This window comes from Arthrobacter sp. MYb224 (assembly GCF_002975455.1).
Lineage (GTDB): Bacteria > Actinomycetota > Actinomycetes > Actinomycetales > Micrococcaceae > Glutamicibacter.
The window spans coordinates 456,978-513,837 of sequence record NZ_PCPU01000002.1; the positions used below are offsets into that span (position 1 = coordinate 456,978).

The 56,860-nt window shown below is 59.3% G+C and carries 51 protein-coding genes (2 of these 51 only partly in view); 27 read left to right on the forward strand and 24 right to left on the reverse strand.

Features of this window, described 5'->3' with window-relative positions:
- The 4 genes from CQ017_RS05255 to CQ017_RS05270 form a co-directional block, all read right to left on the reverse strand.
- Window positions 1-168 carry the start of a PLP-dependent aminotransferase family protein gene (locus CQ017_RS05255; protein WP_105552837.1) on the reverse strand. 1,080 nt of this gene lie to the left of the window's left edge, so 168 of the gene's 1,248 nt are visible here — the first part of the coding sequence; the start codon lies at window positions 166-168; the stop codon falls past the left edge of the window.
- A gap of 147 nt (window positions 169-315) precedes the next feature.
- Window positions 316-717, reverse strand: coding sequence for a helix-turn-helix domain-containing protein (locus CQ017_RS05260; RefSeq protein WP_105552838.1), 402 nt, complete (start codon window positions 715-717; stop codon window positions 316-318).
- Window positions 718-761: 44 nt separating this feature from the next.
- The gene (locus CQ017_RS05265; protein ID WP_258133500.1) at window positions 762-1,652 is read right to left on the reverse strand and encodes a formylglycine-generating enzyme family protein; all 891 of its coding nucleotides are present in this window, start codon (window positions 1,650-1,652) and stop codon (window positions 762-764) included.
- 56 nt (window positions 1,653-1,708) lie between these two features.
- The gene (locus tag CQ017_RS05270; protein WP_105552840.1) at window positions 1,709-2,338 is read right to left on the reverse strand and encodes a TetR/AcrR family transcriptional regulator; all 630 of its coding nucleotides are present in this window, start codon (window positions 2,336-2,338) and stop codon (window positions 1,709-1,711) included.
- A 181-nt stretch (window positions 2,339-2,519) separates the two neighbouring features.
- Between CQ017_RS05270 and CQ017_RS05275 the strand changes: the two genes are divergently transcribed.
- The 7 genes from CQ017_RS05275 (at window position 2,520) to CQ017_RS05305 (ending at window position 10,803) form a co-directional block, all read left to right on the forward strand.
- The gene (locus CQ017_RS05275; protein WP_181148384.1) at window positions 2,520-4,223 is read left to right on the forward strand and encodes an amidohydrolase; all 1,704 of its coding nucleotides are present in this window, start codon (window positions 2,520-2,522) and stop codon (window positions 4,221-4,223) included.
- Window positions 4,224-4,245: 22 nt separating this feature from the next.
- Window positions 4,246-5,241, forward strand: coding sequence for an ABC transporter substrate-binding protein (locus CQ017_RS05280; protein WP_105552842.1), 996 nt, complete (start codon window positions 4,246-4,248; stop codon window positions 5,239-5,241).
- A complete protein-coding gene (locus CQ017_RS05285) occupies window positions 5,213-6,076 on the forward strand; it encodes an ABC transporter permease (RefSeq protein WP_105552843.1) in 864 nt (287 codons plus the stop codon). Before CQ017_RS05280 ends, CQ017_RS05285 begins: the two co-directional genes overlap by 29 nt.
- A 23-nt stretch (window positions 6,077-6,099) precedes the next feature.
- The gene (locus tag CQ017_RS05290; protein ID WP_258133501.1) at window positions 6,100-6,849 is read left to right on the forward strand and encodes an ABC transporter permease; all 750 of its coding nucleotides are present in this window, start codon (window positions 6,100-6,102) and stop codon (window positions 6,847-6,849) included.
- An 8-nt stretch (window positions 6,850-6,857) separates the two neighbouring features.
- Window positions 6,858-7,667, forward strand: a complete 810-nt coding sequence (locus tag CQ017_RS05295; RefSeq protein WP_181148416.1) for an ABC transporter ATP-binding protein — start codon at window positions 6,858-6,860, stop codon at window positions 7,665-7,667.
- On the forward strand, window positions 7,664-9,265 hold the full coding sequence (locus CQ017_RS05300) for a sulfatase (protein ID WP_105552845.1): 1,602 nt from the start codon (window positions 7,664-7,666) through the stop codon (window positions 9,263-9,265). Before CQ017_RS05295 ends, CQ017_RS05300 begins: the two co-directional genes overlap by 4 nt.
- A 362-nt stretch (window positions 9,266-9,627) precedes the next feature.
- Window positions 9,628-10,803 carry an NADP-dependent malic enzyme gene (locus CQ017_RS05305; protein WP_105552846.1) on the forward strand — a complete coding sequence of 392 codons (1,176 nt, stop codon included), beginning with the start codon at window positions 9,628-9,630 and terminating at the stop codon, window positions 10,801-10,803.
- Between the two features lie 528 nt (window positions 10,804-11,331).
- Here the strand turns inward: CQ017_RS05305 and CQ017_RS05310 are convergent.
- Window positions 11,332-11,664 (reverse strand): hypothetical protein, encoded by a 333-nt coding sequence (locus tag CQ017_RS05310; protein ID WP_105552847.1) that lies wholly within the window; start codon window positions 11,662-11,664, stop codon window positions 11,332-11,334.
- Between the two features lie 471 nt (window positions 11,665-12,135).
- Between CQ017_RS05310 and CQ017_RS05315 the strand changes: the two genes are divergently transcribed.
- Together CQ017_RS05315 and CQ017_RS05325 are read left to right on the forward strand one after the other, a co-directional pair.
- Window positions 12,136-12,873: a DUF4262 domain-containing protein gene (locus CQ017_RS05315; protein WP_219843915.1), complete on the forward strand. Its 738-nt coding sequence runs from the start codon at window positions 12,136-12,138 to the stop codon at window positions 12,871-12,873.
- Between the two features lie 1,045 nt (window positions 12,874-13,918).
- Entirely contained in the window at window positions 13,919-14,764 is an 846-nt protein-coding gene (locus tag CQ017_RS05325; protein ID WP_105552849.1) for a CoA ester lyase, read from the forward strand.
- 109 nt (window positions 14,765-14,873) lie between these two features.
- Here CQ017_RS05325 and ald read toward each other — a convergent pair whose 3' ends face one another.
- The 3 genes from ald to CQ017_RS05340 form a co-directional block, all read right to left on the reverse strand.
- A complete protein-coding gene (gene ald, locus CQ017_RS05330; protein ID WP_105552850.1) occupies window positions 14,874-16,001 on the reverse strand; it encodes an alanine dehydrogenase in 1,128 nt (375 codons plus the stop codon).
- Window positions 16,002-16,528: 527 nt separating this feature from the next.
- Window positions 16,529-18,043 carry a sodium:alanine symporter family protein gene (locus tag CQ017_RS05335; protein WP_105552851.1) on the reverse strand — a complete coding sequence of 505 codons (1,515 nt, stop codon included), beginning with the start codon at window positions 18,041-18,043 and terminating at the stop codon, window positions 16,529-16,531.
- A 181-nt stretch (window positions 18,044-18,224) separates the two neighbouring features.
- Window positions 18,225-19,076 carry a fumarylacetoacetate hydrolase family protein gene (locus tag CQ017_RS05340; RefSeq protein ID WP_105552852.1) on the reverse strand — a complete coding sequence of 284 codons (852 nt, stop codon included), beginning with the start codon at window positions 19,074-19,076 and terminating at the stop codon, window positions 18,225-18,227.
- A gap of 216 nt (window positions 19,077-19,292) precedes the next feature.
- On the opposite strand from CQ017_RS05340, the gene CQ017_RS05345 reads away from it, so the two are divergent.
- Genes CQ017_RS05345 through CQ017_RS05360 form a run of 4 tightly spaced genes read left to right on the forward strand, consistent with a single transcriptional unit; the run spans window position 19,293 to window position 22,885 of the window.
- Window positions 19,293-19,934 (forward strand): ABC transporter permease, encoded by a 642-nt coding sequence (locus CQ017_RS05345; protein WP_105552853.1) that lies wholly within the window; start codon window positions 19,293-19,295, stop codon window positions 19,932-19,934.
- 49 nt (window positions 19,935-19,983) lie between these two features.
- A complete protein-coding gene (locus tag CQ017_RS05350; RefSeq protein WP_105552854.1) occupies window positions 19,984-21,186 on the forward strand; it encodes an ABC transporter ATP-binding protein in 1,203 nt (400 codons plus the stop codon).
- Window positions 21,183-21,911, forward strand: coding sequence for an ABC transporter permease (locus tag CQ017_RS05355; protein WP_105552855.1), 729 nt, complete (start codon window positions 21,183-21,185; stop codon window positions 21,909-21,911). The genes CQ017_RS05350 and CQ017_RS05355 overlap by 4 nt, the downstream gene beginning before the upstream one ends.
- Window positions 21,908-22,885: a glycine betaine ABC transporter substrate-binding protein gene (locus CQ017_RS05360; protein ID WP_105552856.1), complete on the forward strand. Its 978-nt coding sequence runs from the start codon at window positions 21,908-21,910 to the stop codon at window positions 22,883-22,885. The genes CQ017_RS05355 and CQ017_RS05360 overlap by 4 nt, the downstream gene beginning before the upstream one ends.
- A gap of 184 nt (window positions 22,886-23,069) precedes the next feature.
- Here CQ017_RS05360 and CQ017_RS18040 read toward each other — a convergent pair whose 3' ends face one another.
- Window positions 23,070-23,228: a hypothetical protein gene (locus CQ017_RS18040; protein WP_181148386.1), complete on the reverse strand. Its 159-nt coding sequence runs from the start codon at window positions 23,226-23,228 to the stop codon at window positions 23,070-23,072.
- 225 nt (window positions 23,229-23,453) lie between these two features.
- On the opposite strand from CQ017_RS18040, the gene CQ017_RS05365 reads away from it, so the two are divergent.
- Window positions 23,454-24,011, forward strand: coding sequence for a YceI family protein (locus tag CQ017_RS05365; protein WP_105552857.1), 558 nt, complete (start codon window positions 23,454-23,456; stop codon window positions 24,009-24,011).
- Between the two features lie 120 nt (window positions 24,012-24,131).
- Here the strand turns inward: CQ017_RS05365 and CQ017_RS05370 are convergent, their stop codons facing one another.
- Together CQ017_RS05370 and CQ017_RS05375 are read right to left on the reverse strand one after the other, a co-directional pair.
- Window positions 24,132-24,539: a DUF4190 domain-containing protein gene (locus CQ017_RS05370; protein WP_105552858.1), complete on the reverse strand. Its 408-nt coding sequence runs from the start codon at window positions 24,537-24,539 to the stop codon at window positions 24,132-24,134.
- A gap of 51 nt (window positions 24,540-24,590) precedes the next feature.
- A complete protein-coding gene (locus CQ017_RS05375) occupies window positions 24,591-24,935 on the reverse strand; it encodes a hypothetical protein (RefSeq protein ID WP_105552859.1) in 345 nt (114 codons plus the stop codon).
- 32 nt (window positions 24,936-24,967) lie between these two features.
- Between CQ017_RS05375 and CQ017_RS05380 the strand changes: the two genes are divergently transcribed.
- Entirely contained in the window at window positions 24,968-25,681 is a 714-nt protein-coding gene (locus CQ017_RS05380; RefSeq protein WP_105679027.1) for a LysE family translocator, read from the forward strand.
- Here CQ017_RS05380 and CQ017_RS05385 read toward each other — a convergent pair.
- Entirely contained in the window at window positions 25,678-26,841 is a 1,164-nt protein-coding gene (locus tag CQ017_RS05385) for an MFS transporter (RefSeq protein WP_258133505.1), read from the reverse strand. The two genes, CQ017_RS05380 and CQ017_RS05385, sit on opposite strands and share 4 nt — an antisense overlap.
- A gap of 419 nt (window positions 26,842-27,260) precedes the next feature.
- On the opposite strand from CQ017_RS05385, the gene tcuA reads away from it, so the two are divergent.
- A complete protein-coding gene (gene tcuA / locus CQ017_RS05390; protein WP_105552861.1) occupies window positions 27,261-28,751 on the forward strand; it encodes an FAD-dependent tricarballylate dehydrogenase TcuA in 1,491 nt (496 codons plus the stop codon).
- 81 nt (window positions 28,752-28,832) lie between these two features.
- On the forward strand, window positions 28,833-29,468 hold the full coding sequence (locus CQ017_RS05395) for a GntR family transcriptional regulator (RefSeq protein WP_105552862.1): 636 nt from the start codon (window positions 28,833-28,835) through the stop codon (window positions 29,466-29,468).
- Window positions 29,469-29,818: 350 nt separating this feature from the next.
- On the opposite strand, the gene CQ017_RS05400 is transcribed toward CQ017_RS05395, so the two are convergent.
- From CQ017_RS05400 to CQ017_RS05410, 3 genes are read right to left on the reverse strand one after another with little or no spacing between them, the layout of a single operon-like run.
- Complete coding sequence (locus CQ017_RS05400; protein ID WP_105552863.1) at window positions 29,819-30,451, reverse strand: LUD domain-containing protein; 633 nt, start codon at window positions 30,449-30,451, stop codon at window positions 29,819-29,821.
- Window positions 30,448-31,899: a LutB/LldF family L-lactate oxidation iron-sulfur protein gene (locus CQ017_RS05405; protein ID WP_105552990.1), complete on the reverse strand. Its 1,452-nt coding sequence runs from the start codon at window positions 31,897-31,899 to the stop codon at window positions 30,448-30,450. Before CQ017_RS05405 ends, CQ017_RS05400 begins: the two co-directional genes overlap by 4 nt.
- Window positions 31,900-31,916: 17 nt before the next feature.
- Window positions 31,917-32,681, reverse strand: a complete 765-nt coding sequence (locus CQ017_RS05410) for a (Fe-S)-binding protein (protein WP_105552864.1) — start codon at window positions 32,679-32,681, stop codon at window positions 31,917-31,919.
- Window positions 32,682-32,792: 111 nt separating this feature from the next.
- Between CQ017_RS05410 and CQ017_RS05415 the strand changes: the two genes are divergently transcribed.
- From CQ017_RS05415 to CQ017_RS05425, 3 genes are all read left to right on the forward strand, one after another.
- Entirely contained in the window at window positions 32,793-34,505 is a 1,713-nt protein-coding gene (locus CQ017_RS05415; protein WP_105552865.1) for an L-lactate permease, read from the forward strand.
- Between the two features lie 28 nt (window positions 34,506-34,533).
- Window positions 34,534-35,241: a FadR/GntR family transcriptional regulator gene (locus tag CQ017_RS05420; protein ID WP_105552866.1), complete on the forward strand. Its 708-nt coding sequence runs from the start codon at window positions 34,534-34,536 to the stop codon at window positions 35,239-35,241.
- Window positions 35,242-35,489: 248 nt separating this feature from the next.
- On the forward strand, window positions 35,490-38,690 hold the full coding sequence (locus CQ017_RS05425) for a DEAD/DEAH box helicase (RefSeq protein WP_181148394.1): 3,201 nt from the start codon (window positions 35,490-35,492) through the stop codon (window positions 38,688-38,690).
- Window positions 38,691-38,696: 6 nt separating this feature from the next.
- Here CQ017_RS05425 and CQ017_RS05430 read toward each other — a convergent pair whose 3' ends face one another.
- Entirely contained in the window at window positions 38,697-39,140 is a 444-nt protein-coding gene (locus CQ017_RS05430) for a MarR family winged helix-turn-helix transcriptional regulator (RefSeq protein ID WP_181148396.1), read from the reverse strand.
- Between the two features lie 169 nt (window positions 39,141-39,309).
- Here CQ017_RS05430 and CQ017_RS05435 point away from each other — a divergent pair, with 169 nt between their 5' ends.
- Window positions 39,310-40,110 carry a dioxygenase gene (locus CQ017_RS05435; RefSeq protein WP_105552869.1) on the forward strand — a complete coding sequence of 267 codons (801 nt, stop codon included), beginning with the start codon at window positions 39,310-39,312 and terminating at the stop codon, window positions 40,108-40,110.
- 422 nt (window positions 40,111-40,532) lie between these two features.
- Complete coding sequence (locus CQ017_RS05440) at window positions 40,533-42,341, forward strand: L-lactate permease (protein WP_105552870.1); 1,809 nt, start codon at window positions 40,533-40,535, stop codon at window positions 42,339-42,341.
- Between the two features lie 694 nt (window positions 42,342-43,035).
- Here the strand turns inward: CQ017_RS05440 and CQ017_RS05445 are convergent.
- Together CQ017_RS05445 and CQ017_RS05450 are read right to left on the reverse strand one after the other, a co-directional pair.
- The gene (locus CQ017_RS05445) at window positions 43,036-44,031 is read right to left on the reverse strand and encodes an NAD(P)-dependent oxidoreductase (protein WP_146112432.1); all 996 of its coding nucleotides are present in this window, start codon (window positions 44,029-44,031) and stop codon (window positions 43,036-43,038) included.
- Between the two features lie 32 nt (window positions 44,032-44,063).
- A complete protein-coding gene (locus tag CQ017_RS05450; RefSeq protein ID WP_105552872.1) occupies window positions 44,064-45,389 on the reverse strand; it encodes an enolase C-terminal domain-like protein in 1,326 nt (441 codons plus the stop codon).
- A 102-nt stretch (window positions 45,390-45,491) separates the two neighbouring features.
- On the opposite strand from CQ017_RS05450, the gene CQ017_RS05455 reads away from it, so the two are divergent.
- Window positions 45,492-46,436 carry a LysR family transcriptional regulator gene (locus CQ017_RS05455; protein ID WP_105552873.1) on the forward strand — a complete coding sequence of 315 codons (945 nt, stop codon included), beginning with the start codon at window positions 45,492-45,494 and terminating at the stop codon, window positions 46,434-46,436.
- 83 nt (window positions 46,437-46,519) lie between these two features.
- Here the strand turns inward: CQ017_RS05455 and CQ017_RS05460 are convergent, their stop codons facing one another.
- The 5 genes from CQ017_RS05460 to CQ017_RS05480 all read right to left on the reverse strand — a co-directional run bounded on the left by CQ017_RS05460 (window position 46,520) and on the right by CQ017_RS05480 (window position 52,540).
- The gene (locus tag CQ017_RS05460; protein WP_105552874.1) at window positions 46,520-47,461 is read right to left on the reverse strand and encodes an AEC family transporter; all 942 of its coding nucleotides are present in this window, start codon (window positions 47,459-47,461) and stop codon (window positions 46,520-46,522) included.
- Between the two features lie 127 nt (window positions 47,462-47,588).
- Window positions 47,589-48,917 (reverse strand): enolase C-terminal domain-like protein, encoded by a 1,329-nt coding sequence (locus tag CQ017_RS05465; RefSeq protein WP_105552875.1) that lies wholly within the window; start codon window positions 48,915-48,917, stop codon window positions 47,589-47,591.
- A 3-nt stretch (window positions 48,918-48,920) separates the two neighbouring features.
- Window positions 48,921-50,522 carry an aldehyde dehydrogenase (NADP(+)) gene (locus tag CQ017_RS05470; RefSeq protein WP_105552876.1) on the reverse strand — a complete coding sequence of 534 codons (1,602 nt, stop codon included), beginning with the start codon at window positions 50,520-50,522 and terminating at the stop codon, window positions 48,921-48,923.
- A 51-nt stretch (window positions 50,523-50,573) separates the two neighbouring features.
- Window positions 50,574-51,512 carry a 5-dehydro-4-deoxyglucarate dehydratase gene (kdgD, locus tag CQ017_RS05475; RefSeq protein ID WP_105552877.1) on the reverse strand — a complete coding sequence of 313 codons (939 nt, stop codon included), beginning with the start codon at window positions 51,510-51,512 and terminating at the stop codon, window positions 50,574-50,576.
- A 140-nt stretch (window positions 51,513-51,652) separates the two neighbouring features.
- Window positions 51,653-52,540, reverse strand: coding sequence for a LysR family transcriptional regulator (locus CQ017_RS05480; protein WP_105552878.1), 888 nt, complete (start codon window positions 52,538-52,540; stop codon window positions 51,653-51,655).
- A gap of 152 nt (window positions 52,541-52,692) precedes the next feature.
- On the opposite strand from CQ017_RS05480, the gene CQ017_RS05485 reads away from it, so the two are divergent.
- From CQ017_RS05485 to CQ017_RS05500, 4 genes are read left to right on the forward strand one after another with little or no spacing between them, the layout of a single operon-like run.
- Window positions 52,693-53,691, forward strand: a complete 999-nt coding sequence (locus CQ017_RS05485) for a tripartite tricarboxylate transporter substrate binding protein (protein ID WP_258133508.1) — start codon at window positions 52,693-52,695, stop codon at window positions 53,689-53,691.
- A 50-nt stretch (window positions 53,692-53,741) separates the two neighbouring features.
- A complete protein-coding gene (locus CQ017_RS05490; protein ID WP_105552880.1) occupies window positions 53,742-54,314 on the forward strand; it encodes a tripartite tricarboxylate transporter TctB family protein in 573 nt (190 codons plus the stop codon).
- Between the two features lie 23 nt (window positions 54,315-54,337).
- Entirely contained in the window at window positions 54,338-55,867 is a 1,530-nt protein-coding gene (locus CQ017_RS05495) for a tripartite tricarboxylate transporter permease (RefSeq protein WP_105552991.1), read from the forward strand.
- Window positions 55,864-56,262 (forward strand): universal stress protein, encoded by a 399-nt coding sequence (locus tag CQ017_RS05500; RefSeq protein WP_105552881.1) that lies wholly within the window; start codon window positions 55,864-55,866, stop codon window positions 56,260-56,262. The genes CQ017_RS05495 and CQ017_RS05500 overlap by 4 nt, the downstream gene beginning before the upstream one ends.
- Before the next feature lie 106 nt (window positions 56,263-56,368).
- Here the strand turns inward: CQ017_RS05500 and CQ017_RS05505 are convergent, their stop codons facing one another.
- Window positions 56,369-56,860 carry the 3' portion of a GntR family transcriptional regulator gene (locus CQ017_RS05505; protein WP_308727242.1) on the reverse strand. 219 nt of this gene lie beyond the right edge of the window, so the window shows 492 of its 711 coding nt (coding positions 220-711); the start codon falls outside the window, past its right edge; its stop codon occupies window positions 56,369-56,371.

The following is a 56,860-nucleotide window of genomic DNA, read 5'->3' on the forward strand; positions in this document are numbered from 1 at the left end:
TGGCAGGACCTGGAGGTAAGGGTTGCCGCCGGCCAGCGAAACCAGCGAAGGATCCAACGACAGCTCGAAGACGTCGCGTACCGCGGACTGCTTGATCTCGGCAGCTCTATCGGAGAAAAGCGTTTCGTGCGTCGTGCGCAGTGCGTCGACTGACTGGTTCGTTGACATGGTCCTCCTCGACCGGCATCTGCCCGTGGGTAACGGGAAGAACAATTGTGCATGCGGTGGCATGCGAGCAAAGTTTTCTATTAGGCTACTTTGGTATTCCAGCAGGAAATTTACCAGATGACAAGAACCGGTGCTTTGTATATGGTGCTATTCCTTGTTTTCGGACCCCGCTGCCGGGCGCTGATCCAGCCAGGCTTGAACGTCGCTAGGTCGGATGCGTCGGTGCGTTCCGCGATACTCCACCGGAATAATGCCCGAATCGGCTAGCTTGCGCAGGTAGGAATTCGAGATCCCAGCCATCTGCGCGGCCTGCGAGGTGTTGAGCAATAATTCGGTTGTCCCGATGCTGACGGACTCGCCTGCCGCGAATCGATTGAGCACCTCAAGTAACGCGTCATGGGCGTCCTTGGGTAGCTGCAGTGCCGTGCCATTGACGAAGACCGTAGTGTCGCTGGACTCCGCTAGGGCGCGATGCAGCCGCTGCGTAGTTTTCTCATCCAGCGCTTCAAAGGTGCGAACCCGACCAAGGGCGGAAGTAGGTGATGCCATGTATTCATCTTGCCCGAAGTGAGGTGTGGTGGCGAGCGACTGGCCTAGGCGGGCAGGCCAACTGTTCGGAAACCTGTGTTGCTGCTGGCGGAATCGGCCGTGTTGTAGCTTCGGGCGGAAACTCGATATCGATTGCAGTAAGATTCGTGGCAAAGGTGGGATCCTCCGCGCATGACCCGACCCCGTCCGATAGTTGGCCCCTGGGGGTTTAGCTCCGGGCTATTGCGATAGTACTTGGGCAGGAACCAATCCTGGCACCACTCCCAGACGTTGCCAGCAATATCGAGGAGTCCCAGCGGATTCGGTGGAAAACTGCCCACTGGTGAAGTTCCGAGATAACCGTCTTGCAAAGTGTTTTCTCGCGGGAAATTGCCTTGCCAAATATTGCATTGGTGGACCGAATCCGGGGTGAGTTGATTTCCCCATGGGTAGCGTTGCCCTGGCTTTAGTCCGCGAGCGGCATATTCCCACTGCGCTTCGGTGGGCAGGGTTCTGCCGCTCCAATGACAGTAGGCTAAGGCATCGTTCCAAGAAACCTGCACGACGGGGTGATCTGGCAAATCCTGCCAGTGGGAGCCTGAACCAGTGGGGTGACGCCAGCTGGCGTTGCGCACGCCCAGCCACCAGTCGGTACCTTCCACCTTCCCCATGACCTCCTTCGCGGGTGCATTCAGGTAGGCATGGAAAACAGCCGAGTAGCCAAGTTGCTCTGACTCTGTGACGTATCCAGTGGCTAGTGCGAATCGCGAGAACTCGGTGTTGGTAACCGGGGATGCATCCATGTTGAACGTTGGCAGCGATACCCGGTGAACCGGACGCTCGCCATCGGCGGGATACCCCTCATCAAAGTGGTCGCCCATCATGAAGGTGCCGCCTGGCACGTCGACCAGCCGCATCGGCCGGTCGCTCATGATTGTGCAGGCCGGTATCTGCATAGCATCTGCCGGTGGGCTAGGTGTCGGTTCATTGCGTCGAGGCGCGCAGCAAGCCATCAGCTATCCGAAGAGTTTGTTTGCGAGTGCAATAAGAACTTGATGGTGGCGCATAGCTGGTCGATGAGCAGTGCGGAGCGATCTAGGTCGGGATCCGAAAGATGCTGAAGGTTGATGCCGTCGATGCTGGCGATTAGCATGCGGGAGACTGTCTCAACGTCAGCTTTCAAAACGGTGTTCGAGCTGGTGGCGGCCTTGCGGAAAACAGCGCTGGTGGACTGAACCCATGCCTCATACATTGACCGGTTGATCTTGTTGGATGCAGCAATGTCTTCGGGGTCGGCAAGGCGAGTGGTGCGTAGCAGCAGCTCGAAGGTCGTGACCTGTTCATGAGGTGCGTTGAGCATGCGCCGCCAGACGCGATGTATGTGCAGGTCTACGGCTTCGTCAAGGCCCACGGAATCGGGTATTGGGTCCAGATCACGAGCGTAGTCGCGGCTGAGGTGGTTATAGACCTCGTCTAGCAGGTCATCTTTGCTGCGAAAGCAATAATGTAGCGCGGCTAAGGGCGCGCCGGCCTCGGTGGCGATGCGCCGGGTGGTGGCTGCTGCGATCCCTTCCGAGGCAATTACGCGTGCCGCTGCTTCGATGAATTGCCTGCTGCGGTCTTCAACTGATATGCGCGCCATAGTTCCTGTCCCAAATCACTACTGTCTTTTGGACTCTAGCCGATCGGCTGGGGCCCTTCATGGAGGCTGCCTAAATTAATTTTCCCACAAAGCTGGTCAAATGACTAAGTCATACGACATACTACTTGGAGTTGTTACTCGCATCACACGGCATGCGGGAAATTGGAAGAAAGGGGGACCCATGGCTGACGAACTGGCTCAGTTGGTTATCCACTCGGGTGTAGTTCCTGGCATCGGACTCGCAGCCGACATCGATGCTGCGCATTGCGATGGACGGCCCAGTGCCGTAGCCGTCCGGGATGGCAGGATCATTGCCATTGGAGATGAAGATTTGCTTCGCCTGGCCGGGCCGGAAACCACGGTCATCGATGCTCGTGGAGGAGCCATCCTGCCTGGACTGAACGACGGGCATCTGCACTTCTCCGCCAGCGCGATGATCCGCCACGCACACCTCTCGGTGGCGACCGCAGCGAACTGGACCGAGGTTGCAAAGCTCCTGGACACGGCCAAACCCGACGCCAGCGGCTGGGTACGTGCCGCAAGCTGGGACGAAGTCCGGCTAGGTAGCGTTGACTCCGAACTACTGCTGGCAGCTAACAGCCGGTGGCCAGTAGTCGCCTTCGATACGACGGGCCATCAACTCCTGGTAAACGCCGTGGGCTTGAAGATCTTGGGTCTGGAACACATAGATGAACCTGTGCCTGGTGGGGTGATTGGACGACTCGCGGATGGTTCACCCAGCGGGCTCTTCGGCGATGCGGCCATGCAGCTGGTAAACGACGGGCTGCCTAGTTTCACCGAAGATCAGCTGCGTACGGCCTTCATAAAACACCAACAAGAGCTGCACTCTCTCGGGATCACTTCGCTCACGGAACCAGGTCTTGGACCCGGCGGCCGCACCTTGATGGCCGCAAGCTGTGGCACGCAGTCGTTGGAGATTCTTGCAGATTTGGCTCACGAGGGGCTGCTTAGTTTGCGATTGAACTGCCTGCTACTTTTTTCGGGCACTGGTGGTGAATCACTGGAAGCAGTGCGAACCGGACTGGCAGGAGATCTTCCAACCATTGCGAAAGGGATAGATCCACTTCGCTTACGCATCGCGGGGGTAAAAGTATTCGCCGATGGTATCCCGCGTTCGGGAACTTCGTGGTTCCACGACGAATACCAACTCCCATGCGGACATGGGCATGGAGCCCTCGTGCTCCGGGGGAACAGTGACGCGGAAAAAGTCGCAGAATTTCGACAAATCATTTCCGAGATCGAGGCGGCTGGTTTGCAAGCCGGGGTGCATGTGACCGGGGACGCCGCCACCGAAGCTCTGATCGAAGCGGTGGAACAGCTCGATGTCGAAGCCGGGCCGCGGGGAAATCGCCACTACATCATCCACGGCGCCTTCCGGGATCATGAGCTATTGGACCGGGTGCAACGAGCCGGCATGGGATACAGCACCAACCCAAAAATCCGTGCCGAAGCGGGCACGCTCATACGTCGGCTACTAGGGCCAGATCGATTCACCATGCAGCAGCCACTGGCCACGGCAGCACTGCGGGGAGTAGCGGCCTCGTTGGCCTCCGATGCGCCGGTCACCAATCCGGACTGGCGCAACAGCATCATCTCGGCGGTTACCCGCGATACCAGTGCGGGACCGGGCGCGGACGATAGTGAACGAATCAGTCTGGCACAGGCATTGGCCATGATGACCCAGACACCAGCCTGGCAGGACCACGCGGAGCAAGACAAAGGAAGCATCAAAGTGGGTCAGGTCGCCGATTTTTGTATCCTGCGCGACCCGCTTTCGACGGACATCCAGCAACTTGCGCAGAACCCTACAACCCACACCATAGTCAACGGCGACGTGGTGTACCGACTTAACTCGCTCAATTGAGAAAGACATCGAAGGTACCAAAATGCAAAAACGAGCTCTAGCAGCAGCTACGACCCTCACCCTGGCCCTGTCTCTGACGGCGTGCTCCGCAGGGAGCGGCACCGCCGACGGAGAAGATGGGGGGATGGAGAAGTTCACCGTCGGTGTCATCGGGATAGGCTCGGACGCCGCTATCCAGACGGCCATCGACAAGGGATACTTTGCCGAGGAGGGCTTGGACGTGGAGACAACGGTTGTCGCGAATCCGCCTGCTGGAATAGCCGCGGCTCAATCCGGTCAGCTCGACGTTGCCTACACCCCGTCGATCCCGCTCATAAACGCACTTTCGCAGAATATAGAACTAAACGTCATTGCGGCAGCGGACGGCTACGCAACAGAGGCCTTGGAAGGCAAGGACCCGGGAAAATCCGATGATACGGGGTTGTTCATACGGCCGGATAGCGGCATTGCCCGCGCGCGCGATTTAGCGGGCAAAAGGATTGCAGTGCCCGCCCGCAAGGCACAGCTTGAGGTCACCGTGGCCAACATGGTGTTGAAGGACGGGGGAGACCCCGCGAGCATCAATTGGATGGTGCTGGATCCTGCCAGCTCACTGCAGTCGTTGCAGCAAGAACGCGTCGATGCGGCCGGTTTAGTGGCACCTTTCACCACTAACGCACAAGCTGAGGGAATGAAGCTGCTCGGAAGCCCTGGAATCGAGTTTTTTGAGGCCGGGGCCGTAGGGCTATGGGTGGCTGGGGCCAAGCAGATAGCCGAAGAACCCGAAAGCGTTGCCGGCTTCCAACGCGCTATCTATAGGGCAAACGCCTACGCCAACGAACACCTGGATGAGATGGACGAACTGGCTTCAGAAATTACCAGCCTCGATTTGGAAACTATCAAAAACGGCGCCGATCCGTACTGGCCGAGCAGCGTTGAACTCAAGGACTTGCAGCGTGTCGACTCCAACCTGGTCAACCTTGGGTACCTGAGCCAGGAGGTGGGGCTTGATGAAACGCTCATCCACGGTGCCCAGTAGACGAGACGGGCAGACGCTCTCGCAAAAGCCCGGCAACCAGAATGAGGCTCGTGGAATCAACTACGAGTCGCCAGCAGCCAAGTTCGGCTTCGGGATCCTCGGTGCTGTTTTGCTACTCGGGCTGTGGCAGTTTGCCGCGATCCGCGGAACTTTCGGGAATGGGCTTCCAACGGTGTCCGCAACACTGATCGAGCTCTTCGCCCTGTTCGGTAATCCCGAATTCTGGACCGACACTTTCACCACTATCTGGCTCGCGGTCTTGGGCATGGTCATCGCGGTGGTTGCCGGCGTGATGCTCGGCCTTCTGATCGGCACCATCGATTGGGTGCGATATGCAACTCTGGCTGTAACCGAATTCTTCAAGCCCATACCGCCGATCGTCGTGCTGCCGCTGTGCGTGATGATCTGGGGCCCAACAAATACCATGGCACTCGCCCTAGTGCTGCTCGGAACCGTCCTGTCAACCACTATTCAGGTAATTGCGGGAGTAAACGACACCGACCCGGTGGCGCTGAGTACTGCCCGTTCCTACGGGATGGGCCGTGTCGAACGCCTGCTGCGCGTCACCCTTCCATCAGCTTCGCCTTACATCGGTACGTCCGTACGCATCGGAGCCCCCGCGGCCCTGATCATAGTGGTGGTTGCAGGTTTGCTCGGCGGAGCGCCGGGCTTGGGAAGCGCGATTTATCGTTCCCAGTCTGCCGGGGATTTCCCGCAAACCTACGCGCTGGTTCTGGTGCTTGGTGTGTTGGGGCTCGTTGCCCAGAATCTTTCGAGCATGATCGAACGACGTGTGCTTCATTGGCACCCGGCCTTCCGGGAGGACGTAAAGTGAAACGCCACCTATTCAACCTAGCCTTGGCCATCACGGCCCCCTTTGTGCTGATCCTCGCGTGGTTCAAGGCATCCAGCCAGTCGACCAATGCGTTTTTCCCGCCGTTGAGTGATATTTTGGTTCGTTTTGCCGACTTATGGATTTTTGAACACTTTGTTAGTGACATCATCCCGAGCATGCGTAACTTGATCATCGGCTTCGCCCTGGCTGCGGTGCTCGGTGTGGTCATCGGATTCATCCTTGCTACGGTGCCAGTTCTGCGCGTCTTGTTCGAGCCATCGTTGCACCTGCTACGTGGTATTCCGCCGGTGGCTCTGGTTCCGATCCTGATTACTCTGGTCGGTTTCACCGACCAGATGCGCATTTCATCAATCGTGATCGCTGCGGTCTTCCCGACTTTGATCGCGACCATGGATGGGATCAAGGCTGTAGATGCTTCGTTGAAAGACGTGTGCACCGTCTACCGGCTCGATCGCAAAGACCGGTTGCTGTCGGTGTATCTGCCCTCGGCCAGTCCACAGATTGCCGCAGGCATGCAAGTTAGCTTATTAGTGGCATTCATTGTGATGATCGCTTCCGAAATGATGGGCACCGCACAGGGCATCGGCGCGATGACCCTGCTTGCGCAACAGACCTTCATGGCTGCTGACATGTGGGCCGGGATACTCTTACTCGGCCTTATCGGCTTTCTGAGCAACGTCCTTTTCGACCTCGTCAAAAACCGGGCACTGTCCTGGTACATCGGATCCAAGAAAATGGAGAAGGTATCGTGAACTCCACCATCCCCACCACTACACAGCCCAAAGCAGGGTCCACACCTGTCGCGCGACTAGAAGTTCAAGGCCTTGCCAAAACATACGGACACGGACCGAAATCCGTTGAGGTCATCAAAGACCTGACGTTTTCGATACATGCTGGCGAAGTGGTGTGCATTGTTGGGCCTTCGGGCGTCGGCAAAACCACCCTGCTCAAGTGCTTGGCAGGACTTCAGCCTTCAAGCGGCGGGACCATGAAGATCGATGGACACCAAGTCTCCGGCCCACCGGCCGAGATGGCGTTGGTGTTCCAGGACTACTCGCGGTCGCTGATGCCGTGGCTGACAGTTGAGAAAAACCTGCTCCTGCCGCTGCGCCATTTGCATCTCCCAGCGGCCGAGGTTCGCACTCGGATCGAGGAAGCGCTGAATGAAGTAGGACTGTCCCACGCAGCGAAACGTTATCCATGGCAGCTCTCGGGCGGGATGCAGCAACGTGTGGCGATCGCTCGGGCATTGGCCTACCGCCCGGAGATCCTGATCATGGATGAGCCATTCGCGTCGGTGGATGCGCAGACCCGATTCGATTTGGAGGACTTATGCCTGAAGATCCGCGATGAGCTAGGAATGACGATCTTGCTCGTCACGCACGATATCGACGAAGCTGTCTATTTGTCGGATCGAATTGTTGCCATCGGCAACAAGCCGGCCCAAGTCCTCGAAGTCTTGCCCGTCGATCTTCCCCAGCCGCGCAATCAGATCACCAGCCGTGCATTACCGGAATTCTCCGGTCTGCGCACGAAGGTCCTGTCATTGATTCGGCAGTCCGAATCATGAGCGGACCAGAGGTGACGCGCCCAAACATTCTAGTTTTCATTGCTGACCAACTACGTGCAGACCATTTGGGAGCATATGGAAATGATGAAGTGCGTACCCCAAACCTCGATCGGTTAGCAGAACGGTCCACCGTGTACGAGAACGCACATGTGGCGAATCCGACCTGCATGCCCAACCGGGCCAGCCTGCTGACAGGACGCTGGCCGAGCGCGCACGGCACGCAGTACAACGGTATTCCCGTTGATCCCGAGGCTTCGACGTTTGTTCGCCAACTGGCCAGTTGTGGATACCGAACCTCAGCGGTAGGAAAATTACACCACCAGAACATGGGATGGGACTTTGAGCCAGAACAGCTTGAACAGATCAGGGCCAGTGCTCCGGGGCTGATGGACCCTCGATTGCCCGATGCATTTAACCGACTCCGAGAACCAGGCTGGGATCAGTGTGAAAACCGGGAACGTCATGCTGCTTCGTTCATTCCGATGCCCGAAGACTATTACGGTTATCAGAATGTAGACCTTGTCATTGGGCATGGCGATGCTCCGGGCGGACATTGGGCTCACTGGGCCCGCGAACAAGGCATAGATCCCGAGTTGCTGGGCGGCTCAAAAGCCGGTACCAATGTGCTTGATAGCTGGGAACAAGTTTATACGTCATCGATTCCTGCCTCTGCACACCCGACTAGGTATATCGGGGTGAAGGCCAGCGAGCAGGTGCGCAAAGCAGCTGGCGAAGACGATCCTTTTTTCATGTTCGTTTCTTTTCCCGACCCGCATCATCCCTTTGCCCCGCCGCGTGAATACTCGCGTCGGTACGACCCCGACAGTTTGTCGCTTCCGGTTGGATTCGGCCAAGACCATTCGCGTTCTCCAGAGCACATTCGGAAGATGATCGCTCAACGCGGGCAACCCAACGGAGATCCAACCATGACGTTTTCGGTGACGGAGACGCAATATCGGATGGCAGCCGCCGCTCAGTATGGCCTGATCGAGTTTATGGACGAGCAAATTGGCGAAGTACTTCAGACTCTGGAAGAAACTGGGCAGGCAGATAACACCATTGTGGTATTTACTTCCGACCACGGTGACCTCTTCGGCGATCATGGATTGATGCTCAAGCACTTCGTCCATTACCGAGCCGTCACGAGGGTCCCGCTGTTGATTCACATGCCCGGGCAGAAGGTCGCAGAGCACAGGGCCGATTTGATTTCCAGCGCCGATCTGGCCCCGACATTTATGGATCTGGCACAGGTTCCAGCATTCCGAGGAATCCAGGGGCGGAGCCTGTCAGAAAACGGTGAGCTACGTGTCGGCGACGGTGCACGCGCTTTGCTGATCGAAGAGGACCAGCCGTTTTCACTGGAGGGACTGCCTGCGCCGGTTCGCATGCGCTCGGTCATCACCCCCGAAGGGAGGCTGACTAAGTATTTCGGTACCGATACCTACGAACTCTATGATCATCGGAACGATTATGACGAGATGGAAAACCTAGCGGGTTTGCAACAGGCTCAGGGCCTCAAGCATCGACTTGAAATGGCGTTGAATGAAGAATTGGTGAATCTAGCATCTGCCCAAGTCAGGCCAGTGGCGTCGGCTTAGCTTGGAACTTATGAGCAGGCGGGAGCGTTGTCGTTTCAATCGGTGCTCCCGCCTGCTGATAAGACCGAATGCGACGAACGGGGGTTGTGCCACGTTCAGCGGTTCCCGTATGGTGGAAATTGTAGGTCTAAAGAAAGTACTGACCAACCATCATCCGGCACACCGCGACGGAGCGTTTCGCCTTACCTGGCAACGACGCCGCGGGAATTGTGTAGATGGAAGCCTGATGTCCACCTTAAATGCGTTGGTTCGGGTTCCTTTGCGGTCGGATGAATGGTCATGCGCGTTCCTACGCTATGCCACAAGTTTCGTGGGTACTGCGTTTTCGTCATTCAGAACTTTCTTGAAAGTAGAGTATTTCAATGTCTATTGAAGCCAGCAAAGACCTAAAGACCATCACCGACGAAGAGATCTTCAACGCCCATCTTGGCGGCAAGCTCACCGTTCAGTCGAAGATGCCACTGAATTCCAAGCGCGATCTTTCCATTGCATATACCCCGGGCGTAGCCAAGGTTTCCCAGGCGATCGCCGATGACCCAGCCATGCACGCCACCCATACCTGGGCCTCACGCATGGTCGCCGTCGTTTCGGACGGCACCGCTGTCCTTGGCCTCGGCGACATCGGTGCCGCCGCATCGCTTCCGGTGATGGAAGGCAAGAGCGCATTGTTCAAGGAATTCGGCGGCTTGGATTCGATCCCGCTGGTGTTGAACACCACCGACGTAGATGAAATCGTCGAAACCGTGATCCGCCTCCGCCCAAGCTTCGGCGCGGTCAACCTCGAAGACATTTCGGCGCCGCGCTGCTTCGAAATTGAAAAGCGTCTGATCGAAGCCCTGGATTGCCCGGTCATGCACGATGACCAGCACGGCACCGCTGTGGTGGTGCTGGCGGCCCTGATCGGTGCTGCTCGCCAGACCAAGCGAGAAATCAGCTCGCTGAAGGTTGTAGTTTCGGGTGCCGGGTCGGCCGGTGTCGCGGTCACCAACCTGCTGCTGCAGGCAGGCGTTGATGATGTGATCGTGCTCGATTCGCGCGGCACCATCCACCGCGACCGCGATGACCTGAACTCGGTCAAGGCGGAACTGGCGGCACGCACCAACCGTGAAGACGTCATGGGCGGCCTCGCCGAGGCATTGGACGGAGCAGACGTCGTTGTCGGGCTGTCCTCCTCGCAGTTTGATGAGTCAGCGGTGGCCAAGATGAACGAGAACGCGATCATCTTCGCCCTGTCGAACCCCACCCCGGAGATCATGCCGGAGGTTGCCAAGCGCTACGCGGCCGTGGTGGCCACCGGACGCAGCGACTTCCCGAACCAGATCAACAATGTGCTGGCCTTCCCCGGGATCTTCCGTGGTGCCTTGGATTCGGGCGCCAAGAAGATCACCGAGGCGATGAAGGTGGCCGCGGCACACGCGATCGCCGATCTGGTCGGCGAGGACCTCGCCGCGGATTACATCGTTCCTTCGGCGATCGACGACCGTGTGATGCCGGCCGTTGCCGCCGCGGTGGCCGCGGAAGCTAAGAACGCGAAGTAGGCTTATTGCGCAACGCAACGCAGCGCACCTGCTCAGACCGATACGGCGAGAGCAGGTGCGCTGCGTCGTTTAAGGCTAGTTATCGCTGGACGGGCGGCGGTGACTCTCGCCAGGGGCAGCACTTGTGCATGGACACTTTCTGGCTCACTCATAGTCAGGTTGCTCCATGGGGTAGGAGGCCTTGTTTGAAACGCCGGCTCTGTTCGGATTCGCTGCTGGCACCGTGAAACTGCGTAAATCCGAACCAAGCGGTGACGGGAGGTACGAAAGCCAGCCAGAGGCGGCATGCGGGGAATGCTGCGGGTCAACGCGGTGAGCCAACCGTGCTCGGGAGATGCGCCAACCACGAGCATCCGCGCGAGCGCGCCTTCGCGGCACAAGCAGTGTGACGGTTGCTCCAGATTACCCAGTGCACCGCCCCGCCAGCTGAATAGATGAAGTCACTCGGGAATGCCGTGTACGACCGGGAAAACCAGTTCCCACGCACGGAATGCGCGGGAACTGGCAGATCGCAGGAAGATCCGTACGCTAGCTGATCGGGCCGCCGTCCGAGTACATCACCGAATAATGCGAAATATCCTTGCCCGAGGAATGCCAGTTGGTCACGCTGGAAACTCCCGGATCATAGTATGTGTATTCGGGTCCATTGCCTTGTTTGGCCGAACCTGCCTTGACGCAGACGGCAGTAATGACCATGCCCTCGGGGGCCATGATGGTTGCCGTTCCGCCGCCGGAACCGTCGATATGCCCGGTGTCCCAACTTGGGCATACCGCGCCAGCAGGCGGGGCCGCGCTGGCCGGTGCGACAGCACCTAGTGCGGAAAGTGCGGCCACTGCGGCCACTGCGAGTAATCGCTTCATTGTTCACTCCTGAATCGGTAGCGAGTAGGTGGCCGCGAACCGAAGGCCCGTGGCTTCTGCGCGCCGGTTGGTGAAGTTCGGGGCGCTGTCCTTGAAGCGTGGCGCAGGAATTCCCCACGCGTTTCCCAACTACCACCCAGCACGTGACAGGCGAGCAATGACACAAGGCGCCCGCGAATACGCAATGAATTGTTAGAACTTAAGCTAGGCGGAAAAATACTCGCTTGGCGCGCATGCGGGACACTTGATTTCCTGCTTTTCTCGGATAGGTACTACTTGATCATGCTGCTATTCGAGGTGCGCTGGCTGCCCGGCACGGATGCAGGCCAACGAGAGGTCGGCCAGCGGTCGATCGAAAGTTGTCCAGAGATGCTGCCGGAGTTATCCACAAATTTCGAGTTGCTTGTCGCCAAGCTCAGCTGCGGGTCAACACTTGGAGTGTCAATAGGACGAAGCCCAAGGAGACCAGCCATGTGCTTGCAATGTGATGGATTTTCAAACGAAGAAGTCGAACTGCAGATCACAAACACGATTCGCATGTACGGCAACGCGGTGCAATTCATCGAAAACCCCGACCCGACCAAGACCTTCGGCTACACCGTCGGACTGACCGCACACGGGCACCCGGAATTCCTGGTGCGAGGCCTGGATATGGTGACAACCTGCGAGCTGCTGAATCCATTGGCCCAGCGGGTCATTAAAACCGGTGAAATCTTCGGGCACCAGCATACTGCCCACTACCTCGGGCAGCAGCTGCTCTATTTCATGCGCCTCCCTGATGCCGGCGCACACCTGTTGGAGGCCGTTGTGCGCTACGGTACCGCGATGACGGCATTGGAAATTCACATCATCGATTCCTGGCCGCCACCACCTGAGCTGTTGGCCGAAGCCGCCAGGAGGGATGGCACCGGCTGCGGCTCTGACACGTCTTGGTGGGGCAGACCCTCAGCAAACAAAACGGCCTGGCAACTCTGGATTCGTCGGTGTTCCGGTTCTCATGGACGTGTATTCCGCGTGCACTGCACGCAATTGAGTAGGCGCATTGAACTACGGATCTTCAGGGGCGACGGCGACCCGCACTACGAGAAACCGTGGCCGCGTGACCAGAAGGGCCATGAGGTTATCGATCTGCGTGCCCCCGGCCTAGAGGACGAACGCCAAGGTAGAACTGTGCCATGCGGGGTGCACCCATATTGTCTTGCACCTTGAGTACGGGGAACTACCGCAACACTTAGACATGTAGCCCGACTTCGCTTGGGCATTCAGTAGCGAAGAGGCGGAACAGTTCCCCCAACGCGTACCAAACATGCGGAGTTGAGAACCGCGAAATCCACCACACCAGCGGCTGATCCTGCAAGGATCAAACGATCCGACAACGGTGGCCTGACGGAGTATGTTCTCTGGGTCCTTATCTTCCGCTGCGGTGACCCCATGCCGCCGATTCCGACGAGGGCGAAGGCTGCAATCTGGACTCCGCGACCAAACCCATGATTCCTTGGGGGAACAAGCCACCATGCCCCGGTTACGGAGGCAGAGCCTGTAACAATCATGACAAGCCCCACAACGAGAAACGTCCATACAGCGATGTTCTTGGCCGGTGGGAACTAGGATTCGGTTTCACCCTAAGCCTTCGCCCCGCGCAACCTTGGTCCCGCAGTCGGCAAGATGCGGCCTGAAACCGGGGACCACGGCTTTTGCTCTGTCCAACAGAATCCAGTGCATTGTGCGATCGCGGACACATTCGCGATCCTAGCCACCACCGAATGGAACAAGTGGGAACATCTGCTGAAAACCCAATCCATGCTCCGAGCAGGTGACCCCGCGGATTCAGAGAATATCTTGTAGTCCAGCTTGTTCGGCAGCGTCTGATCCAAGGCGCGAATGGCGAAGAACTGCTTGAATCCAAGGATCTTCAAGGCATCATTGACCGAGGGGCCGTCGCACACTGTGCCGCCCGTTCCACGAATCATCAGCTGTCGAATATCGCGACTGAAAAAGCCTCGTTCTGTATCTTGCAGTTCTTGTAGGCGATGAGTTTCCTCGGCCGAGGCGACACGCAGTGCTCCGTTCATGAGCTGCCCTCGCATGGCAGAAGGGGTGCATTTTGGAGACCGGACAAAACCCGTGCAATTAGCGACCCTTGGTCTGACCACACGCGGTCATGTTTCACTCCAAATTTGGGATGCGGTGCAAGTAGTGCTTGTGGATGAGTGTCGGTGGAAGGCCGGCCAGAAAAGTGAGTAGGCTTGTAATTATGGCTTTCCGAAATCGTCGCGCTGCGGCTCTCCCAGCAAAATTATCCCGTTCGTGGCTTCTGGTCAACGCCGCCAAAGAAGAAGACTTCGGACCCGGCCTAGCTTGTGAAGCGGACTCGGTAATTTTTGATATGGAAGCTGCCGTTCCGGACGACAAAAAGGCCTTCGCCCGTGACAACGTGGTGCGCGCTCTATCCAACGGCATGACCGCCTGGGTGCGCGTTAACGGCACCGACACCGACTTCTGGGCCGATGATCTCGCGGCTCTCGCGGAAACCCCGGGCCTGCGCGGGGTCATGCTGGCCATGACCGAAAAACCAGAGCAGGTCACTTACACCGCGATGCGCTTGCGCGCAGGCACCCCGGTGCTCGCGCTGATCGAAACCGCCGTAGGCATCGAAAACGCCACGAACATTGCCTCGGCTCCGGGCACCTTCCGCCTGGCCTTCGGCGTGAACGACTTCCGCAAGGACACCGGTGTCTCCGATGACCCGTTGGCCCTGGCCTATGCCCGAGGCAAGCTCGTCATGGCTTCCCGCGTGGGTAAGCTGCCCGGCGCTATCGACGGCCCGCCGCCTGCCGGTGCGAGCGCCGCGAAGGTTACCGAAGATACCCTGGTAACCGCATCGATGGGCATGACCGGGAAGCTCTCCCTTTCCCGCGACCACGTCGACGGCATCAACGCCGCACTCGCACCAAGCGAGGACGAACTGTCCTGGGCCATGGAGCTGCTCGAAGCTCACGCGGCCGGTGCGTCGGTAGGCGACGGTTCCTACCTGCCGCGTCTAGCCCGTGCACAGAAGATCGCAGATCTGGCCGACTCCTACGGATTGTGGAACGCCTAGTCCGCAACTGCACTCCATTACCTCTCGTGCGCAATGGAACGGCCGGTAATCTGCATTCACCGGCCGTGCCACGACGAGCGGGCCTAGATACCCCTTCGGTCGCCGCGAATTAGACGAGCGACGCCGTACCCAGCAGCTCTTCGATGGGCAAGTGGGGCAGGGAAAATTCGTCCGCCACCGATTTGAAGGTCACTTGGCCGTCGTGCACGTTCAGGCCGTTGGCCAGACCGGCGTCTTCGCGCAGCGCCTGCTTCCAGCCCTTGTCCGCGATACGCAGCGCATAGGGCAGGGTGGCGTTGGTCAGTGCCGCGGTGGAAGTCTGCGGGACGGCCCCGGGCATGTTGGCCACGCAGTAGTACACGGCGTCGTGGACCTTGAAAGTCGGTTCGGCGTGCGTGGTCGGGCGCGAACCTTCGAAGCAGCCGCCCTGGTCGATTGCGATATCCACGAGCACGGAGCCCGGGCGCATGTGCTCGACCATATCGCGGGTGACCAGCTTTGGCGCAGCCGCGCCCGGGATCAGCACCGAACCGATGACCAGATCGGCGGCGGCCACCTCGGAGGCAATCGACAGGCGCTGCGAGGCCAGGGTCTTGATGCGGCCCATGAAAGCCAGATCGATTTCGCGCAGCCGGGAGAGGTTGATATCGATGATGGTCACGTCGGCCCCCATCCCCATGGCGATGGTGGCCGCATGCGTGCCGGCCACGCCGCCGCCGATCACCACAACCTTGGCCGGGCGCGTACCGGGCACGCCGCCCATCAGCACGCCGGCGCCGCCGTTGGGCTGCTGCAGCTGGACGGCACCAATCTGGGCCGCAAGGCGCCCGGCGACCTCGGACATCGGAGCCAGCAACGGCAAGGTGCGCCCCGACGCGACGGTCTCATAGGCGATGGCGGTGGAACCGGCGGCCAGCAGCGCGTCGGTGCACTCTCGCGAGGCGGCCAGATGCAGGTAGGTGAACAGCAGCTGTCCGGAGCGCATGCGATGGTACTCCGCGGCGATCGGCTCCTTGACCTTCAAGATCATCTCCGCCTCGGCCCAGGTGGCATCCGCGCCGGCGGCGATGCGCGCGCCGGCCGCGAGATAGGCCTCGTCGGCATTCCCCGAGCCGACGCCTGCACCGGTTTCGACGATCACATCGTGGCCGCGGGTCACAAACTCGGACACGCCGGCTGGTGTCATGGCGACGCGAAATTCGTTATTCTTGATTTCCTTTGGGACACCAATGATCATGGCAGTCAGTCCTCTCGTGAGACATGTCGGGCAAGGACATCGAATCGATATCGGGACGATGCTCGCCGTAGTAGTTACTCACCAGATTAGAGTTTACAACGGGTTTTGCGGGGCTCTGCCGAATAATCTACGGTTATATCTAGAAAATCTGTTTTATATCGCAGAAGTTTTCCACTGAGTGGGCTGCGTCACCGTCAGATCTACGGGCTCCATAATCTGTGGCAATAGCTCGCCGACTTAGGAGAGCAGTTGTCGAGACTGGCCCGGCGCTGGAGGTTCCCTGAGCTGGCTGTCAGGCAATTTTCGGCTCTGGGCCATCACGTCGTGCGCCGTCGCTGGAGCAAAGCGGCGTCAATCCCTCGGGCATCAGCCTTTTGACGGCTCCGACCCGGAAGACGGCTGCTCCCGCGATGGTGGGACCAGCCAACTGCGTATGCGCTGAGCAGCAAAAAGGACTGCCGCCGTAGCGGCCCGACAGGGCCGATACAGCGGCAGTCCTCGCAATGCGCGGTGCGGTTGCTTAGCGCTTAGCGTCGAGGCTCTGGATCATCCTGAACTTCGTGTGCTCCGCGATGGTGCGAAGAGCCAACCACGTTGCCGGCCTTCCACTCGGCCCAGCCTGGACGGCCGGACATGAAGTCCTCGATCTGGTCCTTGTTGGCTTCCAACTTCGGGTCATTCTTCAGGTACCAGCGAGTTTCGCGAGCCACCATGCCGGAGAGGATCAGCAAGCCGATGAGGTTTGGCAGGGCCATCAGGCCGTTCATCATGTCCGAGAAATTCCAGACCGGGGTCAGCTCGGTGGTGCAGCCAACGTACACGACCAGCGAGAAGATCACGCGGAAAGGCATGACGCCCTTGCGGCCAATGAGGCGCTCGATGTTGCGCTCACCGTAGTAGCACCAGCCCAAGATGGTGGAGAAGGCGAACATGACCAGGCCCAGGGTCACGATCCAGTGGCCCCATTCGCCCGGCAGGCCGTTGGTGAATGCCTCGCCGGTCATCAGCGAGGCGGCGATCTGTTCGCCGGTTGCCTCATCGATCAGCTTCCAGGTGCCGGTGGTGATGATGACCAGTCCGGTGCAGGTGACCACGATGATCGTATCGATAAAGGTCTGGGTCATGGAGACTAGGCCCTGGCGAACCGGGTGCGTGGTCTGCGCCGCGGCTGCGGCGATAGCTGCCGAGCCCATGCCGGATTCGTTGGAGAAGATACCGCGAGCCACACCGAACTGGATGGCGATGATGATGGCCGAGCCGACGAATCCGCCGACCGCCGAGGAGCCGGTGAAGGCGTCGGTGAAGATCTGGCCGAAGGCAGCTGGGATGCCGCTGACGTTGGAGATCAAGATGAAGATCGCTGCGGCCACGTAGAACACGATCATTACCGGAACGAATGCCGCGGTGACTCTGCCAATGGACTTGATGCCACCGACCAGAACTGCGATCGACAAGATGGTGAGAACCACGCCGGTGACCCATGGGATCACGTTGAAGGAGTTCTCCAGGTTGGCTGCAATCGAGTTGCCCTGGGTCATGTTGCCGATGCCGAAGCTGGCAAGGGTCGCCGCAATAGCGAAGAACAGCGCAAGGAACTTGCCGAATGGCCCCTTGATGCCGCGCTCAAGGTAGTTCTGCGGACCGCCGGACTTTTCACCAGCCGTGTCGGTGCCGCGGAAACGGACACCCAAGTAGGCTTCGGTGTACTTCGAAGCCATGCCGAGCAGGCCGGTGACCCACATCCAGAACAACGCGCCGGGGCCACCGATGCCGATGGCCGTGGCAACGCCGACGATGTTACCCGTCCCGACGGTGGCCGCCAGTGCGGTGGTGAGCGCCTGGAACTGCGAGACGTCGCCATCGGCGCCCGGGTCCTTGCGCTTGAAGATTCCTAGCCTGAGTGCCGGGATGAGTTTGATGAACTGCAATCCGCCGAGGCGGATGGTGAGGTAGAGGCCGGTGCCCAAGAGCAACGGGATGAGGACAAACGGTCCCCAAATGACCGAGGAGATATCTCCGAAGAGTGTTCCCAATGAGTCCATGAGTTCTAGATCCTTCGATGCGAGTGAGAAGCGATGATGACTGTCATCGTAGGTGACATCCTCAGTCATCCTACGTGATGGTGAGAGTCAAGTCACAAACGCTGTTTCGTGTCGCATTCGAGGTTAAAACGTTTCCCCGAGCCGGTGGGTGCGGCTCGGGGAAACTGGAATCCTGAAAGTACTAGGCGGAGGTGAACTTGACCGCCGAGGTGCCGAGCCCCTCGATGCTCGTTTCCAAGATGTCACCGGCCTTGAGCCACGGGCGTCGCCCATGCTCGTCGCGGCGTCCCAAGGCAACGCCCGCTGGGGTGCCGGTGAGGATTAGGTCCCCGGGTTGCAGCTCGTTGATCACCGACAGGTAGGAGACCAGCTCGGCCGCGGAGAACACCAGATCATCGGTTGAGTCTTCCTGGACTACCGCGCCATTGACCTTCGTGGTGATTTTGGCTCCCGGGGTGAACTCTTCGGAGGTGACCAACCATGGACCCACCGGAGTCGACTTATCCCAGGCCTTGCCCTGCAGCCATTCGGTGGTTCGTCCCTGGAAGCCGCGCATGGAGACATCGTTGGAGACCGCGTAGCCGGCGATATGATTCTCCGCGTCTTCGATCGAGATCCGGCGTCCGGGTTTGCCGATGACGATGGCCAGCTCACCCTCATAGTCCATCCGGTAATCTTCGGCAGGAATTTCGACGGTGTCATTTGCTCCGCAGAGCGTGGAGGCGAACTTCGCGAAGACCGTGGGGAATTCAGGTTCTTCCGCTCCCACCTCGGCGATGTGGTTGCGGTAGTTCAGCCCAATGCAGTACACCTTGGCGGGGGTTGGGATCAGTGCGGCATAGTCTGCCTCGCCTTCGGCGATCGAATCGCCTACCATCGCCCGGGCGACGACTTCTTGCTGCGTTGCATTATCGAGGCGCAAGAATTTTTGAACGTTGGCGAGATTTTCCAGATAGTAAAGACGGCCCTCTTCGATGACGGCCGCTGTCGTCAGGCCCGGTTCGGTGGTCAGTCGCACGGTAGCTAGTTTCATGTTCCTATCTCACTACATCCGCACCGTCTTGGCTAGCCTGCTGAGGGGGCTAAATAGGCCAAAACGACACTCATATTCGGCCAAGTCAAGCAGAGGTTTATCAAAACGGTACTAAGGGAGTGGTGCATCGCCACGTAAACTTGGGAGAAAAGCTGAGGCGAGGAACCTCCTCCGAGTCAGTGGTTGAAACGAAACTAAAGTGAAGCAGGTCTTAATGTGGGTGACTTTTTCGGCGAGCGATATCGCCAAATTCTATTCGCCTCTTGGCAGCATTTGTGGTTGGTAGCCCAGTGCCTTGTCCTGGCGACGATCATTGCCGTGCTGATCGCCGTATTGGTGTATCGCAGTAAATCTTTATCCGGAGTGGCCAACGGAATCAGCGCCATCGGGCTGACCATCCCATCTTTCGCACTGATCGGTCTGCTGATTGTGCCTTTCGGCTTCGGCGTCTTGCCGGCGGTGATCGTGGTGACATTCTTCGCCGCCCTTCCGATCCTGCGCAATGCCATTGTGGGGCTGAACAACATCGAACCCACCGTCGTCGAATCGGCGAAGGGCATCGGGATGAGCCGCATGAAAACGCTGATCTCCGTTGAACTGCCTATGGCCTGGCCGGTGATCCTCAGCGGGGTTCGCATCTCGGCGCAGATGGTGATGGGCGTGGCGGCAGTGGTGTCCTACGCGCTGGGCCCAGGACTCGGCGGCTACATCTTCTCCGGCCTTTCCCGTCTAGGTGGCGCAAACTCCCTTGAATCCGTCATCACCGGCGTGGTCGGGGTCGTCATTCTGGCGCTCATTCTTGATTTGATCTTGCTCGGCATTGGCCGACTGACTACCCCGCGAGGTATCCGTGTCTGAAAATAAAGTCGAAACCAGTAACGAAAATAGCGTCACCGGGGCATCGATCATGCTTCAGGAGGTCACCAAGACCTACCCGGGCCAGAAGAAATCTGCGGTCGGTGGGCTCACCCTTGAGATCCCCGCCGGTTCGATCGTGATGTTTGTCGGCCCTTCGGGCTGCGGCAAAACTACCACGCTGAAAATGATCAACCGGTTGATCGAACCGACCTCCGGCGAGATCGTGATCAACGGCGAAGACGTCACCGACATGGATGGCGACGAGCTGCGTCGCCGCATCGGATATGTCATTCAGGCCGGAGGGCTGTTTCCGCATATGACCGTGGCGACAAATATCGCGATGGTGCCGAAGATGCTTGGCTGGTCCAAGGAGAAGATTGCCGCGCGCGTCGACGAGCTGCTGGAGTTGGTCTCACTGGACCCGGAGCTGTACCGCAACCGCTTCCCGAAGGAGCTCTCCGGGGGCCAGCAGCAACGCGTGGGCGTGGCCCGTGCACTGGCAGCAGACCCTCCGGTGTTGCTGATGGACGAGCCCTTCGGTGCGGTCGACCCGATTACCCGTCAGCGTCTGCAAGATGAGCTGCTCAATATTCAGTCGGAAGTCCAGAAGACCATCGTTTGCGTGACCCACGACTTCGACGAAGCCGTGAAGCTGGGGGACTGGATCGCGATCTTCAATGAAGGCGCACAGCTGGAACAGTACGATTCCCCCGAGCGCATCCTGGCCAACCCCGCCAGCGAATTCGTGGAGAACTTCATTGGATCCGGTGCCGGCTTGAAGCAGTTGACGCTGACCCGCGTGCACGAGGTGGAACTGTCCGAAGCCATCACCACCACCGCCGGGAAGAACGCTTCCGAGGTGCTTTCGCAGCTGCAAGGCGCCGGACGGAAATATGCGGTGGTCCTGGACTCGCGCGGCCGCCCGTTGCGTCGGCTCACCCGGCGCCAACTCTCCCGTGCGGAGATTATCGATGGCACCTATGATCCGGATTTGCCGGTTGTCGGCGAGCAGGCGACCTTGAACGATGCGCTGGACACCATGCTGGTGGCAAGCACCGAATCTGCGTTGGTGACCGGGCGTCGCGATGTGCTTCGGGGCATCATCACGGTGCAGACGGTGATGGAAGCGATCTCTGCGAGCAACGCCAACCTGGACGATGACCACGATGCACCGGTAGGCCTGAACTCCGGCGCCATCAATGTGGCAGACATCCAGACGGACCGCGGTCAAACCGGCGGTGAATCTTCATGAATGCCGAAAAACGAGGGCTGATCTACCAGCTCCTTGGCATCGCCGCGGCCTTCGGCATCCTGGTGATCTGGTTGGTCACCGCGAACCTCACGGAAACCGAACGGCAGACGCTGGATCCGGCAACCATTTGGGGCTATACGCTGGATCACCTGAAAATCACGGTGATCTCAGCGGTGATCGTGCTGATCATTGCGATTCCGCTGGGCATCATCTTGACCCGTCCAGCGTTTCGCAAGGCGGCGCCCGGGGTGCGTGCCGTCGCCAACTTCGGCCAGGCTGCCCCGGCCATCGGCGTGGTCGTGCTGTTGGCCTTCTGGCTTGGATTCGGTCCGAATACGGCCATCGTGTCCTTGGTGATCTATGCGATCCTCCCGGTCCTTTCAAACACCATTGTGGGCTTGCAACAGGTCGATGAACGACTGGTGGAAGCCGGGCGCGGCATTGGCATGAGCCAGATGGCGGTCTTGTTCAAGGTCGAGCTTCCACTCGCGGTCCCGGTGATGCTCTCCGGCATCCGCACCGCCTTGGTGCTGCTGGTAGGAACCGCCACCTTGGCCACCTTCATTAACGGTGGAGGATTGGGAATTCTGATTACCACCGGGGTGAACCTGAATCTGAACGTGGTGCTGATTGCAGGTTCGCTGCTGGTGGCCTTGCTGGCATTGACCATCGACTGGCTTGGACGAGTCGTGGAACAGGTCGCCCGGCCGAAAGGACTCTCATGAATCGGAAATTGAAACTTGGAGCCCTATCCTTCGCGGCCCTTTTAGGCCTGACAGGCTGCGGGCTGAGCCCCTCCACCGGCACGGTGCCCGATGCCAACCCGGGAATCATTGAAGAAATTCCAGATCTGGCCGATGACGCCAAGGTCACCGTCACCTCGAAGGCATTCACCGAGCAATTGATCTTGGGAAAAATCTCGGTGATTGCCTTGGATGTTGCCGGTTATGACGTCACGGATCTGACAAATGTGCCCGGATCCCAACCGGCACGCGAGCTGTTGCTCTCCGGGGACGCCAGCGCCTTGTGGGAATACACGGGTACCGCATGGCTGACCTATCTGGGCTATGAAGAACCGGTAGCCGGTGCCGAAGAGCAGTGGGAAGCGGTGCGCGAGGAAGATGTGGCCAACGGCATCGTCTGGGGAGAACCGGCGCCGCTGAACAACACCTACGCCATGGCCATGAACCGGAAGGTGGCTGATCGCTTGGGCATCACCAAGCTTTCGGAAATGTCCAAACTTGATTCGAACGAGCTGACCTTCTGTGTCGACCCGGAGTTCAACTCGCGCCGTGATGGGTTGACCCCGATGCTCGAGCACTACGGGATCGACCGCGGCAGCCAAGTCAAGGAAGAGAACATCGGTTTGTACGACGTGGGCGCCATCTACCAGGCAACCGCCGAGGGCGCTTGCAACTTCGGTGAGGTGTTCACAACCGACGGTCGCATCAGGGCGCTGGATCTTACGGTGCTGGAAGACGACAAGCAGTACTTCCCGAGCTATAACGCGGCGCCAGCGTTCAACGCCGAATTCTTGCAGGAAAATCCCGGGGTCAAAGACGTGATGGCGCAGATTGCGCCAATGCTGACCGATGAGGTGCTGCTGGAACTGAACTACCAGGTGGATGTTGAGGGGCGCGAGCCCGCCGATGTCGCCTATGAATGGATGCTGAACGAAGGTCTTATTAGCGCACCTTAGTGAAGCAACCGGCGTGATGGCCGTTCCAAGGATAGGTTCCTTGGAACGGCCATTTGCGGTTAATGACCCAGGCAAAACTTGCGCAGTGTTCACCCGCAGTTGGTTCGCCCGGTGGCCTTGCGCCGAGATACTGGATTAGTTAGCGTCCGGGGGCGCAAGATAGTTGTGTCGGTCCGGATGGTTTCTAGGAACCGTCGCGGGTACCGAACTTGCCGTCGACTTCGTCGGCAGACTTGGTGGCTTCGGCGGTAGTGGGGGACTCTTCCTGCCAGATCTCTTCCAGATCCGCGGCTAGTTCGGCTTCCTGCGCTTTTTTATTAGGTGCGTTCGGATCACTGGTCATGCGCCCAGTCTAGCCAGAATTACTGGGATCGGAGAGGGCTGAGTAGAAAAATTTTTGGAAATTAAATTACTAGTCAGAGCTGAAATGGCCCACCTTCTTTGAAATCGAGGAAAAGTTTGTTGCGCGACATGGTTGACGCTTCAACTTAAATAGTGCAATACTGGTACCAGCAAAACAAATTGAAACGTCAACTACAGTGTTGGCGATGACGACAAGGAACTGAAAATGACTGTATCTGCAACTTCACCACTGACCGTCGGCGCCTGGACCCTGGACGCTTCGCACTCGGAAATCGGATTCTCGGTTCGTCACGCAGGTGTTTCCAAAGTTCGCGGCAGCTTCCAGGATTTCGAGGCAACCTTGAACGTTGGCCAGAGCCTGGAAGAGTCCTCGATCGAAGCTACCGTTCAGATCGCTTCGGTCAACACCAAGGATGCAAACCGTGACGGTCACCTGACAAGCGCGGACTTCTTCAATGCCGAGGAATTCCCGGTTATGACCTTCAAGTCCACCGGCACCAAGGGCGACGCTGAAGACTTCGTTCTCGTTGGCGACCTGACCATCCGCGGCGTCACCAAGCAGGTTGAGTTCGCAGCTGAGCTCGGCGGCCAGGTGGTAGACGCCTTCGGCGCAACCCGTGCAGGCTTCTTCGCCTCCACCACCATCTCCCGCAAGGAATTCGGTATTACCTGGAACGCGGCTCTCGAAGCAGGCGGCGTTTTGGTCAGCGACAAGGTCAAGATCGAAATCGACGCTTCTTTCGTCCTGCCAACCGCAGAATAAGCTCCCGAAGCCATCTATGGGGGATGGCAAAGGGCCGATACAGGCAGAGACCTGGCGATGCGCGAAAGCGCATCGCCAGGTCTCTGTCGTTAACCGTGCTAGGCGGACGGTGCGCAGCGATTACGAGAATTCGGAGTACATGGCATCGGTTCCGGCAAAGGTGACCGCCATGACGATCATCAAAATTATGTAGAGCAACCCGATAATTCCGAATATGGTCCCGATCCAGCCGGTCACCTTGCCGACCGTGGCGTCGGTGTTGAATTCCCGTTCGGCCCTTTTGGCCTTCGAAATGGCGATTGGCCCCAAGATGATGCCTACGACGAATAGCGAAATGATACCCAAGATCATCGATGTCTGCGCCAACTGGGAACCTTGGACATGCTGCTGCGGATAAGCGTATCCGGGGTAGCCCGGTGCTGCACCAAATTGCTGGTTCTGGCCAGGGGTCTGGTACGGGTACTGCGGCTGCTGGCCGGGATTTCCTGAGGTGTAGGGATTATTCGGTTCGTTATTCGGGGTGCTCATGAGTGGTCCTTATTTATTTGAGAGAAAATGATTATCGTGTTTCTGCAGTCTTCACTGCTCTGGCATGCCTGAGCCGTAAATCGAGAACGGAAGTATGAAGAGGACCAGGAGGAAGTATCCTACGACCGCTAGCAGCTGCAGTGCTCCCAGGATCAAGCCGATCATCCCGGTGACTTTACCGACGGTAGCTTGAACCCCGTAGGCACGTTCGGCTTCGTTTCCTTTGATGATGGCGATCGGACCGAGGATCACGCCCACGACGAAAAGCGAGAGAATCCCGAGAATCATTGAAGTTTGCGACAAGGCAACGCCAGGATGCGGCGGCGGGTAGTGTCCGTTGAACTGGGTAGCAGGATCTTGGTAACTGGGCTGCGGCCCATACTGCGGCTGTGACATTTTGCCTCTGCCTCCTATGTAGTGCACTTCTAATGCTAAGCCCGCGTCATGCATTAACACACTCTGGTGGCGAATTTCTATACTTAGAGATCATGACTTGGGCTTCGTTCTTGGCATACCTCGGCGTATGCGTAATGGTCACTCTCTCACCAGGGCCAGATACCTTCTTGGTCCTTCGCTTTTCGCTGGTACGCCAGCTCCACGGTGTCGTCGCGGCTCTCGGCATGGTGACAGCCATTTTCGCCTGGGCCACGCTGGCCGGTGCAGGTGCCGCATCGTTGATGCAGCGCTACCCCGTCATCGAATCGATCATTGCAATGCTTGGCGGTCTGTACCTGATGTACTTGGGGCTATCCGGGTTCCTGAAATCTCGCGCCGTCGCCAAAGCCGATAGCGCCATTGCGCGCACCGAAACGCGAGCCGGCGCTCGGATGCGGGGTCAAACCTTGCGCCGATCTTTTGTTGCTGGTGTGCTTTCGGCAGCGCTGAATCCGAAATTAGGATTGTTGTTTCTGGCGATGATGCCAAGCTTTATCCCCAAGGAATCGAGTACCCTGCTGTGGGGAATGGGCTTGGGTGCAATCTTTGCGGCGGTTGGATTTCTATATCTATTGATATTGAGCGCAGTGGCATCCAAGGCCATGCAGTGGTTCAAGAAGCCAGAGATCACTCTTCGCTTGGAATGGACGGCCTGTGCAGCGCTTTTCCTTATGGGCATTGGAGTGCTGCTGAGCGCTTTCCTTTAGGCGAGCTGCCTTGCTAGCCAGCGGGCATGCAGCCAGGTCGCTGAGACAACCAAGACGATACTGAGCCAAAAGCCGATACCGAATATGCGCGAGAAGTTTCCCTGCTCAGCAAGGTCGGCCGTGAGGTAGGTAGCCGCCGAGGCCCCGAAAAACAGCGAGAACACAAACAGTGAAACAGTTGTGGCCCGCGCTTGCGGTGCTACTTCGGTGGCCCAACCTTGCATGGACGAATGCATGACCGCGTTGGCTACCCCGAGCAGGAACGCGGTACAGGTGAAAGCCGCAGGCGACGGAGCAAAAGCCGAAGGCGCAAAGCTCGCCCAAAGGACTGCGCCACCGATGCCGATGAGCCACGTACGGGAAAACCGCGACACGAGCAAGCGCATGAGCCGCGCACCGAAAATCACTCCACCCGCGAATCCGCAACCAAGCAGGCCCGAGATCCAAATGCCGACGCCAGCATCTTGCAAGGCGGGAACTACATAGGCAAGCATCCCTATCAACAGCCCGCCTTCGAGGAATACCACCGCGTACAGGAGCACATTCTCTGCGCCGAAGGCCGCCTTGAAGTTCCGAGCGGTGGCTTCCCGAAGCGGTTCGGCCACCCGGCGTAGGGTTGCCAGCGCCGCTATCGCGCCTAGGGCGGGAAGAAGAAACACCAGGCGCCAATCCACGAACGTGGCAAGGGCCCCAGCCACAAGCGTGGCCAAGGTAGTTCCCAACGAAGAATAAATTTGCAGATCTGACAGACCACGGGCCTTAGCCAAGCCAACTCGAGTATCACCGAGCAGGGTCAGCAGGGTCGGATACAGCGCACCAAACATGAAACCCGTAAATGACCGGGCGATCAATAGGGGGAAGAACTCGGTGAATACGCTGCTCGCAATCGCGCCAAGCACCACTCCGAACAGCGCGCACCGCAACACGGTTAGTCGACCAAGCCTATCGCTGGCCAAGCCCCACAGCGGTTGTCCCAAGGCGTAAAGCAGGGAATACCCCGCCACGAGTTCGACGGCTTGAGACAGCGTAAGCGCAGTCGCCAAAGATAGTGCCAGAAACATTGGCGGGGTGGCATAACGATCGAAAAATGACAGGAACCCAACGAAGCGCAGGGCAGAGTCGGGCACCTGCTTGGCTGCTGCGGCCGGTGGTTTGCTCAAAGCTATTTCCTATCTTCAACCCAATACCTATAACCACCCTATGTAACCAGAGATGCGCCGTACTGTTCGCGGGTATGACCTAGTGCGGCCGGACAGCTAAGCGAAGTCCCGGAACTAGGCGTCGAGCAATTCTCTGCCCGATGCTGAGCCCGGGCAGAGATCCATGGAGCCGCACCGGTGAGTACTCGCCGGAGGTGGGGTGTCGAACTGAAATCGCGATCCGGTACCGCTGGCCGTCCGGAGTATCGCTGTCGCCGGAAGTAGCACTCGAACTATTTGTGAACTTTAGTGGTTATTAATGTTCTTTTGTGTATACACTAATTAGGAATCAACGTTCAGACGTAGAATCCGGCTCCGCTTCGTGTGGTCTTCACACGGCCGGGGGCGCCGAATTCAAGAATTCCGAAAGGTCACTACATATGACGACTCCAGTCCAGGGAAAATCCACCAACGCCGCAGATGTGATCGTCGTCGGTGGAGGCAATGCAGCCTTCACCGCCGCACACGCCGCGGTCACGCGCGGCCGCAAGGTCCTGCTGTTGGAAAAAGCTCCGAAGGATCAGTTCGGCGGAAACAGCTACTACACCGCCGGTGCCACCCGCATCGCGCACAACGGTCTGGAAGACCTGCAGGATTTCATCGAATTCGACGAGCGCCACCAGCTCTCCGAGGTGCCGCCCTACACCGCGGAAGACTACGCAGGGGACATGGCGAAGGTCACCGAGGGGCGCAACGACAAGGAATTGACCGAGGTTCTGGTCACCGAAGCGGCACCGGGCTTGCGTTGGCTGAAGTCCCTGGGGTTGAAGTACCGCCTCATGTACGAGCGCCAGGCTTACTCCCGCGAAGATGGCACCTTCCTCTTCTGGGGCGGGCTGCATGTCGGGAACGTGGACGGCGGAGAAGGCCTGATGAAGGACCACCTTGCGGTGGCCGAGAAGCTGGGCACCGAGGTCCGCTTCGAGCAGGATGTCTTCGCGCTGATCGTTGAAGACGGCACGGTCAAGGGTGTCAAGGTTCGCCAGAGCGACGGCAGCGTGCAGGAACTGCGCGCCGAGTCGGTCGTGCTGGGAGCCGGTGGCTTCGAATCCAACCCTGAGCTGCGCAAGGAGCACTTGGGGGAGGGCTGGGAGAACGCCAAGGTCCGCGGCACCCCCTACAACTACGGTGCGATGATCCAGGCCGGACTGGAGATCGGCATTGCCAAGGGCGGAGACTGGAGCACCTGCCACTCGGTGCAGTGGGACGCATTCACCGCGCAGAACGAATCGAACCGTGAACTGACCAACCGCCTGACCCGCCAGTCCTACCCGTTGGGAATCATCGTCAACAACCGTGGCGAGCGCTTCCTCGACGAAGGGGCGGACTTCCGCAATCTGACCTACGCCAAGTACGGCCGCGAAATCTTGAAGCAGCCGGATTCGGTCGCCTACCAGATCTTCGACGCAAATTTGCGTCCGATGCTGCGCAGCGAAGAATACGAGATGCCAGGTATCTCCGAAGTCGTTGCCGATACCATCGAGGAGCTGGCCGCAAAGATCAATGTGGACCCCGCTTCGCTGACCAAGACCATCACCGAATTCAACGGCGCCATCGACACCAGCATCCCCTTCGACCCCAATGTGCTGGACGGCCGCGCCTCGAAGGTCAGCCCGGTCAAGAGCAACTGGGCCACCCCGTTGGCCACCGGCCCGTTCTACGCTTACCCGGTAACCTGCGGCATCACCTTCACCTTCGGCGGGCTGAAGGGGGACACCGAAGGCCGCGCGCTGAACGAGGAAGGCCAGCCGGTACCGGGCCTGTTCGTCTGCGGCGAGATGCTCGGTGGACTGTTCTCGGCCAACTACCCAGGTGGTTCGGGTCTTGCCGCCGGTGTCGTGTTTGGCCGCCGAGCCGGTAATCTGGCTTAAGGCATAGTGCAGTTCTCTCGCACGCGGCACCGCGTGCGAGAGAACTGCAGATCAATACTGTTGAACGCAGAATGGCGGGGCATGGCGAAGATCGATTCGGAAACGATTCACGCGCAGTTGAAGGAAGACCTGCTGCGCGGTGCCTTCGCGCCCGGAGATCCGTTGCGTGAGGTCGCGCTGGCCGAACGCTTCGGTGTCTCGCGCACCCCGGTGCGCGAAGCGCTCACCAGGTTGCTGCATGAGGGACTGCTCGAACGCCGCGCCCGCGGATTGTTCGTGCGCGAAATCGACCCGGAGCAGATCATGCAGGTTTACGACCTGCGCATCATGCTCGAAGGCCAAGCCGCTGCGGAGGCCGCGCGGAGTCGGACCGACCCGGACCTGGTCAGGCTCGAAGCGCTCGTTGAACGAGATCGGGAACTGGTCGATCCCGATGATTCAACGCGTTTGCTGACAAATATCGAGTTCCACCGCTCGCTTTGGCGTGCCGCGCACAATCCGGTGCTCGAAGACCTGTTGGAGCGCTTGGCAACGCATCAACTGCACGCCCCAACCTCGACGCTGTCGGTGGGATCCCGCTGGGCCGAATCCCTCGATGAGCACCAGCGCATCGTGGAGCTGATTAGTGAGCGCCGTGCCGACCAAGCGCAGGAGCAAGTCCGGACGCATATGTCGACGGCGAAGTCGATGCGCTTGAAAATGTTCTCCCACCTCTAAATCATTCACCCAAAATCTCGCCACTGGCGGGAGTCTTGGCGCTAATGCCCCGCCATGACAGCACTGGCGAGGAAACCGTTGACTCTCCCATGGCGCAACGCGACCGTTCGAGCAGCAAGATGCTGCGCGTTCTGATAACGGCTGGTCGAGCAATAGCACCGACTTGCAGGAAGTGCATTCCGCGGACCTGGTTGCCGGGCAGGAGAATGCTTCGCTATCCCCTGCCGAGCAACCCAAAGAAGTTGCAGCGACGGCAAAAGCTGGCAGGGCCGATTAATAGAATCGTGGCCGGATCCCCTTGGAATTTCAGGAACGGGATCCGGCCGCGATGGCTTTAATGAGTGTTTTTGCTACAGCCCGCGCACCAGCAGCACGTCCAGGGTGCGTGGTCCGTGCACGCCTTCCACCCGCTCCAGCTCGATATCGCTGGTAGCCGACGGGCCAGAGATCCAGGTCAACGGGCGGGTGATGGTCAGCCGGGGCATTGCTTCGGGAAGCAGCTGCACGATGCTGGACACCGGAACGATGCACAGGTGATGGTCCGGGACCAGTGAAATCGCGCGGCGCCCCTGGTTTGGTTCACCGTCGAGGATGATGGTTCCGGACTCGGCGATGGTGACTTGCGAGGAGGTCACCACGGCGCTGGTCTCATCCAGTTCGGCAACCGTAAGCCGTGACCCTGGGGCATCGGCAATCTGGGCGACACCCTGCGGCAGGTCAGCCAGCCACCGCTGATCCAGCCCATGCGGGAAGACCACCGAATTAGCGTCCTTCAGTTTCGCGGCGACAAGCTCGGGAATCTGTGCGTTGTCGATGACCTCTACTCCCGCCTTGTAATCGACCAGCCGGTCCACCAGCATTTCGATGAGCTCTTCCTCGGACATCTGCGAGGAGGTGCGGTACTCGCGGGGAGTTTCCTCGGCCACCGGCGCATCTGACAGCGCCGAACGGATGCGGCCTAGGATTTCTTCTTTGGCGCTCACTTGGACTCCTTTTCGTCGCTCCACCAGTCGCGGAAGGACTTGTTTGGCGGGGCGGGGATATCGCGGCTCTGCGTCCAGCCGGCCGCGATGCCCGGAAGCTTTTTGATCTTCTTATCCTTGCCGGCCATCAGGCGGCCCAGCGGCAGAGCCTTTTCAAGCAGGCCCAGGTTCTTGCCCTTGCCCAGTGCCCAGGAACCGCCCTTCATCATCAGGTCCATTTGGGTTGGGATCTTATGCGTCTCGCGTTTGGCATCCACGTCTTCGCCGCGCAGGTGCACGAGGATCTCGGGGATATTGATCTTCACCGGGCACGCGTCGTAGCATGCGCCGCACAGCGAGGAGGCATAGGGCAGCGAACCGTTGTCCTCTGCCTCGATGCCGGTCATCAGCGGGGACAGGATCGCGCCAATCGGGCCGGGGTAGGTCGAACCGTAGGCGTGGCCGCCGGTGCGCTCGTACACCGGGCACACATTCATGCAGGCCGAGCAGCGGATGCAGTTCAAGGCGGTGCGGCCAAAGCGGTCCGACAGGGCGCGGGTGCGACCGTTATCCAGCAGCACGATGTGCACATCTTGCGGTCCGTCGTCGGCGCTGGCACCTGTCCACAGCGAGGTGTACGGGTTCATGCGCTCGCCAGTGGAGGAGCGCGGAAGCAACTGCATGAAGACTTCGAGGTCCTCCCACTTTGGCAGGACCTTCTCGATGCCCATGACGGTAATCAGGGTTTCCGGAAGGGTCAGGCACATGCGGCCGTTGCCCTCGGATTCCACGACGCCCAGGGTGCCCGTATCTGCCAGGGCGAAGTTCGCACCGGAGATCGCGACCTTGGCGGCCAGGAACTTCTTGCGCAGATGCGAACGGGCTGCCTCGGCCAGCTTGGCCGGCTCATCGGTGAGCTCCGGGTCCACCGAAGGCATTTCCTTCAAGAAGATATCTCGCACCTCGGTGCGGTTCTTGTGGATTGCCGGAACCAGAATATGGCTTGGCTTGTCGTTGCCCAGCTGAACAATGAGTTCGGCGAGGTCGGTTTCGAAGGCCTCGATGCCTTGAGTTTCAAGGTACTCGTTCAAACCGATTTCCTGGGTGGCCATGGACTTGACCTTGACCACCTCGGTGGAGCCGGTCTCCTTGACCAGCTCGGTGACGATCTTATTGGCCTCGGTGGCATCCCGTGCCCAGTGCACGGTGCCACCACGGGCGGTGAAGTTCTTCTCGAACTGGAGCAGCAGCTCTTCGACATTTGCCATCGCGTTGTTCTTGATGGCCGAGCCGGCATCGCGCAGCTCTTCCCAGTCGGGAAGTTCACCGACAACCTTCACCCGCTTGTCGCGAATGGTGTGTGTGGCATGGCGCAGGTTCTTGCGCATCTGGGTGTTGCCCAGCTCGCGGTGCGCGGCCTGGGGGAATGGCTCCTCTTCGAAAAGGTTGCCATGTCCCGCGGCTGGCATGCCGAGGAATACCTGAGTCACAGTGTCACCGTCTCTTCCATGGTGCTGGCCAGAATATCGGCCAGGTGCAGGGTCTTTGGTTTAGCCCCGGTGCGTGAGAGGCCGCCTCCGATGTGCATCAGGCAGGAGGCATCGCCCCCGGCGCAGGCCGAAGCACCGGTGGAGCAGATGTTCTTCATCTTGTCTTCGAGCATGGCCGTGGAAACGTCGGCGTTCTTCAACGAGAAGGTGCCGCCGAATCCGCAGCACTGATCCGCCTCGGGAAGCTCCTCGACGGTAATGCCTCCCACGGTTTTCAGCAGGTCCAGCTGGCGGTCGCCAAGCCCCAGCGAGCGCTTGCCGTGGCAAGAAGGGTGATAGGTGATGGTATCCGGGAAATAGCTGCCCAGCTGGTCGGCGGCATTGCTCACGCCGAGCACGTCAACCAGGAGCTGTGAAAGTTCGTAGGTGCGCTTGCCGACGGCAATCGCACGTTCCTTTAACTCGGGCTTGCCGAGCCGCTCTGCCAGATACGGGTGCTGGTGCTTAACAGAGGCAACGCAGGAGCCCGAGGGAGCTACCGCGACGTCGTAGTCGTCGGTGTCAAAGGCATTAATGTGGTTTTCGACCACGGGCAGGGCTTCAGGCATGTATCCGGAGTTGATGTGCATTTGCCCACAGCAGGCCTGGGCCTTGGGGAAAATGACTTCATGGCCCAAGCGTTCCAGGATTTTGACGGTCGACTTGGCGGTTTCGGGGTACATGGCATCCACGATGCATGTGGCAAAGAGAGCAATCCGCATAGTAAATAACTCTTTCAAAGTGTGGTCTGACCATACTATGTGTTCATCTTTGGATAAGTCAAGATTTGTTGTGATCGTACTCACCTTGTAATCTAGGTGGTCGGACCACGTATGGTCAGACCAACTTCGAGTAAGGACGCCCACACCGTGTTTACACCCTCCACAGATCCAGTTGCGGGAAGTGTAGCGATCTCTGCACTTGTTGCCTTGATCCCTCTTCTCACCTTCTTTGTTTTGCTGGCAGTAATCAAGACCAAAGCGCATATAGCCGGCCTTGGCTCGCTGGCAGTGGCCATCATCATCGCGATCTTCGGTTGGCATATGCCAGTTGGCATGGCATTGAACTCCGGGGTGATGGGCATGGTCTTCGGCGCCTTCCCGATCGTCTGGATCGTGGTGATGGCCATCTTCCTCTACCAGGTGACGGTGAAGTCCGGACGCTTCGAGGATCTGCGCCGCGTCTTTGACGTGATCGGTGGTGGCGACGTGCGTATCCAGGCCGTGCTGATCGCCTTCTGCTTCGGTGGCCTGCTCGAAGCGCTGGCAGGTTTCGGCGCACCGGTGGCAATTACCGCAACCATGCTGCTGGCTCTGGGTCTGGCTCCTTTGCGTGCGGCTTGCGCCGTCCTGATCGCCAACACCGCCCCGGTTGCCTTCGGCGCAGTGGCCATCCCGATCACCACCGCCGGTGCCCTGACCGGAATCCCGGCCACCGAGATCGGTGCGGTTGTGGGCCACCAGTCACCCCTGCTGGCGCTCTTTGTTCCGTCGATTCTGGTGCTGGTTATCGACGGCTGGCGCGGTATGCGCCAGACCCTTCCGGCGACCCTGACCATCGGCATTTCCTTCGGTGTGGCCCAGTGGCTCTGCTCGACCTACTTCTCCTACGAGCTGACCGATATCGTGGCCTCGCTCGTTGGCCTGGCCGCCGCAGTGATTCTGCTTCGCTTCTGGACTCCAAAGGGTGCCGACGAAGCGCGTGCGCGAGTGCTGACCGCGGAGGCTGCTGCCGAGCCGGTGGAGCACAACAAGAAGCTGCACGCCAACAACACCTGGATGGCCTTGTTCCCGTACCTGCTGGTGATCGTGATCTTCGGTATTGCCAAACTGTGGAAGCTGGGCGTTGACATTCCCGCGTGGCTGGCCAGCACCGATATCAAGTTCGGCTGGCCAGGACTGCATGGCAGCGTGGTCGATGCAGCGGGCGAGGCCGTATCCTCCACTATCTACAATTTCTCCTGGCTGTCCTCCCCGGGCACCCTGCTCTTGATCACCGGTGTGATCGTTGCATTCGTCTACTCGCGCAACACCGGCAACGGCAAGTACGCCATGACCTTCGGCGAAGGCATGGCAGAAGTTGGCAAGACTATCTACAACATGCGTTATGCGGCGCTGACGATCCTCTCGGTGCTGGGCCTGGCCTATGTGATGAACCTGTCCGGTCAGACCATCACCGTGGGCACCTGGCTCGCCGGTGCCGGTGGCGCCTTCGCTTTCCTTTCCCCAATCCTGGGCTGGATCGGTACCGCCGTGACCGGTTCGGATACCTCCGCCAACGCACTGTTCGCCAAGCTGCAGCAGACCGCCGGCGTCAACGCTGGCATCGACCCAACCCTGCTGGTTGCGGCGAACACCTCCGGTGGCGTGGTCGGCAAGCTCATCTCCCCGCAGAACCTGGCAATTGCCGCCACCGCGGTGAAGATGGAAGGCCAGGAATCGGTGATTCTCAAGAAGGTTGCCGGCTGGTCCGTAGGCATGCTGCTGGTACTGTGTACCCTGGTTTACCTCCAGTCCACGCCGATTTTGTCGTGGATGCTTCCGTAATCTAGTTCAAGGCTAAAATGGTCTTCTGATGTCTATTACTCCAGCCCCGCGTGCGTATCAAGTCGTCCTTGAGTCAATCGAGGCAGACCTCCGTTCCGGAAAACTCGCCATTGGGGACCAGCTCCCCGGCGAGCGTGCGCTCGCGGAGCAGCATCAGATTTCCAGAGCATCGGTTCGCGATGCCATCCGCGTTCTGGATGTGCTGGGCTTGGTCAGAACCTCTACGGGTTCCGGCCCGAACTCTGGCGCGGTTATCATCTCGAACCCGTCCGCGGGTATTTCCCACGCTCTGCGCATGCACTTGGCAGCGAAGGGCATCAACGTTCGCGAAATAGTTGAATCCCGAATCTTGATGGAAACCTGGGCTGCCCAGATGAATCCGCGAAATCAGGCGCATGCCCAACAGGTCATTGACCGCACCGCGGTGCTGATCATGCGCATGGATGACCCGCAGCTTTCCCGCGACGCGTTCCACCGGATCGATGCCGAATTCCACGTGTTGCTGGCCTCCATGGCGGGTAATTCGGTGGTGGAAACCATGATGGAATCCTTGCGAAACTCGATTAGCCAGTACGTCTCCGAATCAATTCCCGATGATGAGTCTTGGCAGCCGATCGTGCGGGTGCTCCGCCGACAGCACAAGGCCATTCACCACGCTTTCGCCACCAACCAGCGCGAACGTGCAGCGCAGCTGCTGGAAGAGCACATCACCTGGTTCTATTCGCAGACACGCTAAGGCACAAGGAATACCCCGGTAGCTATCCCGCAAGTGGGAAAGCTACCGGGGTATTCCTTGTCTCCAGCGCAGGCATGCACATTTTGATAAGTTCTCTGGCTTGTCGAGGCAAGAATGAATGGCACGACATAAAGCCCTGCGGAACTCGTCTATGCATCAGCTGGTCTGGGCACGAAGAATTTTGTCGGGCAAGCAAATAGACTTGAGGTACCGCTTCCCTCGGACCTGAGCCGCAACGAATGGTGGACATGGAATATACGCTGTCTTTTCCCGAGCTGAACCGTTACTTCGCTGCCCGAACGATGATGGAAGGCAGCCTCATCCATTCGTCGGGCGAGGTGAACCCGTACCGCTGGGTGCAGACCGGCGGGATGAGTCGTGTCCACGCCGACGTGGCCGACGCCGATGCGTTCATCCAGCTGGAACTGAATAATGGAAAAGTCCACTATGCTTTTAGCTGCTCGGCCAAAGAACCAGCGGGACCATGCAAGCACATCGCCGCGCTGGGTCTGTACCTAACGCGTAACCCGGATGAGGAACTGACGGTCAACGATGACTCCAGCCTCGACGCCCACGATGGGTCGAGTCCGCGGCCGATTCCGCACTGGCAGCGATCCTTGCAAGCACTCTTGCCCGTGGCGGAACCCGAGGCCGATATCGTCGAACTGGGCATGCTGGTCTCGGTGGTTCATGAACGATATCGGCATGCTGAGTCCTATGACATCAAAGTGCGTCCGGCCCAACCGGGAAGCCGCTCGCCCTGGGTGCAAAGCGGCGTCTCATGGTCGAATCTGCAAAATGACAAGCGTTTCGATGAGACGCAACGCAAGGCGATGATGGAGTTGCACGGGCTGACGCTGCGACAGGGCGAAGCCTACTATTACAATCATTGGGGCAACGATTGGGTAACCCTCAACGCCCTGCCGGGTGAAGAGCTGGTGCACTGCCTGAAGAACATCCGCGATTCGGGTGTCGCGATCGTGGCCGCAAAGACGAAGGAACCCATCAACTTCCCGCAAGCGCCTGCCACGGGTTTTGTTGATTTTACGGAAGGTCCCGCCGGGCTCACCCTGGATCCCAAGATTTCGGCTCCAGAGGGATTTCCGAAATCCATGATCGCGCTGGGCAGGCCACCGGCCGCGGCCGTGTTCTCTGACGGGGCACCGGATAAGGGCGGCTCCTTGCATCTTGCCTGCTTCGAACCGGCGATTACCAACGAGCTCATAGATCTTATCCGCAATGGTCCGTTGGAAATTCCGGCAGATCAGATAGCCGAATTCAACCAATCGTTCTTGTCCCGGGTGCGTCTCGTTGCGCCGCTGAGCAGTACCGATGGAAGCTTTGACGTACCGGAACCGGCGCGGCCAATGCTGCGGCTTGAACTGCGGCATTCGCGCAACGAATTGACCGGAGAGTTCTCCTGGCAGTATGCCGATGCGGGGGTGCGCCAGCGGAAGACCGAACGGCTGATCGCCCGCAGCATCCTCGACAAGGTCGGGTCCGCGCACCCCTTGGTGCAGATGAACACGGGAAGCTTCGCGCCACTGAGCCTGGACACTAGCGCGAGCATCGACTTTGTGCTTGATACCTTGCCATTGCTGCGTGAACACCCCGATGTGCACGTCGATGAGCAGACCGCAGTGCCTGACTATCGAGTCGCCGAGGGGCAAGCTGTGGTACGCATCGGGGCCGGCGAATCGAGCACTGATTGGTTCGACCTAGACGTCGATATCAAGCTCGCCGACCAGGACATTCCCTTTGTCGAGCTGTTCAGCGCGCTCAGCGCCGGGGATGACTACCTGGTGCTGGAAGACGCTAAGGTGGTTCCCATCGACGGCGAAGAGTTCCATATCTTGCGCCAGCTCATTGCGGAAGCCGGTGAACTGGCGCAAAGCACATCCTCGGGAGTGCGAATGCACCGGTTGAGCATTGACTGGTGGCAAGAGCTGGTAGCGCTGGGCATTATCGAAGCTCAGGAAAATGAGTGGCTCACCGCGATGGCGAAGCTGACCGGGATGGATGGTCCGGAACCGGTTCAGGTCACCGAAACCTTTACCGCTACCTTGCGCGACTATCAGCAGCAAGGGCTCAATTGGTTGGACTTTTTGCGCCGCCATCAGTTGGGTGGTGTGCTCGCGGACGATATGGGACTGGGCAAGACGGTTCAGTTGCTCGCCGCACTGGACAAAGCCCGTCACGAGGATCCGGACGCCAAATATCTGGTGGTCGCCCCTACCTCGGTGGTAGGCAACTGGGCGAGCGAGGCGGCCAAATTCACGCCGCAGCTTCGCACCACGGCGCTGGGTGAGACAAGCACCAAGCGCCGTTCGAGCGTGGCAGAGGCAATCGGCGATGCACAGCTGGTGATCACCAGCTACGCAATTTTCCGTCTGGATTTCGAGCACTTTGAAGCGATGGGCTTCTCGGTGTTGATTCTGGACGAAGCGCAAATGGTCAAGAACCACGCTTCCAAGGGATATAAGCAGGTTCGCCAGATTCAAGTGCCGTGCAAGTTCGTGGTCACCGGCACTCCGGTGGAAAACAACCTCTTGGAACTCTGGGCGCTGACTTCGTTAGCCGCCCCCGGCCTGCTCGGTGGGCTCAAGGCCTTCAAGGACAGCTATTCCAAGCCCATCGCTTCGGGGGATGGCTCGCGAATGCAACGGCTGAAGAGCAGGTTGCGTCCCTTTGTCCTGCGCAGGACCAAGGAGCAGGTGGCCAAGGACCTTCCGGCGAAGACCGAACAGGTCATTTACGTGGACCTGGAACCGGCGCACCGCAAAGCCTACGACCGGCGTTTCCAGCGTGTTCGCCAAGAGGTGCTGGGTCTGGTGCAAGACGTGGATTCCAACCGGTTCAAGATATTGCAGTCGCTGACCTTGCTTCGCCAGCTTGCCTTGGATCCCTCGCTTGTCGATGAAGGGACCGGACCAAGCGCGAAACTTGAACTGCTGCATTCGCTGCTGGAAGATGCGGTGGCCGAAGGCCATAAGATCTTGGTTTTTAGCCAGTTCACCTCGTTCTTGTCCAAGGCTCGCGGTGTTGCCCTACACCTTGGCTTTGAAACCGGCTATCTGGACGGAAGCACCAGCGGGGCAAAGCGCCGAGAGCTAATCGATGATTTTGGGCTCGGCAAATTCCCGGTCTTCTTCATTTCGCTCAAGTCCGGAGGGTTCGGCATTAACCTCACCGCAGCGGACTACTGCATTTTGCTGGATCCGTGGTGGAATCCCGCGGCCGAAGCCCAGGCTATCGACAGGGCGCACCGCATCGGTCAGGATAAGCCGGTGTATGTGTACCGGTTGGTTGCGAAGGACACCATCGAAGACAAGGTCCTGGCTTTGCAGGCAAGGAAGACCCAGCTCTTCAACGATGTGCTGGGGGATTCGGACCAAATGGCGGCGGCTGCATCCCTGAATACCGAGGATTTCCTGGCGCTTCTCGAATAACCGGGATTATTGGGGATCTTCGATTTCCTCATTCATACGGTGCAGCAGGTCGGCGAAACGACGCACATCCGTCTCGTCCCATTCGGACAAGCGGCGGTGTAGCCGCTCGCGCAGGGTATTCCCGCTGACCTTCCAGGCCTCGCGCGCTTTTCCGGTGACCGAAACCAGCTGGGCTCGGCCATCGTTTGGATCCGAAGTACGCGTAATGAGCCCCATGGTCTCAAGCTGCTTGACCATCCGAGAAATGGTGGCCTTGTCCAGTTCGAGGTGTTCGGCGAGGACACCTTGCTGCTGTGCATCGTGGTGAATCAAGAAGGACAGAATCCGGTAGCCCGGTGCCTGCAACTCCGGATGGATCGCTTTGGCGCGTTCGCGGATTGTCTGGCGGGCGCGAAGCAGGGTGGTGGTGAACTCTTTTTCCACCTCGGAAAGCAGCTTTTCATCGTGCATGGTTACCATTCTAGGTATCTCCGGCCCGGTCATCGACTTTTAGCTCGCAAATAAGACCATGGCGCGGTTGCATGCACCGGGCGCAGGATGCATTTAGCGGTGGGGTGGTGCCATGGATAACAACGTAAATTACTTGAAGCTTCAATAAACTTGAGTGTATCCTTGTCTCATGACGCAGCCAGCAGAACTCCCTCCAGTCCTCTTCCTTAGCCATGGTGCACCGCCATTGGCCGATGACGCCCGATGGACCAGTGAACTAGCTGACTGGTCAGGTGCCATCGATAAACCCAAGGACATTCTGATGATCTCCGCGCACTGGGAAAATGCGCCGGTGACGCTGAGTGCCACGCAGCAGAAAAACGAACTTGTCTATGACTTCTGGGGCTTTCCGCAGAAGTACTATGACGTACGCTATGACGTGCCTATGGCTCCAGAGCTAGCAGCTGAGGTTGAGCGGCTGACCGCAACGCATGGTCACCACGTGGAGCGCGATGAGACTCGCGGGCTCGATCATGGCGCCTATGTGCCGTTGAAGGAAATGTTTCCGGACGCCGACGTTCCGGTGGTGCAAATGTCGATGCCGACCCTGGATCCGGCTGGCCTGTTCGAACTCGGCAAATCGCTGGCCCCGTTGCGCGAACGCGGAACGCTGATCGTCGGGTCGGGTTTCACCACCCACAATCTGCGTTGGTTCAATCCTGCCGCGGGGGCCGATTCCGCTCCGCCGGCGGCTTCGAGCGAATTTGACCACTGGGCCGAAGAGGCGATGGCGCGCGGCGATGTGGACTCCATTCTTGATTTCATGCACAAGGCTCCGGCGGCCCGCGAGGCCCATCCGCGCTCCGAGCACTGGGCGCCACTGTACGTATCCCTTGGTGCCGCCGCCTACGCCTCTGGCGGTATCGACGCGAAGACTGCCATCGAAGGCTTCTGGTACGGACTGTCCAAGCGCTCCTGGACTCTGACCTAAAGTTCCGCAAGATCCCAAGAAACACAATAACGATCTCGCGGCCCGCCTGGGGCCGCGAGATCGTTATTGGTTCCAGAGCAGAGCGGTGCCACCAGGGGATTGTGCGCCACTTTCGCGAGGGTAGGCCCATTCGGCTGGAAGCATCGAGGCCAATTGCCGTTGAACATTAAGGGGCGGAGCTCGGGGCCCGCAGATTATCTGCTGACGTCAGGACTCCATTAATCCTGCTTCGCGAAGTTCTCTCGGGAGCTATGGCAAGATCCATTGCGTGACTACCCTCACAATTTATGTGAGAATAGGTTATGCTCTTATGGTCAGACCATAGTGGTCTGACCATAAGGTGATTGGTTTCTCGCACAAAGTGAAGCTGCCTGGACGCAGATTGGAAGTCTGCGGAAGTATGGTCAGAGAGGATCAGAAATATGGACAACTTAGCTGTGCTCGCGTTGCTCGCGCTGGCGCCGATATTAGTGGTTGGAGTGTTGCTCGCAGGCTTCCGCTGGCCCGCGAAATTCGCGATGCCGGTCGGATATGTCGTTGCGGTGCTGGTGGCACTATTCGTCTGGAAAATGGACTTCAGCGGTGTGCTTGCAGCCTCGATTGAAGGGCTCATCGTCGCGGCAACCATGCTGTACATCGTGTTCGGCGCTTTGCTGTTGCTCGCGACGCTTACCGTTGGTGGCGCAATGTCCACCATCAGGGCCGGGTTCAACAACATTTCTCCCGACCGCCGCGTCCAAGCGGTGATCATCGGCTGGCTGTTTGGCAGCTTCATCGAAGGGGCCTCGGGCTTCGGTACTCCTGCCGCCGTTGTCGCGCCGTTGCTGCTGGCCTTGGGCTTCCCGGCTATGGCCGCGGTGATGGTGGGCTTGATCATCCAGAGCACGCCGGTGAGTTTCGGCGCGGTGGGCACCCCGATCCTGATTGGCGTCCAGCAGGGGCTCGGTGGCGATCCTGCAGTGGCAGAACGTATCAGCGTGCTGGGCGTGACCATGCCGGAATTCGTGGGTTCAATCGGACTGCAAGTCGCAATAATCCACGCCATCGTAGGCTTGCTCATTCCGTTAATTATGGTCTGCATGCTCACCGGATTCTTCGGTCCGGAGCGCCGCTTCCGTGATGGTCTGGCCGTATGGCCCTTCGCCATCTACGCATCCCTGGCCATGACGGTTCCTTCTGTACTTACCGCCCGCTTCCTCGGTCCTGAATTCCCCTCGCTATTCGGTGGGCTGATCGGCCTGGCACTGGTCATGTTTACCTCCAGCCGTGGATTCCTGATGCCCAAGGAAGTCTTCGACTTCGGGCCCAAAGAGACTTGGTCCGAGCGTTGGATGGGCTCCCTCGAATCGGCCAAGGCCGTTGACCTTACCGGGCGCATGGGTGTGCTCCGTGCCTGGGCGCCCTATATTCTGATGGGCACTCTTTTGGTCGCGACACGAGTGATCCCGGACCTTAAAGCATTCCTGACGGGACTGGCGATTCCAGTAGCGGACATTCTCGGCACCGGAATCAGCACCAGTATCCAACCGTTCTACCTTCCCGGCTTCGTGCTTATCCTCGCTTCCGTCTTTGCGTTCGTCTTGCATAAGATGAACGGCGCCCAAATTGCACGAGCTTTCAAGGTGTCGGCCGGTCAGCTCTTTGGCACCGCCGTTGCATTGCTCTTCGCCGTTCCGCTGGTGCGCATCCTGATCCAATCGGGACCGGAACTGAACAATTCGGGACTCTCCAGCATTCCGGTGACGTTGGCCGAGGGCGCCGCGGCGATTTCCGGGGGCTTCTGGCCGCTCATCGCGCCGTGGATCGGCGCGTTGGGAGCGTTCGTGGCAGGCTCCAATACGATTTCGAACCTGACCTTCTCGCAGTTCCAATTTTCCACCGGGGCGCAGATCGGCGTTCCTCCGGAATCCATTGTGGCGGCACAGGCCGTCGGTGGAGCTGGTGGAAATCCGATTTCCATCCATAACATCGTGGCCGCCTCGGCGACTGTTGGATTGCTAGGACGCGAAGGTGATTTGCTGCGCAAGACGATCCTCGTCACGATCTACTACTGCTTGGCCGGCGGCACACTTTCCTTCCTGTTCATTCACGGGCTGGGGCTGAATGCCGGCACAATCATGCTGGCGGTGCTGCTGATAGCCATCGCGCTGATCGTGCGGTGGATGCTCAAGCAAAGGCCATATGTCGCAGGCAAGCATTCCGGGATCCACTCCCCGAAGCTCTCGGACTAGAAAAAGAGGAGCCCAGGCAAGCCGGCATTCATGCGGGCTTGCCTGGGCTCGCTCGTGTGCTCTGGGTGTTGCGAATCGACCGCGTACGGCGAGGCAGGAGGCTGCTCGCAACGTCCCGGACTCCAAAACGATTCGCGCAAGGAAGATGCTTTTGAAATTACGTAGCGGCAGATTATAGATCTGAAAACCCCGCCTACGCCGCGAGCAGTCTCGGGTTCCAGCGGTGGTCGCCACTATTGGGGGATTAGCCTCAGCATTGGCCCGAAGAGCGACTGCCGCGACCTCATCAGGCACGCGAGCCAGGAATTAATTTAATTTGCGCAACGAGGAACGTAATGCCGCCTGAGCTGGGCGGTCCGCTGCGTGCCCGTAAGCAGCACAGAAACGGTCACCGGTGACGGAGTCCAAGCGAACCGTGGTTGCGGACGAACCGATGCCAACTGCATAGCAGGCGATCATCATCGGGTCGAGAACGACATAGCGTAGTCCTTTGAACGCGAGGGAGACATCGCGTGGGACGCCGTCTGCTTGCAGAGCGAACGCACCGGTCGGTTCAAGGGCAGCGGAATGCCAAAAGCCGTCGTTAGTTTTCCGGCCAGCGGCGAAGTGGCTCCGCGCTGGTCAGCAGGAAAGTGCTGGCTAGGGGTAAGGCGTTGAGCTTCGTAGCTTGGAGTGATGCTTTCGATGAAGATCGCTAAAAAGAAGTCGTCACCGGCCCTCCTGTCCGTTGCCTACGTCGGTTCGGCGGGATTTCGACTTTGTTGCTCAGCGGAAGCTCGCCGGCAAATGCGTTGATGTTGCTGGTGATTTCCCGAACGCGCTTTTCGAAGGTTTCCACAGCGTGCCCCGAGTAGTGCGGGGTAGCGATGACGTTCGGCAAGGCGGCGAACCTTCGAACCTCCGCGGGTGCTTGGGAACCATAGGGAGCACCCCACCACACGTCTAAGGCTGCGCCTCCGATTGTTCCGTCGGCCAGTGCCGCGTAGAGCGCCGAAGCATTAACGATCTCCCCGCGCGAAACGTTGACCAGCAAGGCATCATCACGCATGTGCGTTAGTTCTTTTTCGCCGATGAGGCCGCGGGTTTCATCGGTTAGCGGTAATCCGAGGACCACTACGTCGCTGTCACGTAGAAGCTCGGGCAAGGCGCCTAGACCTTTCACCCACCTCAGCTGTGGATTTGGATGCCTATCGCCAAGTGGTGTTCTTCGCACGGCTATCGCGCTGGCACCTAAGGCGGTGGTGAATTCCAAGGTTTGCTCACCGATGCCACCCAGTCCAATGAAACCGATGGTCAAATCCCTGAAAGTACGGTGCAGCGGAACAGCCTGAGCGGTGGAAACCGACCTCCAGCTTCCTTGACGCAGTTCTTCGGCCGCGGAGAAGAGCCGCCGCTGGTGGGCCAGAATCACCATCAATACGTGTTCGGCAATGGAACGCTCATGGTGCGCGGTGCGCGCAACCAGCGTTGAACTAGGCAAGCTGGCCAACGCGACTCGATCCGTGCCCGCACCGGTGACATGAACCAGCCGCGCCGGGCATTGCGCAGCGTCTTCCGAGTTCAACTTAGAGCAGACCAGCACATCGGACATGGAAACATGTTTGGATTGCTCGGCAGGGGACAGGTGGGCGACGAATTCCCAATCGTGCTCGGGGCCAAGCTCCTTGAACAAAGGTGCAAGGCGGGACACGATAGGATCTGTGACCACTACGCGCAGCGGCGTTACCAACGAGGGCTCTTAAGCTCGTACGTGGGATCGATGCCTTGCATGTACGAAGTATCATCGCGCTTGGTCATTCCGCAGTCCAGATACTGCTGATGCATGCGTTCTAGGGCTACCTCGTCCAGTTCTACGCCCAGACCTGGAGATGTCGGAACCTTGACTGCCCCGTCTGATATTTCCAATACGCCTGGAACTATCACGTCATCTTCAGTCCGTTTCCAAGGCCAATGAGTGTCGCAAGCATAGTCAATGTTTTTGGTAGCGGCGGCGAGCTGGATCATCGCCGCGAAGCTAATGCCCAAGTGGGAATTCGAGTGCATTGATAGGCGAAGATCAAAGGTTTCGGCAATCCCGGCCAGAAGCCGGGAACGGTTCAGCCCTCCCCAGAAATGATGGTCGGAAAGCACAACGTCAACCGCTCCGGCTTCGATAGCGGGAGGCAGGTCATTGAACGACACCACGCACATGTTCGTGGCGACGGGCAGATCGATGGCTGCCCGCACCTGTGCGTTATCGGCAATCGAGAGGCAAGGGTCCTCAAGGTATTCAAGAACGGGCGCTAACCGTTGTCCTATGCGAATTGCAGTTTCCACGGTCCACACGCCATTTGGATCGATGCGCAAGGCAATGTCCGGGAACCTTTGGCGTAGGGCAAGGATCGCCTCGGCTTCCTGATCGGGCGGGAACACCCCGCCCTTTAGCTTGAGTGCTTTGAATCCGCAATCGCGAACCATCCTGCGAGCCTGGGCGACTATTCCGGCAGGGTCGAGTGCTTCGCCCCACGAATCATCGTCCAATCCGGGGTGCGCCGCCCACTTGTAAAACAGGTATCCGCTGAACTCGACCTCATCCCGTACTGCACCACCGAGCAGGGTGCTGACCGGCACCCCGAGGATCTTGCCCTGAATATCCAGACAGGCAACGTCGAAAGCAGAGAGTACACGGTCATCGAGCGACGTGGTGGTGACCATGCCTCCGGTCCCATGACCACCAACGCCGTTATCGTCCAACAAGGATTGCGAGACCAAAGACGAAATTCTATTGGTATTAAAAGCGTCTGCGCCGATCAGGCTGGCTGCGGCTCGCCGCAGCCTGCTCACATGGACTGCATCCCCATACGTTTCGCCCAGACCATAATGCCCGCCTTCCGTACGAACCACCACGATGGCACGAAGGGCGAATGGTTCGTGGACTCCTACTGAATTCAAGAGCGGTGGGTCTGCGAATGCCACCGGGGTGACTTGAATGTCGGAAATGCGCACCGGCGGTCTTGAGGTGTGAGGGGTCAGCGATGCGAGGCTGCCGAGGGAAGGTATGTGCGACATATTGGTGCTCCGGTTTTCGTTGGCGTTTAGACTCACACTAAGAGCACGGATCGATACCTGTCCAAGCTAAATTATGCAATCAACGATTCAAGAGGTGCATTGATGTTCACGCTGATTCAGCTTGAGTCCTTTGTCGCTGTCGCCGAAGAACTTCACTTCGGCGCCGCAGCTGAACGTTTGAATATGACGCAACCGCCATTGAGCCGGCAGATCCAATTGCTTGAACGCGAGCTCCAGGCAAAACTATTCATTCGCAGCTCGCGCAACGTTGCGCTCACGGCCGCCGGTGAGGTGCTGTTGCCTAATGCGCGACGCCTTTTGGATATGAGCCGAAAGACCAGCCTCGAAGTGTCCCGTGTGTCCTCGGGGGAATCGGGGACGGTGGTTGTCGGGTATACCTCCGTGGCCGGGCAATCGGTGCTCCCAGAATTCCTGGCCAGAGCCGCCCAACAATTACCGGACGTGACCATGGTGCTGCGCGAGGCTGTCTCCGTCGACCAGCTTGACGCGTTGAGCAAGGGGACCATCGATATTGGGTTGCTGCGACCGGTAGTGAACCGTGCCGGAGTGGAAACTTGCCTGATCAAAAAGGACCGGCTGGTTGTCGCGCTTCCGGAAGGACACTATCTGGTCACCGGGAAGGGAGTGCTCATCAAGGAACTCGTGGGGCTGCCGCTGATGATGTATTCAACCAATGAGGCGCGCTACTTCTACGACTTGGTGCTCCGATTGTTTGACTCGGTCAATGCCAAGCCAAGGATTAGCCAGATCGCTAGCCAGATCCCAGCGCTAATGGCTCTGGTGGGAGTCGGATTGGGTGTGTCGCTCGTACCGGCAAGCGCCATGGACTTTGCACCGACCGGAGTGGTGTTTGAAGAACTGGTTGGCCCCGACGGATTGCAGGGGCTGAACCATTCGGACATTTTCTTGGCGTGGGAAGAATCGTCGGCCAACCCGGCAGCCAAACGGCTCAAGGAAGTATTTCTTGAATCTTTGGAAAGTGTTGAAGGTGCGGTCATCCCCTCCCATGGAGCCATCGCCAGGTAGCTGCGGCTGCGCAAACTAGCGGCGCTGGACCGCTGGAACGAGCAAGGCTTGGCCGCCGCTTCCATTCCCGGTTCGGTTCCTGCCTAACCCAACAAGAATGTTGCCAGCAGGACCACAGGGATGGTGAGCAAGGTACTGGTCAGCACCACTTCTCGCGGTACGGCAACGGGCAGCTTGAACTGCTGGGAGAATAGCAGGACGTTTTGCGCGGTGGGCAACGCCGCCATGATCACCACGCCGAGAAGCTCAATTCCTGCTAAGCCGAAGACGAATCGGGCCACGAGCCAGGCGAACACCGGCATGAAAAGCACCTTGAAGGCGGTCGCCAGATAGATTTCGCCTCGCAGGTCCCTATCGGACAGCGGGCGCTGGCCGTACAACGCCATGCCGAAGGCCATGAGCAAGAGGGGAATCGACGCATCGCCGAGCATTTGCACTGGAGCGTGAATGACTTCGGGCAGCCGCAAGCCAAAGAACGAGAAGACCGCGCCGAGCAAGGTTGCAATGGTGACCGGATTGGCGATGGACTTGAGGATCGTCTTCGCAAGCGGCATATTGCCTGTGTCCCCGCGCGGAGCGCGGGAGACCACCGCAAACATGCACAGGTAGACCGGTGCAATGATCAGCAGCTGCGCAATGAGCACCGAGACCACAGGGTTGGTGCTCCCCACCGCGTAGAGGGCCAGCGGCACCCCGATATTTCCGGCGTTGACGTAACTTGTGGACATGGCCGCGGCGGGCAGCCGCTGTGCCGGAGTCTTGAAAACCAGCTTCGCTACCAAGGCATACAGCGCCCCGGTTAACACGGCGGTGATCAATGCTATCGGGGTGAATACTCCGATAACCGCATGCAGGTCCGTGCTTGCCAGCAGGGTGAACATCAGCGCGGGGTTGGTGATGTAGAAGATGAGTGGGGTCAGCCCCTGAGCAATTGCCACCCGTTTTCGCGGCAATGCTATCGAGGTCAGCAGGCCAATGCCAATGAGTATCAGGACAACGGCAAATCCTTGCAAAACTCCTTGCATGTTGCCTTCCTCGCCCAAAAATTGGTGCTGCCAAGTCTGCGGTTATTCGCAGCTATGGACGGTGAGGATAACGCTGAAAGCTATCCTCACCGTCCACGGCGCATTATTCAGATTCTACTGCTGCCCGCTAGCGAACCAGACAAGGCCTCTTCGAATCGAAGGTCCAGTCGGGGATCAGATATTGCATGGTCACCGCATCGTCACGTGAACCCAGCCCCTGTTCGAGGTACAGCTCGTGAGCTTCCTGCACGCGGTCCATGTTGAGCGTGACGCCCAAACCGGAGCGCTGCGGAACCTTGATTTCCCCATCTCGAATCAGCAGCGGATCCTCGGTGAGTCCCTGGCCGTCCTGCCAAATCCAGTGCGTATCCAGGGCAGTGATCTCGCCCGGTGCGGCCGCACCTACCTGGGTGAACATGGCCAACGAGACATCGAAGTGGTTATTGGAATGCGACCCCCAAGTCAATCCGAATTCGTCGCAGAGCTGGGCAACACGCACCGAACCGGACATCGTCCAGAAATGCGGGTCGGCCAGCGGAATATCCACCGCGTTGGTGCGCACCGCGTGAGACATTTCCCGCCAGTCGGTCGCGATCATGTTCGTGGCGGTCTGCAGCCCGGTGGCCCGGCGGAACTCGCTCATCACCTCGCGGCCCGAGAAGCGTCCCTCCGGACCACAGGGATCCTCGGCGTAGGCCACCACCCCGGCCATGCGCTTGCCCAACCGGATCGCGTCCTCCAACAACCATCCGCCATTGGGATCAAGGGTGATTCGAGCCTCGGGGAAACGGTCCTTCAGTGCGATGACGGCGTCCACCTCGGCGTCGCCGTCCTGGACTCCGCCCTTCAGCTTGAAGTCCTTGAAGCCGTAGCGCTGCTGGGCCGCCTCGGCCAAGCGGACAATGCCTTCGGGAGTCATGGCCTCTTCGCGGCGCACGCGCGCCCAGTCATCCGCACCCTGCGATTCGCGCAGGTACGGAAGGTCGGTCCGATCCGGGTTGCCCACGTAGAACAGGTAGCCGAGCATTGGCACCGCGTCGCGCTGCTGCCCATCGCCGAGCAACTCGGCCACCGGCACGCCGAGGAACTGGCCATGGAGATCCAGCAAGGCGGATTCGATGGCTGTCACCGCGTGCACCGTGGTGCGCAGATCGAAGGTCTGCGTCCCGCGTCCGCCGGAATCCCGGTCCGCGAAGCGGGACGCGACCCGGCGCAGCAGCGTACGGTATGTCGCGACGGGAGCGCCGGTGAGCAGCGTACCGGCCTCTTCGATGGTCGAACGGATCGCTTCGCCGCCGGGCACCTCACCCAGGCCGGTGCGACCCTCGGAATCGGTGACAATGGCGATATTTCGGGTAAAGAAGGGGCCATGGGCACCGGAGAGATTCAACAGCATCGAATCGTGTCCGGCAACGGGAATGACCTGAATCGAGGCGATAGTTGGCTGGCTGCTCATCGACTACTCTCCGGTGGTTGTCAGTGCGCCATCGATGCGTCGGGTCAGATTCCAAGGGTTGTCCTTGGCGATCGGCCGTGGCAGCAGCGCGTTGGGGAAGTTCTGGTAGGCAACGGGGCGCAAGAAACGTTCGATAGCCAGCGTACCTACCGAGGTGGTCTGCGGATCCGAGGTGGCCGGGAACGGCCCGCCGTGCACCATGGCGTGGCCCACCTCAACGCCCGTTGGCCAGCCGTTGACCAGGATACGGCCAACCTTGGTTTCCAAGATCGGGAGTACCGCGGCAGCGGTTTCGTGGTCCGCATCGGTGAGCTGCAAGGTCGCGGTGAGCTGGCCTTCCAGCTTTGACAGCGCGGTGACCAGTTCGGCAGCGGAATCGTAGCGAATCACTAGCGAAGCCGCACCAAAGATTTCATCCTGAAGCACCGGATTCTCCAGCAGCTGTTCTACCGAGGAGGAGTAGATGGCAGGTGCCGGTGCATTCTGACCGGCTCCTTCGGTACCGCGACCCAACAGCTCGACGCCCGGCTGGTCGCCTAAGGCCTCGACACCCTGCATCCAGGAGTTGTAGATTCCTTCGGTCAGCATTGTCTGCCCCGCGGTATTCGGAGCCTGGCCGCTGATGGCTTGCGCAAATGCGTCACCGCCAGTGCCGGTAGGCACGAAGACCAATCCCGGTGCGGTGCACAGCTGACCCGAGGAACCGGTGACAGAACCCAGGTAGGCTTTTGCCTGCGCGGCTGGATCTTCGGACAGCGCACCGTCAAAGAAGATCACTGGGTTGATGGAGCTCATCTCGGCGTAGACCGGAATCGGCTCTGGACGTGCGGCCGCGGTAGCCATTAGTGCCGTGCCGCCCGAACGCGAACCGGTAAATCCAACTGCCTTGATCACTGGATCCGCTACGAGGGCCTGGCCGATGGTCGCGCCCGGACCATAAACCAGCGAGAAGACGCCCGGGTGCAGGCCAAAGTCCGCAACAGCTTTGCTGATTGCCTGACCGACAATCTCGCTGGTCCCCGGGTGGGCGTTGTGTGCCTTGAAAACAACCGGGCAACCAGCGGCCAGCGCCGAGGCGGTGTCTCCGCCCGCGGTGGAGAATGCCAGCGGGAAGTTGGAGGCGCCGAAGACCGCAACCGGTCCTACAGCGATCTTGCGCTGGCGAATGTCAACGCGCGGGAGCGGGGCGCGTTCCGGAAGCGCCGGATCTACGCGGACCCCGTGTTGGTCGCCTTGGCGGACAACCTTTGCGAACAGCCGCAGCTGCCCGGTGGTGCGACCGCGCTCGCCGGTCAGGCGCGCCTCGGGAAGCCCGGTTTCCGCCATGGCCCGTGCTACCAGCTCGGCACCCACGGCTTCGATGTTCTCGGCAATCGCATCCAGGAAATCCGCGTGCTTCGCGGGTTCCAGCGAACGGAAGGATTCGAAAGCCTCGGCCGCCGCCGCGGTGGCGATCTTTAGCTGGTCCAGATCGATCAGCGAGTATGCCGGCTCCAGCGGTTCATTGGTGGCAGGGTTGTAGCCGTGTACTGCGCGGCCGTTTCCGGCGGTAGTTATACCCGCAAGGATTGATTGCCCGGTCAAGTTCTGAGTATTGATAGTCATTATTACTCCTGATTCGACGTATTTGTTTGCCGGTGATGAACGAGGCTTGGCTTAGTGGATGGCCCCGGCGGGCACAATGCCTGCCTGCTGGATCAGTGCGCTCAGATCCGCAAGGTCCTGCTCGGTCAGGTTCTGCAGCGGTGGGCGTACCGAACCCGAGTCGCGGCCGATGGCCTTCAACCCGCCCTTGACAATGGAGACACCGTAGCCCTTGACGCGGTCGCGGATATCCAGGTACGGCAATACGAATCGGTTGAGCTTTTCGTTGACTGCCACGCGGTCCTGAGCGCGTACGTCCTTGTAGAAGTCCAGGGCGAATTCCGGGACGAAGTTGTACATGGCCGAGGAGTAGGTGCTCATGCCCAGCTGCAGCAGTGGCAGCGCAAAGGTCTCGGCAGTGGGCAGGCCGCCGAGGTAGAACAAGCGATCGCCGTTCTTGGCGTAGACCTTGGTCAGGTGCTCAATGTCGCCGTTGGCGTCCTTGAAGCCAATGAAGTTCTCGTGGTTTTCTGCCAGTCGGGCCACCGTGTCCGCCGAGTAGACGGCGTTGGCGCGGTTGTACACGATCACGCCGGTCTTGGTTGCGGAGCAGATCGAGGAGACATGCTGGTACAGGCCTTCCTGGTCACACTCGGTCAGGTATGGAGGCAGCAGCAGCAACCCCTCGGCGCCAGCGGCTTCGGCGTCCTGGGCGTTCTGGATGGCCTGCTTGGTGGAACCGCCGGCCGAAGCGAGCACCGGAACTCGTGAGCCGGCTTCTTCCACGGCCATGCGCACAACTCTTGCTGCTTCTTCTGAGGTCAGCGCAAAGCCTTCGCCGGTGCCGCCGGCTGCGAACAGGCCCGCGACGTCGAAGCTCGACTGCCAGTCCAGATGGCGGCGGTAGGTTGCCTCGTCGATTTCGAGGTCAGCATCGAACGCGGTGACCGGGAAGGAGAGCAGCCCGTCTTTGAGCTTGTCGGCGAGTTCGGCGGGAGTGTACTGAGCCATGGGGATGGTCCTTTTCTTGATCCGTCGCAAGATGAATCGACGGAAGGTGGGTGGATTGAATCCGTTGTCCCCAGCGTATGGAGCTAGTGTGATGCCTGTCCAAGCCCATATTTATATTGTTTGATACCCTACGAGCATCATTAACCATGCAGCGAGCCGCGCACTATGTCCACCAGGCGTCCAAGCGCCGGATTGCGGGAGGTCTTGCTCCAGATGGCGTGCAATTGCACGGGATCGTCGGTGACGTCGCCAAGCCGCAGGTAGCTGACCCCGTGCACGCCCAGCAGCTTGGCGCTTTCCGGAACAATCGCGATACCGCGTCCGGCGGACACCAAGGCAACCATGGTGAGGATCTGGCTTACGGTATGGCGCACGTTCTTGTGCTCCACATTGAGCCGGCGGACCACCAAGTCGTAGAAGTAGCGCGCCTTGGTCGAAGAGTGCATGATCAGTGGTTCTTCGCGCAGATCATCAAAAACGAGTTCTCGCTGCAGCAGATCAAGACGGTGCCCAGTGGGCACCGCGGCAAAGAGCCCCTCGGAAAACAATAAGGTGGATTCGAAGAGCTTCGCGTCAAATGGCGGCCGGGCAAGTCCCAGATCCAAATCCCCGTCAAGCAGCGCGTCGACCTGCTCGCTGGTCACCATCTCCACGAGATCGAGATGGACCTCTGGCATTTGTTCGGTGATTTCGGCCAGCAGCGGACCCAAGAGGCTAAAGCCAGATGCTGCAGTGAACCCGATCCGCAGTTCACCGAGTTGGCCCGCTGCAATGCGCCGCGCGTTATCCGGGGCCCGTTCGGCGGCAACCACCAGCCGCCGGGCATCGGTGAGGAATGCGTGGCCGGCCGCGGTCAATGAAACGCGGCGGTTATCTCGTTCGAGCAGTTCAACTCCGACCGACCTTTCCAGCTTTTGAATTTGCCGGCTCAGCGGAGGTTGCGTCATATTCAGACGTTCGGCCGCCCGTCCGAAATGCAGCTCTTCTGCTACCGCAACGAAGCTGCGGGCCTGATCCAGAGTGAACACTTGATACCTTTCGGGAATCATTCCATGCATAGTTGACCTTGGACATGCATCATATCTATTTTCTAGGCTGTACCGGAGACCTGATTGGTGAGCTGCCTCACGAGGCCAGCATTAATCGGACTCATACACTCGAAACCATAGGAGATCTTCCCGTGAAAAATCGCATGACCCGACGCACCCTCCTCTCGCTTTCCGCCGCCGGCGCGGCCCTCGCGCTGACCGCCTGTGGCGGCAACGTCGGCGACAGCACGGCCTCCGGCGAATTCCCGAGCGGTCCGGTAACGCTCACGGTGGGCCAGGCTCCCGGCGGTTCCACCGACCTGATTTCCCGCGCTGCTGCGGAAGGCATGGCCGAATCCCTGGGCGTTTCCATGCCCGTGGTGAATAAGCCCGGTGCCAACGGCGCCTTGGCTACTCAGGAAGTAGCGGCCTTGGAAGCCGATGGCCAGAACCTGATCCTGCTCAACGCGTCGCTGATCACCATCACACCGTTGGCGGTTTCGGAAGAAGAAGCCGTCTCCCTCGACGACTTGGATGTGCTCATGGGTCTATCCCAAGACGACTACGTGATGGTCGCCAGCACCGACTCGGGTGTGAAGAGCCTAGAGGACATTAAGAACAGTGACGAGAAGCTTTCCTTCGGCACCACCGGTGTTGGCACCGGTTCGCAGCTGGCCCAGGCGCTGCTCTTGGCGCAGGCTGATATCGCGGGAACCACCGTTCCCTTCGACTCGGGTTCCCCGGCGTTGACCGCCGTTATGGGCAACCAGGTGCAGATCTCCACGATTCAGCTGGGCGAAGCCAAGCCGCAGATCGATGCGGGTACCGTGACCCCGATTGTGATCTTCTCCAAGGAACGCAATGAGTTCCTGCCGGATGTTCCGACCGCCATCGAATCAGGCTATGAAGTTCCCGTATCCCAGTACCGCGCCATCGCAGCGCCTAAGGGCCTGGACGACGAGGCCAAGGATACGCTCGTGGCCTCGATCAAGGACGCGGTGGGCACCGATAGCTACAAGAGCTTCAACGAGCAGAACATGCTCACCCCTCACGAGATTTCGGGCGAAGAGGTTGTCACCGAATGGAATGAACTGGCAGCCAAGTACAAGGACCTGACCGAAGAGCACGGCATCTCGCTGGCAGGTAAGTAACCAGTAGCTACTGGTCCCAACCCGAAAGTGAGTACCAAAGGATGAAAGTTATGGACGCGAAAAAGGCTGAAGAAGCTCGGCCTATTGAGCCGGCTGCCCCGCAGGCTCCGGCGGAGGGTGTCGAGCTTGACGATCTGACACCCGAAGAGCTGGCAGCCCAATGGGAAGCCGAAGCTCCGGAACCAGCTGGACCTATCGCAAACCTGGTTTCGTCCTTGGTGGTTCTCGCGCTGAGCATCGCCGGACTGGCGCTGTCCATCGGGTTGGGGCTGGGGACCCCGGCGGCGCCAGCGGCCGGCATGTGGCCATTTATCGTCACGCTGATTGCCGGTGTGATGGCAATTGCACAGATCATTGTCGGACGCTCCGGAGGCAAGGACGGCGAGAAATTCAGTGGCATGAGCTGGTATGCAGCCATTGGTTTCGGAACGCTGATCCTGATGGTGGTGCTGATGCCGCTGATTGGCTTTGAAGTTCCGGCACTGTTGTTGTGCTTCGTCTGGATGCGCTGGTTGGGTGGTGAACGCTGGAGGTCTGCCACGATCTACTCGATTTTGATTGTCGCCGCCTTCTACGCGATCTTCATCGCCGCCCTCGGCACCACCATTCCCCGACTGTTTTAAGTCGCAAGTAAAGGTATATGCGCATGGAATTCTTCGGACCGGTCATGGACGGCTTCACCGTCGTCTTGGACCCCACTAACCTTCTTTACTGCCTGCTCGGTGTCGTCGTCGGTATGCTCATCGGCGTGCTGCCGGGCCTCGGCCCCGCCGCGACGATCGCGATCCTGCTGCCGATGACCTACGGCGTCGAGCCGGTCACCGCGATCATTATGCTCGCAGGAATTTTCTACGGTGCCCAGTACGGTGGCACCATCACCTCGGTACTGCTTCGCCTGCCCGGTGAAGCAAGCAGCGTGGTCACCGTCTTTGACGGATATGTCATGGCCAAACAAGGCCGGGCTGGTACCGCCCTGGGTATCGCGGCCATCGGTTCCTTCTTTGGCGCCACGGTCTCCATTATCGGGCTGACCTTCCTGGCCCCTCTGGTTGCCAGTTTTGCGTTGGATTTCGGACCACCGGAATATACCGCGCTGGCAATGCTCGGCATCCTGCTGGTTGCCACCATCTCTGGTGGCACGAAAATCAAGGCGATCATCGCCGCCGCGGTTGGCCTGTTCCTGGCCACCGTTGGACGTGATGGATTCACCGGCGCCGAACGTTTCACGTTCGGAAACCTGTCGCTGGCAGACGGCATCGACTTCGTGCCCATCGCCATGGGACTCTTCGGCGTCGGTGAGATCCTCTACAACCTTGAAGAACGCCACCGCGCCGCCACGGCTCCGATGAAGGTCTCAAATGTCTGGCCCAAGGCCAAAGACATCAAAGAGGCTTCGGGAGCTATCGGCCGCGGTTCGGTGCTCGGATTCTTCCTGGGGATTCTGCCAGGTGGCGGCGCGACTATTTCTTCGCTTGCCTCGTACGCCATGGAAAAGAAAACCGCGAAGGACCCCTCACGATTTGGCAAGGGAGCCATCGAAGGCGTTGCCGGTCCAGAATCGGCAAATAACGCCGCGGCGACCAGTTCCTTCATACCTTTGCTCACCTTGGGCATCCCAGCCAACGCGACCATGGCGATTATTTTCGGTGCGCTATTGATCCAGGGTGTGACCCCCGGTCCGCAGCTGATTAGCAACGACCCAGAACTGTTCTGGGGCGTGGTGAATTCGATGTACATCGGCAATATCCTGCTGCTGATCATGTCCATTCCCCTGATCGGGGTGTTCGTCAGGATCCTGCGCATCCGTGCGGCGATCCTCGCTCCGATTACCGCATTGATCACCCTGCTGGGGGCCTACACGATCCGAAACTCGATGTTCGACGTGCTGCTGGTGGTGCTCTTTGGCGCGCTTGGCTACCTGATGAAGAAGTTCGGCTTTGAACCAGGCCCACTGGTATTGGCCTTCGTCCTGGGCAGCCTGCTGGAATCCAACCTGCGCCGCTCCCTGCTGGTGCTGGAAGGAGATCCCACGGGGTTCTTCACCCGTCCAATCTCTGCAACGCTGCTGGCTCTGTTCATCTTTGTTGCTGTATGGCCAATGATTAAGTCAGCTATCGATAGGCGCAAAAACGGCTCGATAGCCGCCGCGGTCGCGAAGGAAAAGGAAAACGCATGAGTATCATCGTCGGATACGTTCCCAGCAATGTCGGAGAGGCCGCGGTAGCCGCGGCAATCAAAGAATCGAAGCTGCGCCAGGAGGAGCTGCTGATCGTCAATTCCTCACGTGATGGTTCTTTGGTTGACAAGAACACCGCATCGCCGGAAGATCTGGCCAGGGTCCTGGAATCCGCCGCACAGGCGGGAATCGAGGCTCGGGTGCTCGAATCGACCTACCGTGACGATCTCACCGAAGAGTTCCTGGGACTGGCGGACGAGCACCAGGTGTCACTGATCGTCATTGGGCTTCGCCAGCGTTCGCAGGTGGGGAAGTTCATCATGGGTTCCCAAGCACAACGCATCTTGCTCCAGGCCCAACACCCGGTGCTTGCGGTGAAGGTGGAGCAAACGTAGCAAGCGCTTCTCAGTAGATAATTCAAGGCCGCAGCTATCCCGAAAATCCGGGGTAGCTGCGGCTTTGATGCTGTGGCAGGCAGCGTCGAGGCTGCCCAGATGCCTGCTAGTTGCCCTCGGAAATGCCAGATTCAAGGTCCAGCCGATGCAACGAGTTCGCGAGGTGCATGCGCATGGCGGCGCTGGCGGACAACTGGTTTCCGGAGGCAATGGCCGCTCGGATTGCTTCGTGTTCCTCAGCGACGCGTTCCAGGCGCGGGGCAAGCTTGCCGTCGGGGATCGAGAAGCGCTGGCGTGGCATGGCGATCATTGCCGGACCGAAGAGCTCTACCGCTTGCACGAAGTATGGGTTCGCGCTGGCGCGAGCGACCGCCAGATGGAATTCGTAGTCACAGCTCATGGCCTGGGCGGCGTTGGGGCCGGCGGCGCGGAAAGCGGCCAGCGCCGAATCCATGTCCGTGAGATTCGCTGAGGCAGAGCGGCTTGCGGCATTTGCCGCCGCTTCGGATTCAAAGCCCATGCGGAACTCGATCAGCTGACGGCGTTCGGCCAGGGTACGCGGCACGCGTGCCTGGGCCGAGGCATCCTCTGCCGGGGG

What these genes read in the sequence shown, in the direction of transcription:
- CQ017_RS05280 (WP_105552842.1), top strand. Translation starts at nt 4,246, where the DNA reads ATGCAAAAACGAGCTCTAGCAGCAGCTACGACCCTCACCCTGGCCCTG.
- CQ017_RS05490 (WP_105552880.1), top strand. Translation starts at nt 53,742, where the DNA reads ATGGACGCGAAAAAGGCTGAAGAAGCTCGGCCTATTGAGCCGGCTGCC.
- CQ017_RS05430 (WP_181148396.1), bottom strand. Translation starts at nt 39,140, where the DNA reads ATGCACGATGAAAAGCTGCTTTCCGAGGTGGAAAAAGAGTTCACCACC.
- CQ017_RS05410 (WP_105552864.1), bottom strand. Translation starts at nt 32,681, where the DNA reads ATGCGGATTGCTCTCTTTGCCACATGCATCGTGGATGCCATGTACCCC.
- CQ017_RS05380 (WP_105679027.1), top strand. Translation starts at nt 24,968, where the DNA reads ATGCTAAGCCCGCGTCATGCATTAACACACTCTGGTGGCGAATTTCTA.
- CQ017_RS05450 (WP_105552872.1), bottom strand. Translation starts at nt 45,389, where the DNA reads ATGTCGCACATACCTTCCCTCGGCAGCCTCGCATCGCTGACCCCTCAC.
- CQ017_RS05265 (WP_258133500.1), bottom strand. Translation starts at nt 1,652, where the DNA reads ATGCAGATACCGGCCTGCACAATCATGAGCGACCGGCCGATGCGGCTG.
- CQ017_RS05310 (WP_105552847.1), bottom strand. Translation starts at nt 11,664, where the DNA reads ATGAAGCGATTACTCGCAGTGGCCGCAGTGGCCGCACTTTCCGCACTA.
- CQ017_RS05435 (WP_105552869.1), top strand. Translation starts at nt 39,310, where the DNA reads ATGACGCAGCCAGCAGAACTCCCTCCAGTCCTCTTCCTTAGCCATGGT.
- CQ017_RS18040 (WP_181148386.1), bottom strand. Translation starts at nt 23,228, where the DNA reads ATGACCAGTGATCCGAACGCACCTAATAAAAAAGCGCAGGAAGCCGAA.
- CQ017_RS05395 (WP_105552862.1), top strand. Translation starts at nt 28,833, where the DNA reads ATGGCGAAGATCGATTCGGAAACGATTCACGCGCAGTTGAAGGAAGAC.
- CQ017_RS05340 (WP_105552852.1), bottom strand. Translation starts at nt 19,076, where the DNA reads ATGAAACTAGCTACCGTGCGACTGACCACCGAACCGGGCCTGACGACA.
- kdgD (WP_105552877.1), bottom strand. Translation starts at nt 51,512, where the DNA reads ATGGCTCAGTACACTCCCGCCGAACTCGCCGACAAGCTCAAAGACGGG.
- CQ017_RS05275 (WP_181148384.1), top strand. Translation starts at nt 2,520, where the DNA reads ATGGCTGACGAACTGGCTCAGTTGGTTATCCACTCGGGTGTAGTTCCT.
- CQ017_RS05360 (WP_105552856.1), top strand. Translation starts at nt 21,908, where the DNA reads ATGAATCGGAAATTGAAACTTGGAGCCCTATCCTTCGCGGCCCTTTTA.
- CQ017_RS05425 (WP_181148394.1), top strand. Translation starts at nt 35,490, where the DNA reads ATGGAATATACGCTGTCTTTTCCCGAGCTGAACCGTTACTTCGCTGCC.
- CQ017_RS05325 (WP_105552849.1), top strand. Translation starts at nt 13,919, where the DNA reads ATGGCTTTCCGAAATCGTCGCGCTGCGGCTCTCCCAGCAAAATTATCC.
- CQ017_RS05315 (WP_219843915.1), top strand. Translation starts at nt 12,136, where the DNA reads ATGTGCTTGCAATGTGATGGATTTTCAAACGAAGAAGTCGAACTGCAG.
- CQ017_RS05260 (WP_105552838.1), bottom strand. Translation starts at nt 717, where the DNA reads ATGGCATCACCTACTTCCGCCCTTGGTCGGGTTCGCACCTTTGAAGCG.
- CQ017_RS05375 (WP_105552859.1), bottom strand. Translation starts at nt 24,935, where the DNA reads ATGTCACAGCCGCAGTATGGGCCGCAGCCCAGTTACCAAGATCCTGCT.
- CQ017_RS05305 (WP_105552846.1), top strand. Translation starts at nt 9,628, where the DNA reads ATGTCTATTGAAGCCAGCAAAGACCTAAAGACCATCACCGACGAAGAG.
- CQ017_RS05355 (WP_105552855.1), top strand. Translation starts at nt 21,183, where the DNA reads ATGAATGCCGAAAAACGAGGGCTGATCTACCAGCTCCTTGGCATCGCC.
- CQ017_RS05270 (WP_105552840.1), bottom strand. Translation starts at nt 2,338, where the DNA reads ATGGCGCGCATATCAGTTGAAGACCGCAGCAGGCAATTCATCGAAGCA.
- CQ017_RS05440 (WP_105552870.1), top strand. Translation starts at nt 40,533, where the DNA reads ATGGACAACTTAGCTGTGCTCGCGTTGCTCGCGCTGGCGCCGATATTA.
- CQ017_RS05460 (WP_105552874.1), bottom strand. Translation starts at nt 47,461, where the DNA reads ATGCAAGGAGTTTTGCAAGGATTTGCCGTTGTCCTGATACTCATTGGC.
- CQ017_RS05335 (WP_105552851.1), bottom strand. Translation starts at nt 18,043, where the DNA reads ATGGACTCATTGGGAACACTCTTCGGAGATATCTCCTCGGTCATTTGG.
- CQ017_RS05285 (WP_105552843.1), top strand. Translation starts at nt 5,213, where the DNA reads ATGAAACGCTCATCCACGGTGCCCAGTAGACGAGACGGGCAGACGCTC.
- CQ017_RS05420 (WP_105552866.1), top strand. Translation starts at nt 34,534, where the DNA reads ATGTCTATTACTCCAGCCCCGCGTGCGTATCAAGTCGTCCTTGAGTCA.
- CQ017_RS05300 (WP_105552845.1), top strand. Translation starts at nt 7,664, where the DNA reads ATGAGCGGACCAGAGGTGACGCGCCCAAACATTCTAGTTTTCATTGCT.
- CQ017_RS05405 (WP_105552990.1), bottom strand. Translation starts at nt 31,899, where the DNA reads ATGCCAGCCGCGGGACATGGCAACCTTTTCGAAGAGGAGCCATTCCCC.
- CQ017_RS05495 (WP_105552991.1), top strand. Translation starts at nt 54,338, where the DNA reads ATGGAATTCTTCGGACCGGTCATGGACGGCTTCACCGTCGTCTTGGAC.
- CQ017_RS05415 (WP_105552865.1), top strand. Translation starts at nt 32,793, where the DNA reads ATGGTCAGACCAACTTCGAGTAAGGACGCCCACACCGTGTTTACACCC.
- ald (WP_105552850.1), bottom strand. Translation starts at nt 16,001, where the DNA reads ATGATCATTGGTGTCCCAAAGGAAATCAAGAATAACGAATTTCGCGTC.
- tcuA (WP_105552861.1), top strand. Translation starts at nt 27,261, where the DNA reads ATGACGACTCCAGTCCAGGGAAAATCCACCAACGCCGCAGATGTGATC.
- CQ017_RS05455 (WP_105552873.1), top strand. Translation starts at nt 45,492, where the DNA reads ATGTTCACGCTGATTCAGCTTGAGTCCTTTGTCGCTGTCGCCGAAGAA.
- CQ017_RS05370 (WP_105552858.1), bottom strand. Translation starts at nt 24,539, where the DNA reads ATGAGCACCCCGAATAACGAACCGAATAATCCCTACACCTCAGGAAAT.
- CQ017_RS05500 (WP_105552881.1), top strand. Translation starts at nt 55,864, where the DNA reads ATGAGTATCATCGTCGGATACGTTCCCAGCAATGTCGGAGAGGCCGCG.
- CQ017_RS05465 (WP_105552875.1), bottom strand. Translation starts at nt 48,917, where the DNA reads ATGAGCAGCCAGCCAACTATCGCCTCGATTCAGGTCATTCCCGTTGCC.
- CQ017_RS05365 (WP_105552857.1), top strand. Translation starts at nt 23,454, where the DNA reads ATGACTGTATCTGCAACTTCACCACTGACCGTCGGCGCCTGGACCCTG.
- CQ017_RS05350 (WP_105552854.1), top strand. Translation starts at nt 19,984, where the DNA reads ATGCTTCAGGAGGTCACCAAGACCTACCCGGGCCAGAAGAAATCTGCG.
- CQ017_RS05470 (WP_105552876.1), bottom strand. Translation starts at nt 50,522, where the DNA reads ATGACTATCAATACTCAGAACTTGACCGGGCAATCAATCCTTGCGGGT.